This is a genomic window from Marinobacter sp. ELB17 (assembly GCF_000169375.1).
Lineage (GTDB): Bacteria > Pseudomonadota > Gammaproteobacteria > Pseudomonadales > Oleiphilaceae > Marinobacter.
Genome location: NZ_AAXY01000006.1, coordinates 56,025 through 113,695, shown reverse-complemented (window position 1 = coordinate 113,695; position 57,671 = coordinate 56,025). Strand labels below are relative to the sequence as shown.

46 protein-coding genes and 4 pseudogenes (1 of these 50 only partly in view) are annotated in these 57,671 nt (G+C 56.0%); 22 read left to right on the top strand and 28 right to left on the bottom strand.

What is annotated here, in order from left to right:
• Positions 1-525 precede the first annotated feature (525 nt).
• Both MELB17_RS09780 and MELB17_RS09775 read right to left on the bottom strand, forming a co-directional pair.
• The gene (locus tag MELB17_RS09780; protein WP_007350065.1) at positions 526-2,697 is read right to left on the bottom strand and encodes an EAL domain-containing protein; all 2,172 of its coding nucleotides are present in this window, start codon (positions 2,695-2,697) and stop codon (positions 526-528) included.
• 17 nt (positions 2,698-2,714) lie between these two features.
• Positions 2,715-4,688 carry an HDOD domain-containing protein gene (locus tag MELB17_RS09775; protein ID WP_036184274.1) on the bottom strand — a complete coding sequence of 658 codons (1,974 nt, stop codon included), beginning with the start codon at positions 4,686-4,688 and terminating at the stop codon, positions 2,715-2,717.
• A 358-nt stretch (positions 4,689-5,046) separates the two neighbouring features.
• Between MELB17_RS09775 and MELB17_RS09770 the strand changes: the two genes are divergently transcribed.
• Positions 5,047-6,366 carry an AAA family ATPase gene (locus MELB17_RS09770; RefSeq protein WP_007350063.1) on the top strand — a complete coding sequence of 440 codons (1,320 nt, stop codon included), beginning with the start codon at positions 5,047-5,049 and terminating at the stop codon, positions 6,364-6,366.
• Positions 6,367-6,676: 310 nt separating this feature from the next.
• On the opposite strand, the gene MELB17_RS09765 is transcribed toward MELB17_RS09770, so the two are convergent.
• The 5 genes from MELB17_RS09765 to pncB all read right to left on the bottom strand — a co-directional run bounded on the left by MELB17_RS09765 (position 6,677) and on the right by pncB (position 10,216).
• A complete protein-coding gene (locus MELB17_RS09765; RefSeq protein ID WP_007350062.1) occupies positions 6,677-7,099 on the bottom strand; it encodes a hypothetical protein in 423 nt (140 codons plus the stop codon).
• A 137-nt stretch (positions 7,100-7,236) separates the two neighbouring features.
• Positions 7,237-7,464 (bottom strand): hypothetical protein, encoded by a 228-nt coding sequence (locus MELB17_RS09760; protein ID WP_007350061.1) that lies wholly within the window; start codon positions 7,462-7,464, stop codon positions 7,237-7,239.
• Positions 7,458-8,096: an isochorismatase family protein gene (locus tag MELB17_RS09755; RefSeq protein ID WP_007350060.1), complete on the bottom strand. Its 639-nt coding sequence runs from the start codon at positions 8,094-8,096 to the stop codon at positions 7,458-7,460. Before MELB17_RS09755 ends, MELB17_RS09760 begins: the two co-directional genes overlap by 7 nt.
• 15 nt (positions 8,097-8,111) lie before the next feature.
• A complete protein-coding gene (gene nadE / locus MELB17_RS09750) occupies positions 8,112-8,972 on the bottom strand; it encodes an ammonia-dependent NAD(+) synthetase (RefSeq protein ID WP_007350059.1) in 861 nt (286 codons plus the stop codon).
• A gap of 11 nt (positions 8,973-8,983) precedes the next feature.
• On the bottom strand, positions 8,984-10,216 hold the full coding sequence (gene pncB, locus MELB17_RS09745) for a nicotinate phosphoribosyltransferase (protein ID WP_007350058.1): 1,233 nt from the start codon (positions 10,214-10,216) through the stop codon (positions 8,984-8,986).
• 127 nt (positions 10,217-10,343) lie between these two features.
• On the opposite strand from pncB, the gene MELB17_RS09740 reads away from it, so the two are divergent.
• Positions 10,344-11,072, top strand: a complete 729-nt coding sequence (locus MELB17_RS09740) for an NUDIX hydrolase (RefSeq protein WP_007350057.1) — start codon at positions 10,344-10,346, stop codon at positions 11,070-11,072.
• Positions 11,073-11,479: 407 nt separating this feature from the next.
• On the opposite strand, the gene MELB17_RS26470 is transcribed toward MELB17_RS09740, so the two are convergent.
• Together MELB17_RS26470 and MELB17_RS09730 are read right to left on the bottom strand one after the other, a co-directional pair.
• Positions 11,480-11,626: a hypothetical protein gene (locus MELB17_RS26470; protein WP_413540281.1), complete on the bottom strand. Its 147-nt coding sequence runs from the start codon at positions 11,624-11,626 to the stop codon at positions 11,480-11,482.
• A gap of 969 nt (positions 11,627-12,595) precedes the next feature.
• Positions 12,596-13,534 (bottom strand): LysR family transcriptional regulator, encoded by a 939-nt coding sequence (locus MELB17_RS09730; protein WP_007350055.1) that lies wholly within the window; start codon positions 13,532-13,534, stop codon positions 12,596-12,598.
• Between the two features lie 122 nt (positions 13,535-13,656).
• Here MELB17_RS09730 and MELB17_RS09725 point away from each other — a divergent pair, with 122 nt between their 5' ends.
• The 16 genes from MELB17_RS09725 to MELB17_RS25065 all read left to right on the top strand — a co-directional run bounded on the left by MELB17_RS09725 (position 13,657) and on the right by MELB17_RS25065 (position 31,616).
• The gene (locus MELB17_RS09725) at positions 13,657-14,919 is read left to right on the top strand and encodes a Zn-dependent hydrolase (protein WP_007350054.1); all 1,263 of its coding nucleotides are present in this window, start codon (positions 13,657-13,659) and stop codon (positions 14,917-14,919) included.
• Positions 14,920-15,008: 89 nt separating this feature from the next.
• Complete coding sequence (locus MELB17_RS09720; protein ID WP_007350053.1) at positions 15,009-16,562, top strand: ABC transporter substrate-binding protein; 1,554 nt, start codon at positions 15,009-15,011, stop codon at positions 16,560-16,562.
• A 62-nt stretch (positions 16,563-16,624) separates the two neighbouring features.
• Positions 16,625-17,602: an ABC transporter permease gene (locus tag MELB17_RS09715; protein ID WP_007350052.1), complete on the top strand. Its 978-nt coding sequence runs from the start codon at positions 16,625-16,627 to the stop codon at positions 17,600-17,602.
• Positions 17,599-18,435, top strand: coding sequence for an ABC transporter permease (locus MELB17_RS09710; protein WP_007350051.1), 837 nt, complete (start codon positions 17,599-17,601; stop codon positions 18,433-18,435). Before MELB17_RS09715 ends, MELB17_RS09710 begins: the two co-directional genes overlap by 4 nt.
• On the top strand, positions 18,432-20,096 hold the full coding sequence (locus tag MELB17_RS09705) for an ABC transporter ATP-binding protein (protein ID WP_007350050.1): 1,665 nt from the start codon (positions 18,432-18,434) through the stop codon (positions 20,094-20,096). Before MELB17_RS09710 ends, MELB17_RS09705 begins: the two co-directional genes overlap by 4 nt.
• The gene (locus MELB17_RS09700) at positions 20,093-21,499 is read left to right on the top strand and encodes an FAD-binding oxidoreductase (protein WP_007350049.1); all 1,407 of its coding nucleotides are present in this window, start codon (positions 20,093-20,095) and stop codon (positions 21,497-21,499) included. The genes MELB17_RS09705 and MELB17_RS09700 overlap by 4 nt, the downstream gene beginning before the upstream one ends.
• Entirely contained in the window at positions 21,496-22,440 is a 945-nt protein-coding gene (locus MELB17_RS09695) for a DMT family transporter (protein ID WP_007350048.1), read from the top strand. Before MELB17_RS09700 ends, MELB17_RS09695 begins: the two co-directional genes overlap by 4 nt.
• A gap of 61 nt (positions 22,441-22,501) precedes the next feature.
• Positions 22,502-22,648 carry a hypothetical protein gene (locus MELB17_RS24565; protein WP_007350047.1) on the top strand — a complete coding sequence of 49 codons (147 nt, stop codon included), beginning with the start codon at positions 22,502-22,504 and terminating at the stop codon, positions 22,646-22,648.
• A gap of 362 nt (positions 22,649-23,010) precedes the next feature.
• Positions 23,011-23,730, top strand: a complete 720-nt coding sequence (locus MELB17_RS09690) for a GntR family transcriptional regulator (protein WP_007350046.1) — start codon at positions 23,011-23,013, stop codon at positions 23,728-23,730.
• Between the two features lie 44 nt (positions 23,731-23,774).
• Positions 23,775-24,989: a CaiB/BaiF CoA transferase family protein gene (locus MELB17_RS09685; protein WP_007350045.1), complete on the top strand. Its 1,215-nt coding sequence runs from the start codon at positions 23,775-23,777 to the stop codon at positions 24,987-24,989.
• A gap of 14 nt (positions 24,990-25,003) precedes the next feature.
• A complete protein-coding gene (locus MELB17_RS09680; protein ID WP_007350044.1) occupies positions 25,004-26,293 on the top strand; it encodes a TRAP transporter large permease in 1,290 nt (429 codons plus the stop codon).
• A 75-nt stretch (positions 26,294-26,368) separates the two neighbouring features.
• Positions 26,369-27,415, top strand: a complete 1,047-nt coding sequence (locus tag MELB17_RS09675; protein WP_007350043.1) for a TRAP transporter substrate-binding protein — start codon at positions 26,369-26,371, stop codon at positions 27,413-27,415.
• A 12-nt stretch (positions 27,416-27,427) separates the two neighbouring features.
• Positions 27,428-27,949: a TRAP transporter small permease subunit gene (locus tag MELB17_RS09670; protein WP_007350042.1), complete on the top strand. Its 522-nt coding sequence runs from the start codon at positions 27,428-27,430 to the stop codon at positions 27,947-27,949.
• The gene (locus MELB17_RS09665; protein ID WP_007350041.1) at positions 27,942-29,885 is read left to right on the top strand and encodes an aconitate hydratase; all 1,944 of its coding nucleotides are present in this window, start codon (positions 27,942-27,944) and stop codon (positions 29,883-29,885) included. Before MELB17_RS09670 ends, MELB17_RS09665 begins: the two co-directional genes overlap by 8 nt.
• Positions 29,882-30,820, top strand: coding sequence for a hydroxymethylglutaryl-CoA lyase (locus tag MELB17_RS09660; RefSeq protein WP_007350040.1), 939 nt, complete (start codon positions 29,882-29,884; stop codon positions 30,818-30,820). The genes MELB17_RS09665 and MELB17_RS09660 overlap by 4 nt, the downstream gene beginning before the upstream one ends.
• Before the next feature lie 469 nt (positions 30,821-31,289).
• Complete coding sequence (locus MELB17_RS25065; RefSeq protein WP_198136481.1) at positions 31,290-31,616, top strand: hypothetical protein; 327 nt, start codon at positions 31,290-31,292, stop codon at positions 31,614-31,616.
• Here the strand turns inward: MELB17_RS25065 and MELB17_RS23750 are convergent.
• From MELB17_RS23750 to MELB17_RS09605, 11 genes and pseudogenes are all read right to left on the bottom strand, one after another.
• A pseudogene (locus MELB17_RS23750) lies at positions 31,583-31,827 on the bottom strand (ATP-binding protein); the annotation flags it as partial. The gene MELB17_RS25065 and the pseudogene MELB17_RS23750 overlap by 34 nt on opposite strands.
• 275 nt (positions 31,828-32,102) lie before the next feature.
• On the bottom strand, positions 32,103-32,387 hold the full coding sequence (locus MELB17_RS09650; protein WP_007350037.1) for a hypothetical protein: 285 nt from the start codon (positions 32,385-32,387) through the stop codon (positions 32,103-32,105).
• Between the two features lie 100 nt (positions 32,388-32,487).
• Positions 32,488-33,354: a formyltetrahydrofolate deformylase gene (locus MELB17_RS09645; RefSeq protein ID WP_007350036.1), complete on the bottom strand. Its 867-nt coding sequence runs from the start codon at positions 33,352-33,354 to the stop codon at positions 32,488-32,490.
• Positions 33,355-33,428: 74 nt separating this feature from the next.
• Positions 33,429-34,805, bottom strand: a pseudogene (locus MELB17_RS09640) (L-serine ammonia-lyase).
• 232 nt (positions 34,806-35,037) lie between these two features.
• A pseudogene (locus MELB17_RS09635) lies at positions 35,038-35,982 on the bottom strand (GlxA family transcriptional regulator); the annotation flags it as partial.
• Between the two features lie 176 nt (positions 35,983-36,158).
• A complete protein-coding gene (gene fdhA / locus MELB17_RS09630; protein WP_007350032.1) occupies positions 36,159-37,358 on the bottom strand; it encodes a formaldehyde dehydrogenase, glutathione-independent in 1,200 nt (399 codons plus the stop codon).
• Positions 37,351-38,019, bottom strand: coding sequence for a sarcosine oxidase subunit gamma (locus tag MELB17_RS09625; RefSeq protein WP_007350031.1), 669 nt, complete (start codon positions 38,017-38,019; stop codon positions 37,351-37,353). The genes fdhA and MELB17_RS09625 overlap by 8 nt, the downstream gene beginning before the upstream one ends.
• The gene (locus MELB17_RS09620) at positions 38,012-41,029 is read right to left on the bottom strand and encodes a sarcosine oxidase subunit alpha family protein (RefSeq protein WP_007350030.1); all 3,018 of its coding nucleotides are present in this window, start codon (positions 41,027-41,029) and stop codon (positions 38,012-38,014) included. The genes MELB17_RS09625 and MELB17_RS09620 overlap by 8 nt, the downstream gene beginning before the upstream one ends.
• Positions 41,026-41,373, bottom strand: coding sequence for a sarcosine oxidase subunit delta (locus MELB17_RS09615; RefSeq protein WP_007350029.1), 348 nt, complete (start codon positions 41,371-41,373; stop codon positions 41,026-41,028). Before MELB17_RS09615 ends, MELB17_RS09620 begins: the two co-directional genes overlap by 4 nt.
• Before the next feature lie 15 nt (positions 41,374-41,388).
• Positions 41,389-42,639 carry a sarcosine oxidase subunit beta family protein gene (locus MELB17_RS09610; RefSeq protein WP_007350028.1) on the bottom strand — a complete coding sequence of 417 codons (1,251 nt, stop codon included), beginning with the start codon at positions 42,637-42,639 and terminating at the stop codon, positions 41,389-41,391.
• A gap of 59 nt (positions 42,640-42,698) precedes the next feature.
• Complete coding sequence (locus MELB17_RS09605; protein ID WP_007350027.1) at positions 42,699-43,793, bottom strand: hybrid-cluster NAD(P)-dependent oxidoreductase; 1,095 nt, start codon at positions 43,791-43,793, stop codon at positions 42,699-42,701.
• Positions 43,794-44,104: 311 nt separating this feature from the next.
• Here MELB17_RS09605 and MELB17_RS09595 point away from each other — a divergent pair, with 311 nt between their 5' ends.
• Positions 44,105-45,391: an aromatic ring-hydroxylating oxygenase subunit alpha gene (locus MELB17_RS09595; RefSeq protein WP_007350026.1), complete on the top strand. Its 1,287-nt coding sequence runs from the start codon at positions 44,105-44,107 to the stop codon at positions 45,389-45,391.
• A 5-nt stretch (positions 45,392-45,396) separates the two neighbouring features.
• On the opposite strand, the gene MELB17_RS09590 is transcribed toward MELB17_RS09595, so the two are convergent.
• From MELB17_RS09590 to MELB17_RS09565, 6 genes are all read right to left on the bottom strand, one after another.
• The gene (locus MELB17_RS09590) at positions 45,397-46,242 is read right to left on the bottom strand and encodes an electron transfer flavoprotein subunit beta (RefSeq protein WP_007350025.1); all 846 of its coding nucleotides are present in this window, start codon (positions 46,240-46,242) and stop codon (positions 45,397-45,399) included.
• Positions 46,232-47,551, bottom strand: a complete 1,320-nt coding sequence (locus MELB17_RS09585) for an electron transfer flavoprotein subunit alpha/FixB family protein (RefSeq protein WP_007350024.1) — start codon at positions 47,549-47,551, stop codon at positions 46,232-46,234. Before MELB17_RS09585 ends, MELB17_RS09590 begins: the two co-directional genes overlap by 11 nt.
• The gene (locus tag MELB17_RS09580; protein WP_007350023.1) at positions 47,544-49,526 is read right to left on the bottom strand and encodes a (Fe-S)-binding protein; all 1,983 of its coding nucleotides are present in this window, start codon (positions 49,524-49,526) and stop codon (positions 47,544-47,546) included. The genes MELB17_RS09585 and MELB17_RS09580 overlap by 8 nt, the downstream gene beginning before the upstream one ends.
• A 45-nt stretch (positions 49,527-49,571) precedes the next feature.
• Positions 49,572-51,638: a dimethylglycine demethylation protein DgcA gene (gene dgcA, locus MELB17_RS09575; RefSeq protein ID WP_007350022.1), complete on the bottom strand. Its 2,067-nt coding sequence runs from the start codon at positions 51,636-51,638 to the stop codon at positions 49,572-49,574.
• Positions 51,639-51,648: 10 nt separating this feature from the next.
• Positions 51,649-52,182, bottom strand: coding sequence for a 4-vinyl reductase (locus MELB17_RS09570; protein WP_007350021.1), 534 nt, complete (start codon positions 52,180-52,182; stop codon positions 51,649-51,651).
• 70 nt (positions 52,183-52,252) lie between these two features.
• On the bottom strand, positions 52,253-53,335 hold the full coding sequence (locus MELB17_RS09565) for a dipeptidase (RefSeq protein ID WP_007350020.1): 1,083 nt from the start codon (positions 53,333-53,335) through the stop codon (positions 52,253-52,255).
• 303 nt (positions 53,336-53,638) lie between these two features.
• On the opposite strand from MELB17_RS09565, the gene MELB17_RS26350 reads away from it, so the two are divergent.
• From MELB17_RS26350 to MELB17_RS26335, 3 genes and pseudogenes are all read left to right on the top strand, one after another.
• Entirely contained in the window at positions 53,639-53,887 is a 249-nt protein-coding gene (locus MELB17_RS26350) for a hypothetical protein (protein WP_007350019.1), read from the top strand.
• A pseudogene (locus MELB17_RS26345) lies at positions 53,790-54,942 on the top strand (BCCT family transporter). Before MELB17_RS26350 ends, MELB17_RS26345 begins: the two are co-directional and overlap by 98 nt.
• A gap of 115 nt (positions 54,943-55,057) precedes the next feature.
• Entirely contained in the window at positions 55,058-55,312 is a 255-nt protein-coding gene (locus tag MELB17_RS26335) for a BCCT family transporter (RefSeq protein ID WP_007350016.1), read from the top strand.
• A 405-nt stretch (positions 55,313-55,717) separates the two neighbouring features.
• Here MELB17_RS26335 and MELB17_RS09555 read toward each other — a convergent pair whose 3' ends face one another.
• Both MELB17_RS09555 and MELB17_RS09550 read right to left on the bottom strand, forming a co-directional pair.
• Positions 55,718-56,647 carry a LysR family transcriptional regulator gene (locus tag MELB17_RS09555; protein ID WP_007350015.1) on the bottom strand — a complete coding sequence of 310 codons (930 nt, stop codon included), beginning with the start codon at positions 56,645-56,647 and terminating at the stop codon, positions 55,718-55,720.
• Positions 56,648-57,077: 430 nt separating this feature from the next.
• Positions 57,078-57,671: the 3' portion of an AMP-binding enzyme gene (locus MELB17_RS09550; protein WP_264673225.1), read on the bottom strand. Its footprint extends 246 nt past the window's final position; 594 of the gene's 840 nt are visible here — the last part of the coding sequence; the start codon falls outside the window, past its right edge — the gene reads right to left on this strand; its stop codon occupies positions 57,078-57,080.

The window sequence follows — 57,671 nt, the reverse complement described above, 5'->3', positions numbered from 1 at the left end:
CTTTACGGGCACGACTCCAAGGAACTGTCGAAGGGCACACGTTCGTCGTTTTTTTGGTGGCAGCCCGCTTCGGATCAAGGTTCAACCTTGATACAGGTTGCTACGACGACGAGTTCCTACCAAAGAAGGAGTTGCGGAAAACGATGGTGGCAAAGGAGCTAAGTGCACAGAGAAGATGAAAAATTTGATTTAACAGCATTGCACAGCATCAAAGTCCGCCAAAAGCTAAAAGTAAGCAGCCGCCAGCAGCCATAACTTGTTGAAAAAAATTTTTCCGATCAACACCCCCCCCTTCTCGCCGTGCAAAATTCCCGCCCTCCGAAGGCAGTGGTCACAGGTTCGAATCCTGTCATCTTTAGGTAAATAGCCTTTGGCCAACAATGTTCAAGCAGTGTGTCGCCCAGCGGCTCGAAATGATGGCGGAGACAGGTGAGCTGGAAAGGATATTCAAGCAGTATGTGCCGGATGCAACCCTGCAGCCGTTGAATCAATGGCTGCTTTTTTACCACCTTGATGGGACATTCGTCAGACTACGGCTCTTACTCGCTGACCATCCAACATCCTTGAAATGGCTTCGGGGGGCTGAGCGGGACCATAGAGGAAGCCCTGTATCTGCTGACAGCCAAGCCCTCTCAGGTAAGCCAATTGCGCATCTGTTTCTACGCCTTCCGCGATAATGTCCAACTTCAGGCCGTGGGCCATGGCCACGATAGCGTTAACGATGCAGGCGCCGTCTTCTCCATTTCCAATTCCGCGGACAAACGACTGATCTACTTTCAACGTGTGGATAGGCAACTGGTGAAGGTAGTTCAGCGAAGAATAGCCGGTACCGAAATCATCGATCGCAATACGGACCCCATAATCGGCCAGTTGTCGGAGCTTCTGGCTGATCTGCTCGAGGTCATTCATGATGACATTTTCGGTAATTTCGATTTCCAGATGGCTGGCTGGAAACTCTTCATTTTTGAGCTGCCTGATCAGGATTTCGACAAATCTCGGGTGCTCTACCTGAATCGGCGACATGTTTACTGCCAGCCTCAAATCCCTGTTGCCATCAAGTATCCACCCTTTGACCTGCCGGCAGGCCTGGGCCAGTACCTGCTCGCTAAGCGCTACAATCAGTTTGGTCTCTTCGGCCAATGGCAGAAAATCCTTGGGGTAGAGCAGTCCTCGATCCGGGTGCTGCCAGCGAACCAGCGCCTCCAGTCCCACAATGCGTCCGCTTTTGGCGCAAACTTGAGGCTGGTAGTAAACCCGCAGTTCGTTGTTCTCGAGAGCCTGTCTGAGATCCCTTTCCAGGCTGAGACGGTTGGCGGTGTCGATGTTCATGGATTCGCTGTAAAAACGGTAGCCGTCCTTGCCCCGGGCCTTTACGTGATACATGGCGATATCTGCGTTCTGAATCAGCTGATCCATTGAGATGCCGGCCTCCGGGTAAAGGGAGATACCGATACTAACTCCGACAAATACCTCGTGTTCGCCCAATTGAAAGGGTGCTTTGAGGGCATCAATCAGTTTCTTGGCAATACGCCGGGCATCGTTACTGTTGTTAATGGCGGGCAGCAACAGTGTGAACTCGTCACCGCCAAACCGTGACAGAGTGTCCCCTTTACGGAGGCAATGCTCCAGACGCTGGGTGACCACTTGCAACAAAACGTCACCCATGGCGTGACCCAGAGTATCGTTAACCACCTTGAACCGGTCCAGGTCCAGAAACATGACTGCGAGTTTCTGTTTGCTGCGACTCGCCTGGGTGATTGCAAGGCTCAACCGGTCAGTGAACAGTGCCCGGTTGGGCAACCGGGTTAGCAAATCATGATAGGCTTGGAAATTTATGAAGGCTTCCGCTTCCTTGCGTTCAGTCACGTCTCTTGCGGTGCCGTAAAACCGCGCCTTGGGGCCAGTGGTGCAGGCATTAAAATCGGCCCCCAGAGGCAAGGTTTCGTGATCAATCGGAAACGCAGTGATCTCGAAATACCGATTGGCCTTTTGACTGCCCCGGGTTTTGAGTTTTACTTCAAAGGTGCGGGGGTTTTCGGGTGTAACGCTTGGATCCTGGAGGGTATGGGTTCCGCGAGCAATGTCCTGTTCGTCAAGTAGGTGCCGGAAATGCTTTCCGTTGAGCTCCTCGCTGTTGTAGCCCAACAACGATTCGATCTTGCTGTTGATGAAACAAAAGCGCCCTTTGTCATCAAGCATGAAGACAATATCTGGGGAGTTGTTGACGATGTAACGGTGCAATGCTTCGGACTTTTCAAGTCGCTGTTGCACATCGGTATGAGCTCTGAATAGCAACTGTTTGCCCAGTGCAGCATCCAGGGTGGCAAACATTTCGTCCGGGTCAAAGGGTTTCTTGAGGTAGTTCTGAGCACCCCGTCGCAGCGCGCGACTGACGGCACTGAAAGAACTTTCACCGCTCACCACGATAATGCCGCATTTGGGCTGCACCTTCGCAGCATGGGACATGACCTCAAAGCCGTCGATTTCAGGCATTCTCAGGTCAAGCATGGCAAGGTCAAAGGTGCGCGTATTCAGCTGTCTGCAGGCTTCTTTTCCGCCCAACGCCGGGGTAACAAGATAACCCTGTTGCTCAAGCAGCGAGGAGAGACTGCTCAGCAGCCTCGGGTCGTCATCGGCGACGAGTATCCTGGCAATGATAGTGTCTGTTACTGGCGATTGGATCGGTTGCCGTGTCATCGCGCGCTGCCCATGATTTATGTCGGACCTTTGCTGGAATCGGATACCGCCGGCAGGAGAACCCTGAAACTGGTACCAGAGCTCCCCGTGCGGTATCCAATGATACCCTCCAGGTCATCAATGAGTTGTTTGACAATGCTCAGCCCTAGTCCGCTGTGGGTCACGCCCTTACTGGATTTTACAGGCTTGAACAGACTACTTTGAATGGCTTTCGGTAAACCCGGGCCGTTGTCTTCGATCAGCATTTCGATCCATTGCCGGCCCTGTTGCCAGACGGGCGAGGCGCTTGCAAGCTTAAGCTTACCCCCATCCGGCATGCACTCGACGGCGTTTCGGATCAGGTTAAGAATCACTTGGCGCACCGGCGCCCTGCCAGCCGCCAGATCTGTTGATTCTTCGCTCAAAATCAGATCGCAGTCAATGTCGCCGTCCCTGAACAGACTGTCCTGAAACAGGACGTGCAAGGCTCTCAATTCTCGATTAAGGTTTGTCGGTTCTTCGGTGTTCGGAGTGGGCTCTTGGCTCTCACCCATTTGCACCAACAGATTGCCAGCGCGCTCAAGCTCTTCCCGGATAATATCCAGTTGTTCCCGAACCTGTTCATTTTCAAGCCGCCCACGTAGTTGATAAATGTACTGCCGAATGATGGTTAAGGGATTGCTGATTTCATGAATGTGACGTCGTACGTTGTCTCGGGCAAGGGCCTGGTCAATATCCCCTGCGGTCACATCACCCTGGTTTTTCGACTCTTTACTCGCAATCAGATGTGATAATCGCGCGCAGAACATTTCAGCCAGTTCCAGCGTTGACACCATGTTTACGGCATCGGTGCCAATCACAAAAACACCCTGACAGCCGCCTTCGAACAGCACTGGAACAGCCGTCAGGGAGGATGTACTGAGTAGCGCCATTAATTGTTTGTCGAGCACGTTGGGAGAGCGGTCAGCCAGCAGCACAGCTTTTTGATCCCTGAAGCTTTGCGTCAGCACACTGCCTGTGGATGTGGCAACAATCGTCATGTCGGGCGGTTCGCCTTGACTATCTGATGCCAGGATCAGAACGTCATCGTCGGCTCTGAAAAACAGGCTGGGGCAACCTGTTAACAGAGTGAGGTTGCCCACAGTGCTGGCGAGCACCGGGCCTGAACCGTCGGCCAGGCTGAGAGCCTGGTTGGTCATGGCCTGGCGAATAACAGTATTGCGCAATGTCTGGCTTGCCTTTTGGCCATCGTAGGCATGTTCAAGAGCAACACCCAACGATTGTGCGAGGGCAGAAACGTCATGATTGATGCGCAGTGATAATTCCCGGGTGAGATCTTCACTAAGATTGAAGATGGTACCTGCGGCAGCAATACCGGCCGCGTCGGACTGAGCTAGCCGTGTTGACAGATTAATCAGCTTGACCAAATGGGCCGCATCACGGATTTCCGACGCCGGAGCCTTTTGATAACGCACAGCATCTACTGCCATCTGCCCTAGCCCCCAGGTCTGGGCAAGCTGCGCTCCGATCTCTGCCTGGTGATCGAGATACTCCTGTTGAAGATTACCCGGAGTCATTTTCAGAGCAATCAGTTCGCCAATGTTATGGAGCATTCCCAACATAAAGGCTTCGTCCGCAGAGGGGTAGCGGGTAAGCGTGGCGAGGGTTTTGGCGGTCAGTGCGGTGGTGAGAGAGTGGCGCCAGAAATCACGAAGTTGTTGCCACTGGCCTGCACCAAGATCGAACATCAACTGCCGGAGTGCGGCCGTGAGAATCAGGGTGCGTAAACGTTCGGTGCCAAGCCGGAGCAGTGCTTGCTCAGCCGAGCGAATTTCTCCCGACCGACCGTAGAGTGATGAATTAGCCATGGCCAATACTTGCGCCGTGAGTGCCGTATCAGCCGAAATAATATCGCTGATATGACGGTAGCTGTCTTCCTTTCGACACGCTTCCAGCGCCCTGAGTGTGACTTCGGGGAGGCTGGGTAATTGTGTGTTGGGCGATATTTGCATGGAATTACCGGTCATATATCTGGCACTTCACTTAGCATTACCATAGTGCTAAGAGTTTAAACAATCAATTCCATTAAATAAATACAGGTTGTTGAAAATTTTACTAAATTCTGGACGGATTAATTAAAGTTCGATTTGAGTCTCACATTGCAGCAAACGAAAACCCGTTAGTAGGACTTATTCTGTGTCATCTACCTGATATTGCCACGCAAAATATTGTCAAAAATACAACGAATGTACCCGAAGTGTCGTCTCGCTGGCTATATTGTCTTGCATGTTCGCGGTAGACTTAAATTAGTGGATTAGTCTGTTCTTTTCCTCTGAGCGTGGTTTTGAAGTCAGTATCAAAGAGAAGCCGATGACGGATTCGAGGCATATTTCAGCCCAGCCCAGGGTTATTGCCGTCACCGGCGGTAAAGGTGGTGTCGGTAAAACCTCTGTTGCCATCAATCTTGCGCTGGCCCTTACGCGCGAGGGCCACAGCGTGCTGCTGCTCGACGGAGACTTGGATCTTGCCAATGTTGCCATCATGCTGGGTCAGTATCCGAAACACACTCTGGAACACGTACTTCTTCGGGAATGCACACTTGATGAAATCATCATGGAGGCGCCTTTGGGGCTGCATGTAATTCCAGGGGCATCGGGGGTGCAACGCTGCATGGACATGGGTGTTGCGGGCAGTCTCGATTTGCTCAAGAGCCTTGCTGCACTGGAACGCCGTTACGATTATGTTCTCATTGATACTGCCGCTGGCTTGCAGCCAGTTGTTCTTCACATGATTGCCTCCGCTGCCATGGCCTGTGTAGTGGTAACTCCCGACCCTGCTTCTCTAACCGATGCATTTTCGCTAATCAAGGTGCTGCAACGGCAAGGCTACCGGCGTACCCCGAGTGTGCTGGTTAACATGGCTCACGGTGCCAGTCAGGCACAATCGATATTTCAGCGCTTTGCAGCGGCATCGCAGCGTCATTTGAACGTGCAGCCACATTATCTGGGCGCCATCTGGCGTGACGAGACACTGCGCCAATCAGTGATCACCCAGCGCCCGGTGGCTTTGCTGGCTCAGTCAGACCCGTCCTGCCGGCAGTTTCACTCACTGGCGGACAGGGTGAAGATAAGGTTGGAACAACTGCCACCCAGAAAATCCGGAATTGCAGCCTATTGGTACAAAGCCGTTCGTAAATCGGAGCAGGATAGACCAACCGCAACGCCCACTAACGAACCCACGCCAACAAAAGCCAAAATTGGGACCCGGGTTCGGCAGGCCGTTGTCGAATTCGATGATCTTGTCTCTGATCCATCATTGCCGCCAATGCTTCGTAATGAAGCATTGGCGGCTTGCTTTGCATTGCTTGGGCGCACGATGGACGACGACACTTTAGAGATTATCCAGACCGGACTGGCAGCACTTGACTGGGAAGCCCTGAGCGTTCCTCAACGAGCCCACTTCGCCACCCATTTGCGAGATTTGGCAAGCCAGGTCGCGCCCGAGTCTTCGAGGCCGGGAGGCGCCCAGTCTGTGACTCGAGGCGCCGACCGGGAGCCGCGTTACGATCAGGTCATATTTGGCGACCAGGAGCGTCTGCTGAAAGCCCTTCGCGAACAACCCAGCAACATCTCTCTGGACCACTTTCTGCGCGGGTTGGCAGGTAAGACGGATAACCGGTTCGAGGGTTGAAATCCAGCATTTTGAGGTTATTCCTCCCCGCTCATGTTCATGTTTTTTGCTGCATGTCACCTGGTTGTCATTCACAATGCAAGAATATTGATCTCCAGCGTTGTCGATGTTTCGGTCAGAGGGTCTTCGCTTCCCGAACTAACTGGCCCGGTAAATGCTGGCCAGGAAATGCAGAAATCTCGATGCAGGCTGTGTGTATCGGAAATACAATCGAGCCGCACGGCTTTCCTCCATAGGCGTTTAATGGCAATGAGTAGAGTGAATTACTAATCAGTATTTCGGCGTACTAATTGCCACTAAGGGTAAAATTTCACTCAAAAATACGCCCTGCCTTTTCTCGGATAGCCAAGTCCATTTCTTCAATACTGACCACTCGATTCAAAGCAACACGCCCTTTCAAGTGTGCGATATTCGGCGGGGTTAAAAGCTCCTCTTCCAGCGTCCAGTCCATAAATGGCAGTAACCGAACCATATTCCGGGCATCGTCCGCGCCCCGATGGTGGTGTCCCTCTAATGCTAATCCGTGAAACTCAAGAGCGTGGACTATCCCATTTTTACGCTTTTGCCCGGTTGTGCGGCGCCAGAGTCGTTTCAGGTTCAGATGGGGATAATTCATCATCGCAGGAGACACACCATGCTTCTCGCTATCGGCCTGAATGTGTAGACGGTCGTAGTTACCCCAGCTGCAACAGATAAAATCCTCATGCGGCTGTCCCAACCACGCGTCGAGCATTCTGCACGCTTCAGGGTACGGCGGCGCGGTCTCAATCAATGATGGCCTGGCGCCGTAGAAAAACTACTCTGGCGCCTCTTATTCAGTACCTACACCGCAAAACATGGTTCAGGTGGCACCCTCAAAACGCACTTTGACTAACTAAGTCCACCAAGCACACTGAGCCTTAATTGAGGGTTGGCAATATCGACCGTGAAAAGTGGCCACATCTGCCAGCGAATAGGGAACGGCAACATAGCTTTGCCGAAGAAGTGGTCAATCGAAGGGACCAACCACACCTCATCACGCACATCGAGGGCCTGGCGGATCGCATCCAAGTGCCCTCGGGTCGGTGGGTTAAAGGCACTGCCGAGGATCCCTACCATGGCAGCAATCGCTTGACGTCGTCCGCATTTTTGGCGAACTCGGCACCGGCCTGCTTCATGTCGGTCATCGCCTGCTCAACGCTGTCCTCAGCGATACCCCGGACGGCTGCCAGATTGACGATGACCTGAAACCCGGCGTCTCTTAACTGCAGAACGGTTTTGGCGACGCAGTAATCAAACGCCAGACCACCAACAATGACAACGGCCACGCCCTTGCTTTTAAGGAACTCGATAACACCCGTGGTCACGGTATCACCCAGATCGTGATAGCAGGCACCATACGGGTGGCAGTCCGGGTCCAGACCTTTATTCACCATGAAGTCATAACCGGTGGCGGGGTGCGGCAGGCCGTCCAGCAACTCGAAACCGAAGGTTCCCAGTTCGGCGTGCCGAGGCCACTTAATGTCGATATTTTCGCCCTCAATCTTACTGAAAACGTCTTCGGGCGTGTCGGCGATCCACTTAGCATTTGAGGGGTGAGCATCCCGGGAACCAACCCGGAAAGCGGCCAACTCGGCCTGTGCATTCAGCTCATCGACGATTTGGTCACCTTCCGGTACCGGCAGCTCATTCGGGCACAGAGGCGTGAACGTCTTCTGTGCGTCTACGTCAAAAGAGGCAATGCAGGTCATATCAGAACTCCTTGCTTACCGTGTGTCACCGGGCTTGAAGGCACCCATGACCGCCAGCGGGTCACACCGTTTGTGCTGAGTTTTTTCATACTGAGCGACCAGCTTGCGAACTTGATCGTCGGAACCGCCCTTGAACTCCAGGAAATCATCGATGACGTCGTAAGAAAGGCCCAGCACGTCTTCGTCCGCCAGTTGGGGCCGCAGGCATTCCAGATCTGCCGTTGCCGGTTTGCCAGCCATCTCATCGCTGGCGCCCAGCTCTGAGGCCAGACGACGAACCTGACGCTTGCTCAGACCACGCAGCGGCAGCAGGTCACAGGCGCCATCGCCCCACTTGGTAAAGAAGCCGGTTACCGCCTCCGCATTGTGGTCGGTGCCCACGACAAGCCCGTTGTTCAGGGCGGCAATCTCATACTGGGCGGTCATCCGCACGCGTGCTTTGACGTTGCCCCGTTCAAAGTCAGCGCGTTCCAGGCTGATCTCAGAATCATTCACCACGACCGCGGCGTGAAGCGCGTCCACGCTCGGCTTGATATCGACGTTCATGATGCGGTCCGGGTCAATGAATTGCAGAGCCGCCTGCGCAGCGTCTTCATCGACCTGCTCACCATAAGGCAAGCGAACAGCGATAAATCTGGCTTCCGGGTCAATGGTTTTCATTTGGTCAGCCGCCAGTTGACAGAGTTTGCCCGCGACCAGTGAATCAACGCCTCCGCTGATACCGAGAACCAGCGTGCTGCGCCCGGCACTTTGAAGTGTCTCGCACAGGAACGTCACACGTTTGGTGATTTCCTTGTCCCAGTCGCGACCTTCTGTGGGCTGAACGCCCAACTCTTCCAAAATGCGGCCGGCGGTCATGTAGAGTTGTTTGCTCATCAGTCTGCTCCTTATTGAACGTTAAACCGGGCCTTCAGGTTGGCCAGGTACACAGGGTCATCACACATGCTCTTGCCGGGCTCATCGCTGATCTTCGCCACGGGCATGCCATTACACGCAACCATCTTCATAACGATATCTAGAGGCTGATAAGCGTCACCGTCGGGCGTCACGTAGTCGCCCAAGTCGTTGCTCAGAAACGTTCCAATGCCAAAGCTCGTCTGAATCCGACCCTGAAAATGTTCCGCGATATCCAAAGCTCGATCGAAATTCAGGCCGTCGCTGAACACCAGCGTTTTCGTCATCGGATCGATGCCCAGGGCTTCATAGTGGGCGATGAACTTTTCGCCCCAAATGATCGGGTCACCACTGTCGTGGCGCACACCGGAGAACAGCACCGAGAACAAATAATCAAAGTCCGCCAGGAAGGCATCAGCGGTGATGCAATCCGTCAGGGCAACACCCAGGCGACCGCGGTAGACCTGATTCCACACTTCCAGAGCTTCTTTTTGTGACTGGGCGACATTTACAAGCGCCTGATGTGCCTGCAGGTACTCGTGCGCCATGGTGCCGATGGCTGTGAGATTGTATTCCCGGGCCAAGTGGTAATTGCTGGTGCCGATGAAGTTGTCGGGCAGTGCTTTGGCCAGATAATCCACCACGCGGTTCTGCACGGTGTAGGAGAAGCGGCGGCGGGTACCGAAGTCGGCGAACTTGAATGATTCAATGCCGCGACGATCCAGCTCCAATTTCAGCTGCTCGACCTTTTCATAGAGCACATCCTGAAACTGGTCCTCACCGACATTGCCGTACCGGCGACGGTTGCGAACTTCACTAACGATAGCCAGTACCGGGACCTCGAACAGGATGGCGTAGAGCCACGGGCCGTCGCACTCAATGACCAGCTTGCCCTGCTCCACCCGGATTGACAGGTAGCGCTTGGGATCGAAGCGGTATTGGCGCAGGAAGTCTATAAAAGCTGGCTTGAGGAAGCGAATTTTGCCCAAGTACAGCAATTCGTCTTCGGTGAAACCCAGCCCGTCGAGATCATGCAAGGCTTTGCGAATTTCACCGGCATATTGCGCCAGGTTCTCATCGGTCCGGCACCGGAATTTGTACTTCACGATCACCGGTGCGTACTTTTCAAAAACGACTTGCTGCATGTGCAACTTGTAGGCGTCGGTATCCATCGCGCTGGTGATGGTCTGTTGGCGGAACAGTGATTTGTCGACGGTTGCGCTCATGGCTCTACTCTTTAGTCAATTCATTTGACGGTAAAAGTAGCGTCTAATTATTCTTGTGTCAATTGATTTGACAGAAAAAGTTCGGATGGTATTCTTAGATCAACACTTACTCACTGGAGACGCCTTCATGGTTGTCACACTCGATTTTATTTGCCTGCGCCTGAACCCGGAATCCGGGCTCCCGGAAGTCATGCTGCAAGAGCGCCAGAAGGGACCAGAGAGCGGTCGGTACGCCCTTGTGGGTGGTTTGGTATGGGAACAGCCTGCGTCTGACGGGGGTGATTCAGATGAAACCCTGGGGAATGCCGTAACCCGCATTCTAAAAGGCAAGGTTGGCTTCTTGCCAAATCATCTGGAGAAGCTCCCTCCAGAAGGAAGCGTGACCCGGGACGCATCACTGGGGTGGTCAGTGACGATTCCATTTCTATGTCTGTTCAATCGCCCGGATATGGCCGAGTTGGATCAGCAGGACGGAATTAAGTGGGAACCAATCGAGTCGATTCTGGCCGGGGAATACCCTCTGCCTTTTGATCATCGGAAGCTCGTGAACATCGCTTACGAAGCGTTCCTGAACAAAATCAAATACTCGTCGTTGCTGCTCTACCTGCTCCCCGAGAAGGTTGCCGTGCGTCAGATCGTTGAAGCGTACGATATCTTTGGTATCTGCGTGAAGAAACAAACGGTGTTCAGTCGGTGGGTAAATACGGGGCTGCTGGCAGAAACCGGAGAGAAGCGTTCGATGGCGGCGAAGGGCCAGCCATCGAAGCTTTACAGACTGGAAGAGGAATCTCTGTCTTATTTCGACAGCGAGATTGGCAAGAGCTACAACAAAGCGCTGTCTGCCGTTCGCTCCTGAATGTCAGAAGTCCTGCCCGTAACAAACGGGACCTGTGGACTTCCCCCAGTTTAGTAGACACGCATCGATAACTCCGCAGGAGGGGCAAAACGATGGCCTGGCGCCGTAGAAAAACCCTCAAAACCACCTCTGCGGCTGTCATAAGGTATCTACACCGCTAAAAATGGTTCAAGTAACACCGCAAAAACTCACTTTGTTTCAGGTGACACTTGCGCCCCAGTGGCTCAAAACAGCGCATAGGTTTTTAGTACGTTGCGGATAGATTCTATATTCACGTGTTCATCTACCCCGTGAATATTTTCGGCAACAGGCCCCTGACACATTCCCAGGTACGCCATACAGGCTGATACGAAACCACAGCACACCCGCTTGCCCCGAGATGATGTGGGCGTCGAATGACTCGGGGATTAGCACAAAGTCGCCCGTGTGTGACCGGCCTTGACGCAAACAAGCGCCCCATGACCAGCACACTCTTTCTCGATCACGGTTTGAAGCGTCAACGGGTGAAAAATATCCACGCCTGCCTGTTGCACCGCTTTAACAGCCATGCACATGGCGGCGATATCGGCCTTCATGTCACCCGCACCGCGCCCATAGAGTATCTCGCCATGGTTCCCACGGAGGTCTAGGCCAGCGATTGTTTGGCTCGGCAGGCACCACATCCAGGTGCCCGTTGAAAATCAGATGTCGCCCGCTCGCAGCTTCATTCAAAGTTGCAATTACGTTATGCCGAGACTCAGAAACAACGTGAGAGGTGTTGTCAGCGTCATTGTGTGACGCATCATGGGTGTCATCGAGGCCATCATACGTGTGACCAGAAGCTCCCATGAACTGGCTGTCTTCGACACTTTTTTTGTACTAGGACAAAGCCGTGTTTGTTAGCGGCACACGGGGCAAGTTGAAATTTTCTTTGCGGTACCACTCGTCGATTATCGCCTGTGCACTTTGCTCCTGCTCGAGCACACTGTAGGTTCGCTCCAAAAGCCCTATTAATCAGGGGTTTCATCGAACAGTACATCGCAGCAGGAGAGTACTTCGCACTCCTGCTCAGTCAGCATCTTATTGTTCCGTTATCGTTGTAATAAGCGATTTTTACCACGTTGTAGCTGCGTTTCCTAACGACTTTCCTAACCCGTTTTCGCCACATTGAGCCGGATTTTTCTGGAGTTCAAGCAACATTGAAAACCGCCTGGCTCGCGCTTTTAAATGTTGCTCTTTTTTTATAACTCACATTTTCAATACGCTTTGCAAGGAAAAACCAGAAGGGCCTTTGTATTTGTTTCATTTATACATTGTATAAAAAATTAAAAATTGTTTTATGCAATCCGTAGTGATACTTATAAAAAACTTTCAAGTATTAAAAAAATGACTGGTCCAGCGAGTCGCCGTTGTCGCAACTTTCACGACAGGCGCCCCAGGTCAGTAACCAACATTCAGATTAAGAAACGATCAGTATCGCAGGCCAGCAACGTTGATAAAAACGACAACAGGTGAGCCGAGTGAATAATTATTCAGGAGTTGCTTCACGGCAGCCGTTGTTCGATAGGCACTTCTGCCATCGCACGGTGCATAAAATCGAAGAACACGCGCTCTGCTTGGGAAAAGCGCGAGTCCTGATGCCATATCAGGTGCAGGTCAATATTGGGGATGCCTTCATAGGGGGGCAACGGCCACAGCAGGCCACTGTCAATGTCTTGCTGAACGGTGTGCTCCGGCAGGCAGCCAATGCCCCAGCCGCTGCGCACGAAACGCTGGATTTCCGTCAGACTGCTCGACGTGACGACCTTCTCTCCCACCAGTCCTGCATTGGCTCGAAACAGCGCAATGCCCGCCAGGGCGCCAGAAAGCTGAGCGCTGGTGAACGAGACGAACGGCTCGTGGCTGAGGGCCTGCAGCGACAGGTTCTGCTGGCCGAAGAAGCGATGCGCCCGACCACAAAAGAACCGATAGCGCTGATTCACCAGCAGTTGGCTGTTCAAGACCTCTACCGGATGCAGCTGCAGGCTCACTCCCACCGTGCCCATTTTCTGCACCATCGACTGAACCACATCATGGCTCGACAGCACGTTAACCTCGCAGGTAATGCGGGGGTGTTGATGATGAAATCGTTGCAGCACGTCATCAAGAAAGCTGCATTGAATACCGCTAACCAGAAACAGGGTGATCTGTCCGGCCACTTCTGGAGGAGCGTCGCGCACGTTAACGCTGAGCCGCGCCACATTGGCATAGATTTCCAACGCTTCGCAATAGACCAGTTCGCCCGCTGCCGTCACTCGAAAGCGATGACTGCCACGCTCGATCAGGCTCTGCCCAAGATGCGATTCAAGCCGCTTCAACGCTAGGCTGACCGCCGGCTGCGAAAGGTTCAGGCGCTGCCCAGCACGACTGATACTTTTTTCCTGGACGATACTGACAAAGGTACGCAGCAAGTTCCAGTCAAGCGAGTCGTGTAGGGACCTCATCCAAGCAAACTCCCGTGCGCGATAGAAAATTCACCTGTCAGTTCTAACAAAGATTACAGCAAGGCGGCGTAGCTGCCAATCACCAGCCACAAGGCTTATTGATCAGTAAAGGAGAACATCGCATGACGACTCACGCTACAAATGTGCCCACTACCCCGCAGATTGATGGCGAACGTCTTTGGTCATCGCTGATGGGGATGGCGCGTATCGGACCATCTCCCAACGGCGGTAGCCGTCGGCTGGCCCTGAGCGATGAGGACCTGGCCGGTCGCCAGCAGCTGCTCGACTGGGCCGCATTGCTGGGCTGCGAATGGCAGATGGACCAAGCCGGCAATATGTTCATTTATCGCCCTGGGCGTGACAACGATCTTTCTCCTGTGGCGGTTGGCAGCCATCTGGATACCCAGCCGCTGGGCGGACGTTTTGATGGTGTGCTGGGTGTACTCGCCGGGTTGGAAATCTTTCGCACTCTGAACGACCAGGGCATTACCACCCAGCGGCCGCTGGTGCTGGTGAATTGGACCAACGAGGAAGGCAGCCGCTTTGCCCCGGCATTGGGCGGCAGTGGTGTTTACAGTGAACGGCTGTCGCTGGAGGATTTTCGCGCCGCCGAGGACCGTGATGGTGTCTCTTTGGGCGAAGCGCTCGACCAATCCGGCTATAAAGGCTCTCTGACTCGCCACGATCTGCCGCTGGCAGCCTATCTGGAATTGCATATTGAACAGGGCCCGATACTCGAGAAAAAAAACCTGCCCGTAGGCATTGTCAGTGGCGTGCAAGGGCTACGCTGGTACGACATCACATTTACCGGTGATTCCGCTCACGCGGGCCCGACGCCCATGGAGTATCGCCATGACCCATTGATGGCCGCGACGGCCTTTGTGGAAGCCATGCGCAAGAGCGTACTCGACGATGCCGATGGCGCCTCACGCCTGACCATCGGCGATTTTCAGGTCGCCGAGCCGTCGCGCAATGTGATTCCGGGGGCGGTCACCCTGCAGGTCGATGTACGTCATACCAAGGAAGCCGCCCTGCAAACGCTTGATGACAACCTCCGCGCCCATGTACAGGCGGCCGCCGAACGCGAAGGCGTCAACGCCAACATCAGTGTGGTGTGGCATATGCCGGTCACCCGCTTTGATGAGGCGCTGGTGAAGGATCTTTCCAGCGCGACGGAGGCGTTGGGCCACGTGCCGTTTTGCATGATGAGCGGCGCCGGTCATGACGCGGTGAATGTCAGCTATGTGACGCCAACCGCGATGTTGTTCATCCCTTGCCGAGGCGGCATCAGCCATAACGAACGCGAGTATGCAGAGCCCGAGCACTGCGCCATCGCCGCACAAGTACTATGCGATGCGCTACTGCGCACGGCGAATCGCGAGTAACAAGGCAGTCTGGACGAATTCAATGCCTTAATAACCCGGCTCTGCGGAGCCATGTGTCCCATCAACAAACCATAATTACGGGGAAAACAATGAAAAAAACCTTAACCCTTGCCATTACTATTGCATCTCTGGCGGCCACTTACGCCTGGGCGGAAGAACCCCGCTCAGGCGGCGTTATCAACACGGTGATCCAGCCTGAACCGCCCGGCATTATTGCCGGGGTTCACCAGAACGCACCGACCCAGACGGTCTCCGGCAACATCTATGAAAGCCTGCTGCGTTACGATACCGACCTCAACCCCATGCCGCAGCTGGCCCGTGACTGGACAGTCAGCGAAGATGGCCTGACCTACACATTCTACCTGCATGAAGACGCCACCTGGCACGATGGCGAGCCTTTCACTTCCGCAGATGTGGTGTTCTCCACCGATGTTTACCTGCGTGAAATGAACCCTCGCACCCGGACGATTCTTTCCCACGTAAAGAGCATCGAAGCTCCTGACGATCACACCGTGGTATTCACGCTCAAAAACGCCTTTGGCCCTTTTATCCTGGCCTTTGAAGCGGGCACCATGCCGATGATGCCCAAGCATATCTATGAAAATACCGACTTCCGCACCAACGAAGCCAACAATCATCCGATTGGCACCGGCCCGTTCAAGTTCGAAAGCTGGGACCGTGGCCGCGTCATTAAGCTGGTGAAAAACGAAGACTATTACGAGGAAGGGCTGCCCTACCTGGACGGCATCAACTGGCACGTTATTCCGGATGCTTCGTCGCGTGCGGTGGCCTACGAAAACGGTACGATCGACGTGCTACCGGCCAACTCGGTCGAAAACTTCGATATCCCGCGTCTGAGCAAACTCGATAACACCTGTCGTACCGAACAGGGTCAGGAGTACTTCAGCCCCTTCGCCATGCTGTGGATGAACAACCGCGAAGGCCCGACGGCGGATAAACGCTTTCGTCAGGCAGTCATGTACGCCCTTGACCGTGAATTTGTCCGCGATGTGCTGTGGAACGGTTTGGGCAAGGTGCCGCTTTCCTCCTTTGGCTCGAATGCCAGCTTTCAGAATGACAGCCTGCCACCTTATGAACACGACCCGGAACGCGCCCGTGAACTGTTGGATGAAATGGGCTACGAGGGTGAAGAAATACGCTTGTTGCCGATTCCCTACGGCGAAACCTGGGTACGCTGGGCCGAAGCGGTTCAGCAGAATCTGCAGGAAGTGGGCATCAACGTCTCCACACAGTCCACTGATATCGGTGGTTGGAACCAGCGCCTGGCCGAGTGGGACTACGATCTCGCCTTTACTTACCTCTTTCAATACGGCGACCCGGCCCTGGGTATCTCACGGACCTATATTTCCAGCAATATCGCGAAAGGCTCTCCGTGGAACAACGTCGAAGGTTATAAGAACGAGCGCGTAGACGAGCTGTTCGACCTTGCGGCGACGGCCTACCCGGACAAAAAACGTGAAGAGTATTACCACGAAGCTCAGGAGATTCTTCACGACGAAGTCCCGGTCGGCTGGTTGCTTGAACTGGGTTTCCCGACCCTCTACCGCTGTGATGTTAAAAACCTTGTCACCACAGGCATTGGCCTTAACGACGGCTTTAAAAACGCCTGGTTTGACCGGTAGCACGACGTTGGGCGGCGTTTCGCCGCCCAACTCTGGCATCACGTCGCCACGGGAGTAATGGCATGCTCTATGCTAGATTGATCATCATGCGGCTTTTGAAAGCCGTCATTGTTCTGTTTCTGATCGTTATCTTCAATTTTTTCCTGATTCATATGGCCCCCGGTGATCCCGCGGTTGTAATGGCCGGTGAAGCGGGTGCCACCGATGCGGAATTTCTGAATCAGCTGCGCGAGCAGTTTGGGCTTGATCAGCCGCTTTACGTCCAGCTGTGGAATTACGTATCAGGCATCGCCACACTGGATTTCGGTTACTCCTACCGTCAGCAGACGCCGGTGTTTGACCTGATTATGGACCGCTTGCCCGCAACCTTACTGCTGACCGGCACGGCCTTCGTCATGTCACTGGGCCTGGGCATTCTGGCGGGATCTATGGCGGCGGCACGGGCTAAAAAGCTTAGCGGTTCGCTGATCATGGCACTCGCGCTGGTATTTTACGCCACGCCGCTGTTCTGGGTGGCGCTGATGGCTGTGATGCTGTTTTCGGTGCAACTTGAATGGCTGCCCGCTTACGGTTACTACACCGTCGGCACCGACCTCACCGGCTTTGCCCTGGTGCTGGATATCGGTCAGCACCTGATTCTTCCCGCCACCACCCTGGCGCTGTTTTCCATGGCAGTTTATACCCGTATGACGCGCACCTCCATGCTGGAGGCTAGTCAGCAGGATTACGTCAAGACAGCAAGGGCCAAAGGGCTGGCACCGGGGGTCATTCAGCGGCGGCATATTCTGCGCAATGCCCTGCTTCCAATTATCACCTTGGCAGGCTTGCAGGCTGGCCAGATGGTAGGGGGCGCAATTCTCACTGAAACGGTTTTCGCCTGGCCGGGTATCGGCCGCCTGATGTTCGAGGCGCTGATGCAACGTGACTACAACCTGCTGCTAGGAATCTTTTTCTTCTCTGCTGCACTGGTCATTGCGTTCAACATCATTACCGACCTTGTTTATGGCCTGGTTGACCCGCGTATCAAGGAGTCATCATGAATTTCTTTGCCCGCTTCGCCCAAAACCGTGGCGCCCTGGTCGGGTTGATCATACTGACCACCATTATTCTGATGGCGATCACCGCCCCTTTGTTTTTCCCCGAGTCGCCGTGGCGGATGTTGCAGCGCCCCTTCCTGACACCCTTTGAAGTTGATGGTTTCCCGATGGGCACCGACACCATGGGCCGTAACGTTGCCGCCGGGCTGATGCATGGCGCCTGGGTGTCGCTGTTGATTGGCTTGGTATCCACCACGGTGGCGCTGCTGATTGGCTTGCCGCTGGGAGCCATTGCGGGCTACTACGGTGGCCTGCTCGATGATGCGCTGATGCGTTTCACCGAGTTCTTCCAGACCATTCCCAGCTTTGCTCTGGCCATTGTCCTGGTCGCCATCATGCAGCCCAGCGTGACCTCGATTGTACTGGCCATTGCGCTGGTCAGCTGGCCACCGGTGGCCCGCCTGGTGCGTGCGGAGTTCATGTCGTTGCGCAACCGTGAGTATGTCGAAGCGGCGCGCCTGGTCGGCCAGGGCAACACGACGATCATCTTGCGCCAGATCCTGCCTAACGCCATGTCGCCGATTATTGTCCTGGCGTCCTTGATGGTGGCTACCGCCATCCTGCTGGAGTCCTCTCTTTCCTTTCTAGGGCTGGGTGACCCGAACGTCATGTCATGGGGCTATATGATTGGCGCCGCTCGCACAGTGATTCGCCAGGCCTGGTGGCTAAGCTTCTTCCCTGGGCTGGCCATTCTACTCACCGTACTGGCCTTGAACCTGGTCGGAGAAGGCCTCGACGATGCGCTTAATCCGAAACTTAGCCGAGAACGCTCATGAATAAGGGGAACCACGTAACTTCAACAACCGATACTCCCTTGCTGAGCCTGCAGGATCTGACCATTGCGCTGCCCAAGGGGGCGGACCGCGCCTATGCTGTGGAAAACCTCAGCTACGATGTACTGCGCGGCGAAATTCTCTGCGTAGTGGGCGAATCCGGTTCCGGCAAGTCCATGGCCGCCAACGCCATCATGGGTCTTTTGCCTGAGGGCGTTCGACCGGTGGGCGGCAAGGCAATGTTTGCCGGCCAAGATCTGCTGAGCATCACCGAAAAACAGCATCGCAAACTGCGTGGCCTGCGCATTGGCATGATTTTCCAGGAGCCGATGACCGCCTTGAACCCCTTGATGCGCGTCGGTGCGCAGATCAACGAGGTCTTCGAAGCCCACAGCCAGCTGAACAGAGCCGAACGTGGCGCCAAAGCGCTGGAGCTATTAAAGGAAGTGGGTCTTCCCGACCCGGAAAAAGCCATTCGCGCTTACCCTTTTCAGCTTTCCGGCGGTCAGCGCCAGCGGGTCATGATTGCCATGGCCCTAGCATTAGAGCCAGAGCTATTGATTGCCGACGAGCCAACCACGGCATTGGATGTTACCACTCAGGCCCAGATTCTGGACCTGATTATTGATCTGCAAAAAAGACACGGAATGGCGGTGATGTTTATCACCCATGACTTCGGGGTGGTGGCTGAAATTGCCACTCGGGTTTGTGTGATGCGCCATGGCCAGATTATTGAACTCGGCCAGGCCAAGGAGGTACTGGCCAACCCGCAACATGAATACACCCGTTCCTTGATCGAGGCGATCCCCAGCAATATCGTGCCGGAAGCCCGCGGGGCAGAAACCGACACGCTGTTGCTGGATGTCAAAGGTCTCAACAAAGTCTTCCGCTCCAATGGCGGCCTGTTCAAGCCCGCCCGTGAAGTGCGTGCCCTCGACGACGTGTCGTTTTCGCTGGCCAAGGGCGAAACCATCGGCATTGTTGGCGAATCCGGCTCGGGAAAATCCACGTTAGGGCGCTGCATTGTGCGTCTGGAGACCCCGGATAGCGGCACCATGAGCCTGTCCGGCACCGATTTCATGCAGCTCAACGGGGAGTCGCTGCGCCGCCAACGCAAGCGCGTGCAGATGATTTTTCAAGACCCTTACGCATCCCTCAACCCGCGTACAAGGGTGGGTATGGCCATTGCTCAAGGTCCGATTGCCAATGGGGTGCCCAAGCAGAAAGCCCTGGTACAGGCCGACGACCTGCTCGAGCTGGTGGGCCTGGCCAACACCGCTAACCGCTTCCCGCATGAGTTTTCCGGTGGGCAACGCCAGCGGATCGGCATTGCCCGCGCACTGGCGCTGGAGCCGGAACTGATTGTTGCCGATGAAGCTGTCTCGGCGCTGGATGTGTCGATTCAGGCCCAAATTCTGAAGCTGTTGGAAGACCTCAAGCAGAAACTCTCGTTATCGCTTCTGTTCATCACCCATGATTTGCGGGTGGCTGCCCAGATCTGCGATCACATTATCGTCATGCAGCATGGCTGTATTGTGGAACAGGGCCCTGCCCGTGACGTCTTCCTGGCGCCACAGCAGGCGTATACCCGTCAGTTGCTAGAGGCAATTCCCGGCCGACCGGAAGCCACTGAAGCCGCATCACGACAACGAGGCTATAAATGAATGCACTATTAGCCGAAATCACCGCCATCGTCGGCCCGTCGCACCTGCTGGAGGGTGATGATGTCAGCACCCGTCGCGATGACTGGATGCAAGGAACGCCCTGCCGGGCACGCGCCATTGTGCGCCCGGCAGATGCCGAACAGCTTTCTCGGGTGATGGCCGCATGCCATCGGGCTCGTCAGCCAGTTGTTCCCCACGGCGGGCTGACGGGCCTGGTCGGCGGCGGCGTGGCCAGCTCTGACGAACTGGCAATTTCGCTGGAGCGGATGAACCAGATCGACGCCATTGATCCGATCAGCGGCACCTTGACCGTGCAGGCTGGCACGCCCCTTCAGCGGGTGCAGGAGGCCGCCGCCGAGGCGGGCATGCAGTTCGCCCTCGATTTAGGTGCGCGTGGTTCCTGCACGGTGGGCGGCAATATCGCCACCAATGCCGGGGGCGTGCGGGTGATTCGTTACGGCATGATGCGTGAGCAGGTACTGGGGCTTGAAGCGGTACTCGCCGATGGCACCCAGGCCAGCTCGATGAACCACATGCTCAAGAACAATGCCGGTTACGACCTGAAGCAGTTGTTTATCGGCAGTGCGGGCACGCTGGGCATCGTTACTCGGGCGGTACTCAAGCTGAAACCTCAGCAACCGGCCATGCAGACCGCCATGGTCGCCTGCGACACTTTCAACGACCTGACCGCGCTGCTGCAATATGTGCGTCAAGCGCTGGGCGAGCAGCTCGCGGCGTTTGAAGTCATGTGGCATAACCACTATGCGCTGCTCACCGAAGAAAGCGGTCGCCATACGCCACCGTTAGCTACCAATGCGGCGTTTTACGTCTTGATCGAAACCCTTGGCAGCGACCAGGAGGCGACGGCCCAACGTTTTGAAAGCGTGATCGAACGTGCTTTTGAAAACGGCCATATCAGCGATGCTGTGATAGCCAACGCCACCCACCAGCGTAAACGTTTATGGGCGATCCGCGAGGATATCGAAGGCCTTTTACATCACCTCAATCCGCATTTTACATTTGATGTCAGCCTGCCGATTCCCGAGATGGAGCATTATGCGCGCACCCTCGAAGAGCAGGTCGCTCAGCGCTGGCCGGACGGCAGAATCGTCGTATTTGGTCATCTGGGCGATGGCAATTTGCATATCACCGTGACCACCGGCCACCCCGATGACGTTGCGCTGGCAGACGACAAGCTCGCCGTGGAGGCGCTCGTTTATTTGCCACTGGCAGCCATGGGAGGCTCTGTTTCCGCTGAGCATGGCATCGGCCTAGACAAACGCGCCTATCTGCACCTGTCACGCACATCGGCGGAAATTACCTTGATGCGCACGCTGAAACAGGCGCTCGACCCGCACGCCCTGCTCAATCGCCATAAGATACTGCCGGATGAGGAGCCATGAACTTTTCCGGCGTTCAACGCCATTTCGCGCAACGACGCGATAGCGGGCAGTTATCCGCTATCGCGCTGGTTGTGACCATCGGGTTGTTCTGGGGCGGCAACTGGCCGGCGGTACGTTTTATTCTGGCCGACATTCCGCCGTTTACACTGCGTTCCATTGGCTTCACCACTGGCGCTGTACTGCTGCTCAGTTGGGCGTACTGGCGACGTATACCGCTGACGGTGTCGTCAAAAGAATGGCCGTGGCTGGCCGTAACGGGGCTGTTCACGATTCTAGGGTTCAACTTGGCGACGGCCTTCGGCCAGCTGCACATGCCGACCTCGCAAGCCGCCATTATCGCCTTCAGCATGCCCTGTTGGGCCTTATTGCTGGGCTGGTGGCTGCTTGGTCAACGTATCACCAGACGCCAGTGGCTGGGGCTTGCCTGCGGGCAGACTGGGCTTTTGGTGCTGTTGGGGCCTTCGGCCTTGCAAGGTGGCAGCCAGGGGTTGGTTGGCCCCCTGATCATGCTCGGTGCCGCCCTGTCATGGGCGCTAGGCACGGTATTGATCAAGCGGCGCGGCGTCTGGAAAAGCCATGCGGTGGTTATTACCGGCTGGCAATTTTTGTTGTGTGCCATTCCCATGATTATCATGATGGTCGCCCTAGAGCCCATGCCCAAACCCGCCACCTGGCAGACATCGACCTGGCTGGCGCTAGGCTACCATCTGCTGTTTTCGATCACTCTGGCGCAGATGCTGTGGTTCATGAACGTTAACCGTCTGACCATTGCCCAGGCGACCATTTCGACCTTGATCATTCCCACCGTGGGGGTATCCAGCGCCATCGTGCTGCTGGGAGAACCGCTCAGCCCCAAAGTGTTTATCGCCCTGTTACTGACGCTGGCTGCGGTGGCGATCGTCATGTTCAAGCGTGCGGGCCCTGCTACTGGCACCCCCTAACGCCCAATTAACCTGTCCATGCGATATGTCCTTAAAATAGTTACCTTAAAAGGAGGATAGATTGCCGACATTCCCCAATCACTTGCGCGGCGAAAGCCCCGTCAACCCATTCCCTGGCATTAAAGTGCTGGAGCGCCGTATTGGCCGGGAGATTCCCCATCGCCTGGGCTTTGACGACGGACCGGCCAAGTTAATTGGCGCACTATAGGGCATGGCTTGCGCTGCATTTTGGCGTTGGTGGTTTGTGTGAAGGCACAGGCTCACGTACACAAATTTCAACTGACTAATCCGATGAAGCTTCACGTGAAGTAATCCGTTCCAGACAACAATGACTTTGAAGCTGGCTTACTCACACTAAGGTAATACTGGTTCAAATTTCTAATATTCCGATCTTTCTACAAGATGGCGAAATGAAGCCGAGTACCCCCACAGCCCGCTCACCCACAAGCATGAAAACCCTTTCTGTATTAGTTAGCATGCGCATTATTGCATACAATGTCCGACTAAGGTCTAATACAAATCACATAAAAATGGCTTTATTTTCGAATATTGCATGCAATGCCGGAGAAGATGGTGATTGAAAGCAACCGTCGGGTTAACGCCTCAGTTCCAAGAACCGCCAAAACGGAAGTTCACGATGCCATCAAGCAGCGTATTCTCAACGCAGTTTACTTGCCTCATGAATTTATCCGCGAAGCACGGGTAGCTCAGGAATTGAAAGTCAGTAGAACACCTGTTCGCGAAGCGTTCAGGGAATTGATTTCTGAAGGTTGGCTGGAAGCTATTCCACACCAGGGCGCAAGAGTGTCTGCATGGACCGAAAGAGACGCCCGTGAAGTGTTTGAAATTCGATTGGTACTAGAACCCATGGCTGTTGCTTTAGCATGCAGTAAAATGGATAGGGTACGGCTTGATCACCTTAAGTATTTAGCCAGCCAAATGGAGATTTTGACCGAGAAAGTGGAGACCCATGCTGAATTTCGCAACAGCATTTCTGCACTCAACCATGAGTTTCACAAAGAGCTTATTGCTGGTAGCGACAATTATCGTTTAATGACTACATTGGAAAACATCGTGCGGTCGTCGGTAATAAGAAGAAACTTCACAAACTATAAGCCAGAACATCTCCAACGTAGTATGCGCCACCACCGCGAAATCTTGGACGCTATTGAATCCCGAAACGGAGGCTGGGCTGAAAGCATCATGCGCTCGCACTTGCTTGCAGCATATGATTTGCATCTCAACGTATCAGATTTAGAAAATCGTCACCAGCACGCTGAAGACACTTAAACTAATAATTAAAACTCGAATTAAATTAAGGGAAAACAATTATAATGTCCCTAGATAAACTTGCTCCAACCACCCCATTAAGTGACCTCAAGGTACTCGAACTCGGGCAGCTCATAGCAGGTCCTTACTGTGGCCAGATTTTGGCCGATTTTGGCGCCAATGTAATCAAGATCGAACCCCCTGGCAAAGGTGACTCCATGCGTCAATGGGGTGAAGTCGACGCCGATGGCGAACCTGTGTGGTGGAATGTTATCGGTCGAAACAAGCAGTCCGTGACGCTGAATCTTCGCGAGCCGCAAGGTCAAGCGATTCTTCGTAGCCTGGCCAGTCAGGCCGACATCTTAATTGAGAACTTTCGTCCGGGCACAATGGAACGCTGGGGATTAGGTTATGACGTTTTATCTAGGAACAATCCAGGGTTAATCATGGTTCGGGTCACTGGGTTTGGTCAGGATGGGCCCTATTCTGACCGTACCGGGTTCGCCTCTGTTTGTGAGGCCATGGGTGGTTTACGCTACATTAGCGGTTATCCCGACCGGCCGCCGGTTCGAGTGGGTATTTCAATCGGAGATACGCTAGCCGGAATTCATGGTGCAATCGGTGCGCTGGTCGCCCTTCATCAGCGAGAGAAGTCAGGCGAAGGCCAGGTTGTCGACAGTGCAATCTTTGAATCTGTCTTGGGGGTGATGGAAAGTCTAGTGCCTGATTATGATCGAGCCGGCAAGATCCGTGAGCGAAATGGCGGTTTCTTGCCCGGTATCGCGCCGTCCAACGCCTACCCGGCCAGGGATAATCGTGATGTTATCATTGGAGCCAACCAAGACAGTGTTTTCCGTCGTTTATGCGCGGCCATGGGTCAACCTACGCTTGCGGATCACCCAGACTACGCAACCCATCGCGCAAGGGGCGCAAACCAGCAGGCGATTGACGATGCGGTAGCGGCTTGGACTCGTCAGCATGACGCCCAAGAAATCGTGGACAGGCTCGCGGAGGCTGGCGTGCCGGCAGGTCTGATTTTTCGTGCTCCCGATATGTTAGCTGATCCACATTTCAATGCCCGAAAATCCATTGTTATGGTGCCAGATCGCAAAGGAAAGCCATTGCCTATGCAGAATGTCTTCCCTCGTCTGACCAAAACTCCGGGTACGATTCGACACGCAGGGCCCCAACTGGGAGAGCACACCAATGAGGTGCTAAAAGGTTGGCTCGATATGAATGATGCGCAGTTAGACACGCTGCGTAATTCGTCCATCATCTGAGCGGGAGAGCACCTTTGGAACCAATTATTGTTGTAATCGCATTAATCACCATGATTGCCTTTGGTTTTCCCATATTTTTGGCGCTTGGATTGTCTGGCTTGCTCGGACTTTACATGGCACAGGGTAGCCTGGCTTTTTTCTTCGCGCCCTCCTCTTTGTTTGGGCAACTCAATAGCTTTGAGCTGATCGCACTCCCATTGTTTATTTTGATGGGCAGCATTTTAGGGGCTACACCGGTTGGATCGAGTCTTTTTCAAGCTGCAGTTCGCTGGTTAAACTGGCTCAAAGGCAGTCTTGCCATATCATCCGTTGGCGCATCGGCCATGTTCGGCGCCGTTTCCGGTGTCAGCCTGGCAGGCGTAGCGGCTGTTGGTTCAATTGCTGTACCCCACATGATAGAGCGTGGTTACAGTCGTTCGTTAGCAGCCGGCTCAGTCGTCAGTGCAGGCGCTTTAGCGATGCTAATCCCGCCGAGTGTCCCATTCATTATTTATGGATCTGTATCTGGCGTGTCAGTGGCGGATCTCTTCATTGGCGGTATCGTCCCCGGCGTTGTTCTGGCCTTGGCGCTCTGTTTTTACATTTGGGTAAGGGTGCATTTCAACCCTGAAGAAGCCCCTTTCTCCACCCAAACGTTTACTTGGAAAGAGCGCTTTCAAAGCTTAGGAGCAATTTGGCATTCAGCATTACTTGTTATTGCCGTTTTGGGATCTATTTACGCTGGCGTCGCCACACCCAGTGAGGCCGCCGGTATCGGTGCGTTTGGTGCACTTCTGATTGCTACGCTGGTATTTCGGTCTTTGAGCTGGAGCAAGTTCCTCTCCATTGTGGCTGAAACGGCCCGCATCAGTGGTGTCATTCTACTCATTATTGGATGTGCGAAGATTTTCGGTGATTACCTCAATTTCGTGCGTGTTCCACAGATACTGTCTGAAATGCTTACTGCCAGCCCGCTGCCCCCCTGGGCCATTCTGGTGGCAGTTATGCTGTTACTGGTTCTACTGGGCATGATTGTGGATGCTGTTTCACTGATTGTAGTAACCACACCTGTCCTCTTACCGCTAATTATAGCCCTCGGCTACGACCCTCTGTGGTTCGGCATCGTGCTTGTGCTTAACTTGGAAATTGCTGTGGTGACACCCCCAGTTGGGCTCAATCTGTATGCCCTACGAGGGGTCTGCCCCGAGCTCTCGATCGAAGAAATCATTCGCGCTGCGCTTCCCTTTGTTGCTGTGCAGTTCTTCGTACTGATGTTATTTGTCTTGTTTCCAGGTATCAGCCTCTGGCTGCCAGGAATCTTGTAGCCCTAGTTTTTACTCAATGACACTGTCAACACAATTACAACAAAGCAGTAAAGAAAAAACCAAAGGAGACACACCATGCAGATAACACGTCGAGCACTACTGAAGAACAGCACATTGGCCTCTGCCAGCTTCGCCTTAATTGGGGGGCAGAGTCTGTTTGCCGGTCACGCCTCAGCAGCGACGAAGTTCACTGGGGTATATTATATCCCGCCATCCTACGAAGCTCTGAGTTATGGCTCGGACGGGTTTGTTGACTACCTAAAAAAGCAGGGAGGCGAGACCCTAAGCGTCGATTACTACCACTCAGGCCAACTTGTGAAGGCCGATGAGCAACTGCCCGCGCTGCGCGCCGGCGCCATCGACTTCATGTTTCATACGACATCGTATATTACCCGCTCTCTGCCGATTCTGGGCATCACCGGCCTACCCGGCGTGGTTGACGAGCTGTACCGCAATCCGCAGCGCCTCGCCAAAGGCAGCCCTCTTATGGAATTGATTAATGAGGAATTGGCTAAGGACAATATCTACATGCTTACTGCCGGTGGCGGAATTCTTCAACCTGAATTCATCTGGAGCACAGCGGCCAGCCCTATTCGTTCACTCGACGATGTTCGTGGTAAAAAAATTCGTATCGTCAGTTTCGAAGCCACTTCAGCACTTAAACCCTTCAATATCGCTGCCGTGCGCATTTCATCTTCAGAAACTTACATGGCATTGGAGCGCGGCGCCATTGATGCGGCTGTGGCAAACATTTCGACTATTTATGGCCGCAGCCTGCAGGAACAATTAAAGGTGTGTTACGAGCTACCCATGACTTCCTTTACCGTCGCCCCATTCATGCTCCGCTCGCGCTGGGATGCACTTGAAGACGACGCCAAACAGGTCATTGAAGGAGCCGCACAATGGTATGAAGAGAACTTTGCCAGCTACTGCAATGACGTCATCTACCCCAATAAATACTGGCCCGCTGTTCAAGAGGCCGGGGTAGAGGTTGTTCTGCCCAGCGAAGAAGATTTAGCGACCTACAGAGAAAGCAGCCAGGCCGTATGGGAAGAATGGAAGGAGCAGGTCGGCAAGGAGGTCGGCGAAAAAGCCATTTCTCTCGCTCTAGGGCAAATCTGAGGGGTGATGTTAATGACCAAGCTCGCAATGCAAGGTTGGGATGGCCTTCTGGCTGTCCTGCGCTGGACCATGTTCGTAGTGCTGATTTTCATGATGCTAACCATCTGCTATGACGTGATCATGCGCTATGTCTTCGTGGCACCCACAAGTTGGAGCTTGGAAATCAACACTTTCCTGTTGGTTTACCTGGCAGTTGTTGGTGCAGGTGAGGCTCAGCGCCATGATGCCCATATTCGTATCACATTTTTCACCCAACGCTTTCCGAAGAGTGGACAGGCTCTGATCACAATGCTCACCAGCGCACTTGGCCTGGTGTTCTGCACCATCATGGTGTGGCGCGGCAGTCTAATGGCTCATGACGCTTGGGAATATGGTGAGCGGGTGTCCAGTGCTTTTGGCACACCCATGGTCTATCCCTATGCACTTATCCCCATTGGCTTTGGCGTACTTGGTTTGCAATTTCTGATTGATATTTTGCGTGTAGGATACGATTTATGCCACCCAAAGAGTGGGGAGGACATAACGCATGCCTGATTCATTAAGCCATAAATTGATGGCTGCGCACCTAGTCAACGGAAAAATGACACCCGGTAGCGAAATTGCCCTCAAAATGGATCAAGCGCTATTGCAGGATGTTCTAGGCACGCTGGTCATGCTGGAGCTTGATGCAATGGGCATTGAACGAGTGCACACATCGCCCAGCGTCCAGTACATCGATCACACCCTGATTCAACAAGACAACTTCAATGCCGATGCCCACTTGTTCCTTAAGAGCGCATGCGAGCGTTTGGGCATTTGGTACAGTGGACCTGGTAACGGTATAAGCCACCCGGTACACATGGAACGCTTTGGCAAACCCGGCGACAGTCTGGTGGGGTGCGACAGCCACACGACTTCAGCGGGAGCCCTAGGCATGTTGGCCATTGGTGCCGGCGGTATTGAAGTGGCGATGGCGATGGCCGGTGAACCTCTGTTTTTAGCTATGCCGAGCATCATCGGTGTACGGCTGACTGGGGAACTGCCGGATTGGGTCAGCGCCAAGGACGCTGTCTTGGAACTGCTACGCCGCCACGGGGTTTCGGGAGCAAAGAACTGCATTCTCGAATACTATGGCCCTGGACTAGCGGCACTTGATGCTATGGACCGCCATGTGCTGGCGAACATGGGAACAGAAATGGGAGCTACAACCAGCGTATTTCCGAGCGATGACGCCACCCTTGAGTTCATGCGGGCCAGGGGCCGCGAATCCGAATGGCGGCCGTTAGCCGCAGACCCTGGCTGTCTGTACGATCAGGACGAGCATATTGATCTGTCCAAACTGGAACCCCTAATTGCCCTTCCCTCTAGCCCGGATAAGGTCGTGCTTGTCAGTGATGTAGCCGGCGAACCCATTTATCAAGCGTATATTGGCTCGTCGGGAAACCCTGGGTATAGCGACTTTGCGGTTGTTGCGGACATTGTCAGGGGTCGTGCGATCTCACCTCATGTATCACTGGACATCAACCCATCTACTCGCCAGGTTCTGACGGCGCTGATTGACGAAGGTCACATGGCCACCTTGATCAAAGCAGGGGCGCGCCTTCATCAACCTGGTTGCAATGGCTGTATCGGAATGGGCCAGGCACCCGCAAAGGGCCGTAACAGTTTGCGCACCGTACCGCGTAACTTTCCTGGTCGCTCTGGCACTCTCGAAGACACCGTATTTCTATGTAGCCCGGAGACCGCCGCCGCATCAGCACTGTACGGTGTGATTACCGATCCGCGCACCCTAGAGCGAGCCCACCATCGCCCTAAAGAGCCTAAAAACATGAAGCCCGACGAGCACATGTTCTTTCCACCATTAGCGCTCGAAAAAGCTCGTCGCATCAGGTTACTGGCAACCGACAACACTCCACCGTTGGCTGTGCTCAAACCCTTACCCGATTCCATATGTGCGCCAGTATTGCTGAAGGTTGGCGACAACATCTCCACAGATGACATCATGCCGGCAGGTGCCCGCGTGCTCCCAATCTGGAGCAACATAGAGGCATCAACGAAACACACTTTTGAAACGGTGGATCCCAGTTACGCCACTCGGGCCCGCACCCAGGGGGAGGCCGGCCATATCATCGTCGCCGGTGATAACTACGGTCAGGGTTCAAGCCGCGAAAATGCGGCCCTCGTGCCCAGGGCTCTGGGATTGCAGGTGGTTATTGCCAAAAGTATTGCCCGCATACACTGGCAGAACCTGCCCTGCTTCGGTGTCTTGCCTTTGACACTTGATAATCCTGAGGACTTGGACCAATTGCAGCAGGACGATGTTATTCGGATTGATCGTCTTCGTGATCAACTGGCTGCAGGCACTTGTATCACGGCTACCATAAATGAACACCAGACAATCACATTGACACATGAGCTAAGTGCCCGCCAGCAGGCTGTTTTTTCATCTGGCGGCGTCATTAACTGGCTCTCGCGGAGAACCGGATCATGAACAGCCCCTTTCATCCTCCCAAAACAGTCGATATCGTTGAAGTGGCTCCTCGAGATGGCTTTCAATCCATTCACGAATTATTACCGACAGCCGGCAAGATCCAGTGCGTTCAAGCATTGATCGATTCCGGCATTACTCGCATTGAAATTGGCTCATTTGTTAGTAGCAAGGCCATCCCTCAAATGGCTGACATTGGTAACATCGTAGCCGCGTTTTCGGATCATACCGGCATGCGTTTCTCGGCGCTTGTTCCCAACCTCAAGGGTGCCGACAGGGCTTTGGCAAGCGGCATCAAAGAGCTCGTTTTTGTGGTCTCAGTTTCTGAGACCCATAATCAGAGCAATGTGCGCCAGAGCGTGGACAGCTCATTGGATGGTCTGAAAACAATCGCCGACCGGCTTAGGAGCGAAAAACATTCTGTGCGTCTACGGTTGGATTTAGCCACCTGCTTTGATTGTCCCTATGAGGGAGAGATCCAATGGCAACAGGTAGATGCGGTTCTAGGTAAAGCTCGGAATATCTGCAAGGGTATCGAATTGGAAGTGGCCCTTTGTGACACCACAGGCCGCGCCACGCCCTACCAAGTAGCAAATCACTTTACCCGTCTGCGGGAACGCCATGACAGTCCTTCCCTAAAATGGGCCTTCCACGGTCATGATACATTTGGAATGGGTGTTGCCAATGCCCTGTTCGCAGTACAGCATGGCGCAACAACCTTAGATGCTTCCGCCGCGGGTTTGGGTGGTTGCCCATTTGCCCCCGGAGCTACTGGAAACACAGCGACAGAAGATCTAATTTATGCCCTGCAAGGTGGCCATATTCAAACCGGTGTGAATTTGCCACTGTTTCTGGTGGCGGCCGATGCAATCGCTACCCTGCCGGGGGGTCAAACGGCCAGCCACCTGCGCAGTGTTCCACGTGAGCGGGTGAATTAACCATCGCAGAGTCCGGCTACCGGTAGTCCGATTAGTCAATACTTGCACATAACGGGGCACCGGACAGAGGACAATGACTATGCCAACACTTTGGACATGCGACACCTCCAACAACGTTCGATAGTTATGCTCTGATATGGCACTTGCTGTAGAGCGTATCGATATTAGCAGTAAGTTAGAAAACACGGATACTCCAACCTTATAGATCAAAAAATTCGAATGTCCTTATGCCGATTTTTGGAGATAATGTGTTGGTTTAGTGGAAACCCAGTGCTATTTTGCATTATTTAGCGATGAACTATTCCACTCAGGTATTGTATCCAGCCGAGCCCTCCGTTCGGGGCTTAGTTGATCGATGCTTTCGCAGACGGTGCCGAGTCGCAAGGAGAAAATAACAGCGATACTTGCGTAGGACGGCAATTGCAATACCCTCTTAGGTGTCCGGAATCAGTTGGCCCAATGACCTTTCATGATTTTGGAGAAACTCTCAATTTTTTCAGATCGCCAGCCGGATACTTCAAAGCGAACAGGGCTCAACGCGCAGTACACAGAAACAAAACATCAGTACCCAACGCTCAATGTTGAAATAGCCCCGATTCTGAAACCTGCTCAAAGCCCACAGTGGTCTAAAAAATCACCGTACAGCTCACCAGGAACGAACTCACCGCCTTTTGTGGCGTACTGTTTGGGCGTCGGAAATCGGCATCAGGTTCCTAACACGGTGACGCTAAAAACAAAGGCTTTTCCGTCTATGACAATGGCTCAAACGGCGCTGTCAACGCCAGTCAAAAACTGACCCACCTTTGGATTTTTAGTGTTGGTTAATAGTTCTTGGTTGCTGGCTGAGATCGGTGCGGTACCAGCCATTTTCTTATCCTTAAATCGATAGCTTTCTCCCCAGATTTGGACGATGTGCGCGTGGTGTAGTGCTCGTAACGCTTGGCAATGACGTTGAAGAACATATTGGCCTCCTCACGACCAAACGGCAGATAACCAATTTTGTCGATGTTCTCAATCAATGCCATTTCCGTATATTCGGATTTCCGGCCCCCGGCGTTCCCGCCAGGGACATGCCGCTCTGCCAAAGCACTGGCAATTCGTTGGCGCTGCAACTTTTTCAGTTTTTGGTCATACTCCCGAAAGGTGCTCTGGAGCGCAACTTGGTTCTTGCCAGAAACGCGGGCAAGGCGTAGCTTCTCTGAGAGAATCTCTCTGGACAATTAATCAAAAACCGCCAAGTCCAACGCTTCGCCTGCGCTCCCAATGTCGAGCTTCCCGCTTGTCACCATACGCCACAGTGGCTGCAGGCCCTGCGCTCGCATTTCGTTTCGTTTCGTATGGGAACGAAGTTGACCCAATCATTCAACCATTCCGGCTTTTGTATCGCTGAAAGGTTCCGTTGCCAGAGCTCGTCGATTTTCCATTCAGCGCTGGTAAGCCACTGAGCGCGGTTAAGTTCAGTCCTGCTCTTGAAATGTTCATAGGTCTCTTCCTGATCACGCCACGCTTCGAGATAACCTCCCGCTTCAACGTTCAGGTGTTCTGAAGTGGCGGGTTTAGGGTGCATGAGGGTCTACTCTTTCTTCAGCTTGTTTCGGGATGTTACGCCTGGCGTAGTGAGATGCGGGTCACCGGCGCAGGAGATCAGCCTTAAGTCCGACAGCCTCCTAGACAAATATGACCGTCCGCATCCCGTTAAGGAACACGCGCTGCTCAATGTGCAGTTTTACCGCACGGTGCAGCGCAACGCATTCACAGTTGCGCCCGAGGGATTCCAGTTTGACTGGCGTGAGGCTGTGGTCGACGCGCTCTACTACCTGATCGATAATCGGGCCTTCATCCAGGTCCGTCGTAATATAGTGGGCAGTCGCGCCAATCACCTTTACCCCTCTTTTGTACGCCTGGTGATAAGGCCGCGCGCCCTTGAAACCGGGCAGGAAAGAGTGGTGGATATTGATGGCCCGTCCCACTAATTGCTCGCACAGCGAGTCTGACAGCACCTGCATGTACCTGGCCAGAATCAGGAGTTCGCTTTCGGTTTCATGGACTATTTCCATCAGTCGCGCTTCCTGCTGACTGCGGGACGCGTCCGTAACCGGCAGGAAAAAGTAGGGAATACCGTGTTCCGCCGCTATGGGCGCCAGGTTTTCGTGATTCGAGATGAGGCCCATGACGTCCATGTTGAGTTCGCCGGACCGCCAGCGGTAGAGAATGTCGCGCACACAATGGTCCAGTCTGGATCCAAATATCAGCACTCTGGGCCGGTGGTCGGCGTCGGTGATACTCCATTCCATGAAAAACCGGGTAGCGGTCTTCGTGAACGCTTCAATCAGCGCAGCATAGCCAGGATTAGCGGCGGCCTTGATACGAAAACAGGCGCGCGCAAAGAAGTTCTCCTCTTCCACATCGTCAAACTGATTGAACTCTTCGACGTAACCTCCCAGGTTGTTGATGAAGGCGGTAATGCCGGCCACCTGGCCCTGAGCGCTGGGCCCGGTGGCGGTTAAAATGTAGCGCGCGTCATTCAAGGGCATTCTGTCCTCCCGGGCAGCGCTTTCTGAACGCATACCGTGTCGGTCGTTGATGGTTAGGATGGGATTGCAAAGCGTCAGCACTCGACGATATTGACCGCCAGGCCGCCCCGCGAGGTTTCCTTGTATTTGTCATGCATGTCGCGCCCGGTGTCGCGCATCGTTCGAATGACCTTGTCGAGCGAAACGATGTGCTCACCGTCGCCCGCCAGCGCCATGTGCGCTGCATTGACCGCCTTGACTGAGGCGATGGCATTGCGCTCGATGCATGGCACCTGGACCAGACCGCCGATGGGGTCGCAGTCAAACCAAGGTTGTGCTCCAGACCGATTTCCGCCGCATTCTCAACCTGCGCTGGGGTCCCGCCCAGGATCTCTGCAAGCCCGGCGGCGGCCATCGCGCAGGCCGATCCGACCTCGCCCTGACACCCCACTTCTGCGCTGAAATTGATGCGTTTTTTTGCAGAGAATACCGACGGCGGCGGCGGTGAGCAGATAATTGACCACATCGCGATCGTTCGCGTCAGGCTGGAACTGCATGTAGTAATGCAACACCGCCGGAATGATTCCAGCTGCGCCGTTCGTCGGCGCCGTCACCATCCGCCCGCCGGCGGCATTCTCTTCGTTGACAGCCAGGGCAAAGAGATTGAGCCAGTCCATCGCGGATGAGGTGGAAGCAATCAAGCTGCCGTTGTTTTTCTTGGCCAGCAGGCGCAGATGCCAGGCCGCTGCCCGGCGCCTCACGAAAAGTCCGCCGGGGATCATGCCCTCATTACGCAAGCCGTTTTGCACGCAGGCCTGCATGGCCTCCCAGAGCCCTATCAACTGGGCACGAATAGTGGCCTCGTCGCGCCACGCTTTTTCGTTTTCCAGCATCACCCCGGAAATACTCAGGCCGTGCGTCTTGCACAGGGCGAGCAGTTCAGCCGCCGTATTGAACTCGTAGGGCAGAGACGTCGTGTCGGTGTCGAAATCACCCTGCGCGGCCTGGGCCTCATCGATCACAAAACCGCCGCCGACTGAGTAGTAGGTGTTGCAATACAGCTCGCCGCTATCCGTATGGGCGATCACCCGCATCGCATTCGGATGATGCAAAAGATTCTCCGGATGCCAATGCATGTCGCGGTTCGCGTTGAAATTAATCGGAAACCGGGCATCAAGTAGCAGGGTCTGGGTGTCTTGAAGCGCCTCCATGGCCGGTCCGATGACGACCGGGTCAATGGTCTGCGGTTGTTTCCCCATTAGCCCCATAATGGCGGCACGATCCGTCCCGTGGCCCACGCCGGTAGCCGACAGCGAACCAAACAAGTGAACCTCTATGCGCCTTACCTGCTCCAGCATTCCCTGGCGGCGAAGCGCCTGGACAAAATCATAGGCGGCACGCATGGGGCCGACGGTATGCGAGCTGGAGGGTCCGATCCCGATTCTGAACAGGTCGAAGACGCTGATGGACATGGATCACCTCGGGTGAATGCAGATTCCTGATGTCAGATTCCTGACAAGAATGAAGCATACGCTGCTGTCCTGGCCCAGAGCCGCTTGGATACGACTGGCTGGCTTCTAAAAACGTCATTTTCTGTCAGGGTTATGTCTTGACGCTACCATAGGTCGGCTCGCCCTGAGCATCGATCAAGGCAGTTGTCGCGCCTCCGACCCGTGCATCGAACGGGCCGGACACACAGCTGATTCTCTCACTGCGTGGCGGAATACCGAAATACTCACGATAACACCTGGAAAAATGCGAGGTGGAGACGAAGCCGCATGCGGAGGCGACTTCGACGATCGACAGCGAACTTTGCTTGAGCAGCTGGCGTGCACGGGTCAGGCGCAGTTTGATGTAGTACCGTGAGGGCGAGCAGAGCAGATGTTTTTGAAACAGCCGTTCGAGCTGGCGCCGTGACATCAACACGAAGACTGCAAGCTCATCCAGACAAATGGGCTCTTCGAGATTGGCCTCCATCAGGGCAACGATTTCCAGTAGTTTGGGTTGGGTACTGCCAAACCAGTGTTTCAGCGGCACCCGCTGCAGGTCTTGCTCGTTGCGCACCATGTCATAAATGAACATTTCGGAGATAGCGGAAGAGAGCGTTCTGGAATGATCGCGTGCGATCAGACTGAGCATCATATCCAGCGGCGCGGTACCACCAGACGCCGTTGGCCGATCCCGGTCAATGCAGAAAAGCCGTTCGGTCAGGGTGACGCGCTGAAAGGTCTCTTTCATTACGACCATGTATTCCCAATGCACGCTGGCCTCGTAGCCATCCAGCAGCCCGGCCCTGGCCAGCGCCCAGCTGCCCGTGCAAACCGCGCCGAGCCTGCGCGAGAGTCGTGCCTGAGCCTTCAACCAGGCGATATGTTCGCGGGAGGTGCTGCGTTCGACGCCCACGCCGCCACAAACGATGACCGTGTCTATCGGCGGCGCTGCGGACGTTGCAGTATCCGGTGTGATCAGCACGCCGTCGCTGGCTCGCACGGGTGTTCCGTCCAGGCTTAAGGTCACCCAGTGATAGAGTGTACGACCGGCCAGCTGGTTGGCCATGCGCAGCGGTTCAATGGCGGCCGCCATTGAAATAAGGGTGAAATTTTCCAGCAGGAGGAAACCCAGCGTCTGAATCTGCCCCTGGGCAGGAATAGCGGCATGTAGCTTGTCTTTATTCTGGTGCTCATTAGTGCTCGTCATCAGACAATTGCTCCATGCTGGTTAATACCAGGACTTCCAGCCGTCGCGACGCACCCAGGGTGGCGCGCTAAACTGATCCCTTGTGCTGCATCCTAGCAATTTGACATCACTAATGTTTGTCTTATCGGTTATGCCAGCTTGAGCGAGTTGTGCGGATCGATGACGAATTTTTTGGGCACGCCCGCATCAAACTCGCCGTAACCGAGCGGCGCATCGTTCAGCGAGATAACCTCGACCCCGACGACATCCGCTATCTTGATACGATCCCACATGATGGCCTGCATCAACTGGCGGTTGTACTTCATCACCGGTGTCTGGCCGGTGTGGAAGCTATGGGATTTTGCCCAGCCAAGGCCAAAACGCAGGCTCAGGTTACCCTTCTGGGCGGCTGTATCCGCAGAGCCCGGATCCTCGGTGACATACAGGCCGGGAATACCCAGCTTGCCTGCAGCGCGGGTGATCTCCATCAGCGAATTGAGTACAATCGCCGGGGCCTCTTCCCGAACGCCCTCATGCCCATGACCGCGAGCCTCGAACCCTACGGCGTCTACCGCACAATCCACCTCGGGTATGCCAAGCAGTTCGGCGATCTGATCGCCCAGAGAAGCGTCCTGCGACAGGTCCACCACCTCGAACCCCTGAGATTTCGCATGGGTCAGGCGGGTCGGATTGACGTCGCCGACGATGACTACCGCCGCGCCCAGCAAGCGCGACGAGGCTGCAGCGGCGAGCCCGACCGGTCCTGCACCGGCGATATAGACCGTACTACCTGGACCGACGCCTGCTGTTACCGCACCGTGATAGCCTGTGGGCAGAATATCGGAGAGACAGGTGAGGTCACGGATCTTTTCCATTGCAAGATCGCGGTGCGGTAGTTTCAGCAGATTGAAGTCGGCATAGGGCACCATCACATAGTCGGCCTGACCACCGACCCAGCCCCCCATATCCACATAACCGTAAGCGCCGCCAGCGCGCGACGGGTTGACGGTGAGGCAGACGCCGGTGTCCTGCTCCTTACAGGTTCGGCAGCGCCCGCAAGCTACGTTGAACGGCACCGACGCCAGATCACCAACCTTGAAGTTCTCGACATCGGAGCCGGTCTCAATCACTTCGCCGGTAATCTCGTGACCCAGCACCAGCCCTGCAAGCGCCGACGTGCGGCCGCGGACCATGTGCTGGTCCGAACCACAGATATTGGTCGTGATCACCTTCAGCAGTACACCATGACCGATCCTGCGGCCCTGCGGGTTCTCCAGTTTCGGGAACGGAATGGATTGGACTTCAACCTTGCCCGGGCCGATGTAAACTACACCGCGATTGTCACTCATTGTTGTTATCCTTATTTTCAGTGTGTTTTGTGGTGATCCCATACTCTTCACCTGCGTCCAGCAACCAGCGATACAGGTAATCGGCGAAACTACGCCGGATCACCAGCTCCCAGTGCTTTGCATCAGGACGTCGAAGCAGCACTGTGGTCTTGGCGAACACCGTCGACACGCCTCTGCCAACGGGGAACGCGTGCGGGTGCACGTCACAGGGTGTCGACTTCATCAGCACCTCGTGCGCACTTGGGCCGGACAGGGTGAGCACTGTCTGGCCACCGCTGACGTTCACGACCGCATAGGCATTATCCCCCAGTGCCTGGCGCAAGGCGTTCTCGGTGGCAAATTCCTCACCCGGCGGCAAAATCACCAGCCACTCGTCTGGTGACAGCCACTGGATGCTTTTTCCTCCCTCGACGTTCAGGCCGCAGGCGGTTTCGGGCAAGGCGATACCGACGACTTGTTTTATCGCCGCACGCAACACGCCCGCAGTGCCCCGCACAATCAGGTGGCCCAGAAAGGCACGTTCATCCATGGCCACGGCAGAGCCTTCCTTAGGGTCAGCGCCTTGAGCAGAGACAGCATGCCGATGAAGCGAATAATGCAGTGGCGATTCGGCCGCAATCGTGTCAGCTGCACGTTGTTCAAAAATGGCTACATTAGACATTCTGGCGCTCCCCCTTTGGGTCATAGAAGATCGGACTGACGATTTCTGCGGCATGGGTAACGCCACCGGTCATCGGACAATAGACCCGTTCGCCGATGCGCTTCTGGCCGCCCTTGACCAACGCCAGCGCGAAACCATGGTTCAGCGTCGGGCTGTAGTAGCTCGATGTCACATGTCCGACCATGGTCATGGGTATTGGCTGCTGCGGATCGAAAACGATCTGCGCCCCTTCCTGAAGCACGACCATCTCGTCCAAGGGTTTGAGCCCGACCATCTGTTTGCGGTCCTCCCTGCAGGTATCCGGCCGTGTGAGCGAGCGCTTGCCGATCCAAGAGAACGGCTTGTTGTAGCCAACGCACCACTGCATTCCGAGATCCTCGGGCGTTACCGAACCATCGGTTTCCTGACCGACGATAATGAACCCCTTTTCCGCCCGCAGCACATGCATGGTTTCGGTGCCGTAGGGCGTCAGGCCGTACTTGTCGCCATGCTGGAACAGGGTCTTGCAGACATGCATGGCATAGTGGGCCTGCACGTTGACCTCATAACTGAGCTCTCCGGTGAAGGAGATCCGATACACCCGCGCCGGCACGCCGGCCACCATACCCACGCGCCAGTCCATGAACCTGAAGCTGTCGCGATCAAGGTCAATGTCAGTCACTTCTGCAAGCAGGCGGCGTGCTTCTGGCCCGGTGATAACCATGGTTGCCCAGTGATCGGTAACCGAGGTGAAGCTGACATCGAGTTCGGGCCACTCGGTCTGATGCCACAGCTCAAGCCACTCCAGTACCCGAGCGGCGCCTCCTGTGGTTGTGGTCATCAGAAAGTGGTTGTCGGCAAGGCAGGTGGTCACGCCGTCGTCCATCACCATACCGTCGTCCTTGCACATCAGGCCGTAGCGCGCCTTGCCGACCGCAAGCTTTTCCCAGCCATTGGTGTAGATCCGGCCAAGGAACTCGCGGACGTCCTTGCCCTGAATATCAATCTTGCCCAGGGTAGAAGCATCAAGCATACCGACCTTCTCGCGCACAGCACGACACTCGCGTACGACCGCATCGTGCATCGTCTCTTCATTATTACTGGGGAAGTACCAAGGCCGCTTCCACTGGCCGACATCTTCAAACTTTGCACCACGCGCACGATGCCACTCGTGCAATGCCGTGTAGCGCTCGGGGTCGAACAGATCGCGGCGATGGCGTCCGGCGATTGCACCAAAGCCCACCGGAGTGTAGTTCGGGCGGAATATCGTGGTGCCGGTGTCAGCTATGGTCTGGTTCAGGCAGCGGGCGGCGATTGCCATGCCGTTGATGTTGCCAAGCTTGCCCTGATCGGTGCCGAACCCCAGCGCGGTGTAGCGTTTGACATGCTCGATGGCCTCGAACCCTTCACGGGTAGCAAGCTCTATGGCCGCTGCGGTCACGTCGTTCTGCAGATCGACGAACTGCTTGGGCGCACGCAAAGTCGGCTTCTCATGAGGCACCTGATACAGACCCAGAGCCTCGCCGGTCTTCAGTCGTTCGACGTCGGGCAGGTCGATTGACGCCGACGTGTCACCACACCCAATTGCGGCCTCGGCACCTGCTTCGGCGCCACCCTTGAGCACATCGCCGAGCGCGTAAACGCCGCAGGCACCACCGACGGGCGTCAGGCCAGGCAGTTCTGCCGGCACGAAACCAAGAATGTCTTCACGCCAGACCGGGCGCGAGTTGGTGTGCGAGGACAGGTGTACCACTGGACTGAAGCCACCGGAGCTGGCAATGGTGTCGCAACTCAACTCGCTGGCCGGACCCGTCGTCTGGAAGCGGGCAACGTCGATGCTGGCAATGCGCGCACCGGTCACCCGGTTTTTACCTTTCGCCTCGATAACGGCGCTGCCCATGATGATGTTCAGCCCTTGCGCACGAGCCATTTCTATCCAGTGGCCATCGGCACGTTCCCGGGCATCAACGATGGCGACGACCTCATGGCCGGCTTCCGCCCAGTCGAGTGCGGCGCGGTAGCCGTCGTCGTGGCAGGTCGAGACAACGAGGCGCTTGCCTGGTACAACGCCGTATCTGCGGATGTAGGTGGATACGGCGCCGGCCAGGAGGTTGCCCGGCACATCGTTTTTCGCGTAGACCAGCGGCCTTTCGTGAGCGCCTGTAGCCAGAACGATCTGCGCGGCGCGAACGTGATACATGCAGGCGCGCGCCAGCTGCTGGCCGTTGACCTCCGGTGCGCGATCGCCAAGGTGTTCGGTGCGGCGTTCGTACAGTGTTACAAACTGATGGTCGTGCAAACCGTTGGCCGTGGTGCGCGGCAACAGGAGGACGTTATCCATGCCTGCCAGTTCGGCCACCACAGCGGCCACCCATACGGAGGCCTGTTTGCCGTCGAGCATTTCCCGCGAACAGAGCAGGGATCCGCCCAGCTCTTCCTGTTCATCGCACAAAATGACGCGCGCGCCACTCCTGCCGGCCGCGAGGGCGGCGGCCAGTCCAGCAGGACCCGCGCCGATCACCAGCACGTCGCAGTGTTGCTTGCTGTGTTCATAATGGTCCGGGTCTATTTCGCGTGGGCTACGCCCCAGACCAGCCGCCTTGCGAATCAGCTTTTCGTAGGTCATCCACATGGACGCCGGCGCCATGAATGTCTTGTAGTAGAAACCGGGAGGGATCATCGGGCTGAACAGTTCCCCGATGGTGCTTAGCAATCCGCTGTGAGGGTTGGTGCTGCGGGCACACAGGCCATCGAACAAAGCCTGCTGGGTGGCCCTCACGTTGGGAACCTGCGTCGCCTCCGTAGCCCCTAATTGCATGATCGCATTGGGCTCTTCGGCGCCGGCGGCGACAATGCCGCGCGGGCGCGAGTACTTGAAACTGCGGTTGACGATGTCTACACCATTGGCGAGCAACGCGGAAGCCAGTGTGTCACCGGTGTAGCCGTGACAGGTCTGACCGTTGAACGAAAACGTCAGTGGACGGCCACGATCAATGCGCCCACCCTTTGCCAGACGATTGACCTGATTCATGCACGGACCCTCCGTACTTTGTGTACTTGTTCAACCTGCCCTTCACGACCGTGCGCTGTCGTGCCGGCCGTGACGCTGGTTTGTTCACCCATACGATACGTCTCGAAGATCTCGTAGCTGACGGTGTTGCGGGCAACGTTGAAGAACTTGCGACAGCCCGCCGCATGTACCCACATTTCCTGATGCAGCCCTCTGGGGTTGTCACGGAAGAACAGGTATTCGCCCCATTCTCTGTCTGACGCCGCCTCCGGATTTTCCGGGCGCTGGATATGGGCCTGGCCCATGCAGTGAAACTCTTCCTCAGACCGTTGCTCGGCGCAGTAGGGGCAATGAATGTAAAACATGGGCCGGACTCTCCTTTAATGAGCGACGCCCGCAGCGCCGTGCTCGTCAATCAGCGAGCCGGTGCAGAAGCGATCGATTGAAAACGGCGCCGCCAGGGCATGTGGCCGACCGTTCGCCAGAGTCCAGGCGAAGACATCGCCCGAACCCGGGGTGGCCTTGAAGCCACCAGTGCCCCAGCCGCAGTTGAAAAACAGCCCTTCAACCGGTGTGGCGGAAAGGATCGGACAGGCATCTGGCGTGGTGTCGACAATGCCGCCCCACTGCCGGTTCATGCGCACTCGTGAGAAGATCGGAAACAGTTCAATAATCGCCTGCATGGTGTGTTCAATCGTCGGATAACTGCCGCGTTGGCCGTAACCGTTGTACCCGTCAATGCCGGCGCCAACGACCAGATCGCCCTTGTCCGTCTGGCTGATATACCCGTGCACGTGGTTGGACATGACCACCGTGTCGAGAATCGGCTTGAGCGGCTCCGACACGAATGCTTGCAGAGGATGCGACTCGATGGGCAGCTTGATGCCGGCCATGCCAGCAACCACGCCGGAGTTACCGGCGACCACACAGCCCACTGTTCTGGCATTGATATCACCGCGACTGGTATGCACACCGAGGATCTTGCCGTTGTGGATATTGAGCCCGGTGACTTCCGTCTGCTGGATCAGGTCGACCCCGAGCCGGTCTGCGCTGCGGGCATAGCCCCAAGCCACGGCGTCATGGCGGGCCACGCCTGCGCGCGGCTGCCACGAGGCGCCCAGCACCGGGTAACGGGTGTTGCGGGAGCAGTCCATTATGGGAACCCGCTCCGCGACCTGGCGGGCATCGAGCACCTCACCATCGATGCCATTGAGACGATTCGCATTGACTCTGCGCTGAATGTCGCGCATGTCCTGCAGCGTGTGCCCAAGGTTGAGCACGCCGCGCTGTGAGAACATGACGTTGTAGTTCAGGTCCTGCGACAACCCCTCCCAAAGCTTCATCGAGTGCTCGTACAGCGCTGCCGACTCGTCCCAGAGGTAGTTTGAGCGCACGATTGTGGTGTTACGTGCCGTATTGCCGCCGCCGAGCCAGCCCTTCTCGATCACCGCCACATTGGTGACGCCGTAGTTTTTGGCGAGATAGTAGGCGGTGGCGAGGCCGTGACCGCCGCCGCCGATGATGATCACGTCGTATTCTTTCTTCGGCGTGGGGCTGCGCCAGGTTTTTTGCCAGTTCTCGTGGTAACTCAGGGCGTGTTTGATGAGTCCAAAAACCGAATACCGTTCCATAGCGAGCAACCCTGTTGTTAAATTAAGTGGCGTGTCGTCAAGCAGCGTTTGCGACATCCTCAGTACCCCACCACAACGTCACCCAAGGGCCGACTGCAACAGGCAAGGATGAAGCCCACCTCCTCGTCTTCCTCAGTGATGCCGCCGTTGTGCTGCATATCGACCGTGCCGGCTTTCAGCTCAACCCGGCAGGTGCCGCACAAGCCCATGCCACAAGCCTTCGGAATGTGCAGGCCCACCTTGGCCGCGGCGGCGTGGACAGTCTCGCCCCGTGGCACGCGCACGTGCTTGTCGCTGTCGACGAAGGTGACACTGACCAGGTCAGCCTGGTCGAGTGCTTCAGCAGCAGCCTCGGCGTGCTCGATAACGTCTTCCGCAACCGCCGCCGGTGTCGAGCCGAACGACTCCTCGTGATAGTGAGCCATGTCGAAACCCGCGTTGCCCAGGATCTGTCTGACCGCACGCATGTAGGGGGTCGGGCCGCAGCAAAACACTTCAAAATCCATGAAGTCCGGCGCAATCAACTCCAGCATCTGCTGGTTCAAATAGCCCCTATAGCCGACCCAGGGTTGGCCAGGCTCCTGCCGCTCGCAGATGACATGCACATTGAAGCTGTCGATGCGCGAACACATGTGGTCGAGCTCGCGACTGTAGATAACATCCTGGGGGGTGCGGGCGCTGTGGATAAAGCAGGCGTTAACATTGGCATTGGTATCGAAAAACCAGCGGGCCATCGACATCACCGGCGTTATGCCAACACCACCGGAGAGCATCAGGATATTCTCGGTGGGGTAATCGATCGCATTGAAGTCGCCAATCGGTCCGTGCACCGCAAGCTCAAAACCTTCAACGAGGTTATCGTGGAGCCAGTTGGACACCTTGCCGCCGGGTATGCGCTTTACTGTAATCGAGAAACTGTAAGGCACCGATGGGGAGCTGGAAATGCTGTAGGAGCGCATGATTTGCTCCCCGTCGATTTCCAGCTCCAATGTGACGAACTGGCCGGGCTTGAAGTAGAACAGAATCGGCTGTTCCGCAACAAAACAGAAGGTGCGCACATCCCAGGTCTCCTGGACCGCTTGGGTGCAGCGCACCACGTGGCGGCCATTGCTCCAGGTCTGCGTGTTAACGGGATTGAGAAACTGCGTAGTCATAAACTCTCTCTCGTCTGAACGGCCTGCAGGCGACGGCAACCCGAGCCAGGTATCGCCATCGCTCTGTGCACTGATGCGTGTTCCACCGAAGCATGGTCAACGAAATGATTCTCGCCGTCTGCCCTTGGCACGACTTGTCTATATACGACACTGGCGTATCTGGAACTGCCATCACAACCCTGATACAGGATGTCGTCGTCAGCGCTGTGCATGTCGTGAATAGACAACTCTGTTTCCCGAACCTGGTCCACACTCGGTCGGACGTCAGGTGGCATCTGATACGATCATTCACGCCGTGAGGAGAGAAAACGATGGACCGTGATTTTACCGCAGGTTTTAACCACTCAATGAATGATCCGCGCAGAGTAATGGCTGAGATGCTGCAGAGCAGGCGCCAGAATTTCTCCTTGCCACAGGCCCTCTACAACGACGCGAGCATGTTCAAGCTCGACATGGAAGAAATATTCGAGAAGGAATGGATTTTCGCCGGAATGACGTGCGAAATTCCAACCAGAGGCAGCTACATAACAGTCGAGGTGGGCAGTAACTCCGTGATCGTGATGCGCGACAATACAGGCGCTGTGCAAGGGTTTCACAACGTCTGTCGCCATCGTGGTTCACGCCTGTGCAGTAAGGCTAAGGGCAAAGTTGCCAAGCTGGTGTGCCCCTACCACCAATGGACCTACGAGCTCGATGGGCGCCTATTGTACGCAGGCAACAATATGGGCCACGCTTTCGACCCGTCCGACTACAGCCTGAAACCCGTGCAGGTCAAAACCGGCGGCGGTTTCATCCTGATCTGTCTGGCCGAAGATCCACCCGCCGTTGATGACCTTCTCTTCACGCTGGGTGAATACCTCGAGCCCTACGATATGGACAACGTCAAGGTCGCCGCCGAATCGACGCTGGTTGAACAGGCTAACTGGAAGCTGGTGGTCGAAAATAATCGCGAGTGCTATCACTGCAACGGGGCGCACCCCGAATTGCTGAATAGCCTGCAGGAGTTCGATGACACCGAGGATCCCCGCGCCACACCCGAGTATAAGGCGCTGGTCGCGCGCAAGCAGGCCGAATGGAGTGCCCAGAATATACCCTGGCAGCTACAGCGTTTCGGTCAGCGCAGCCGCCTTACCAGAACCCCCCTATTGGAGGGTACGGTCGCCATGACAATGGACGGCAAACCTGCTTGCACCAAACTGATGGGCCGAATCCAGAATCCTGACATGGGCTCGTTGCGCATCCTTCACCTGCCCAATTCCTGGAACCACTTCATGGGAGATCACGCGGTGGTGTTCCGCGTGCTGCCGCTTGGGCCCCAGCACACCGTAGTTACCACCAAGTGGCTGGTACATAAGGACGCCGTCGAAGGCGTCGACTACGATCTGGCACACATGCGTCGGGTCTGGGACGCAACCAACGACCAGGATCGGCGCCTGGTGGAGGAAAACCAGCTTGGTATCAACTCCAAAGCCTACCAGCCAGGCCCCTATTCAGAAACTTACGAATACGGCGTCATCGACTTCCTACAATGGTACAGCGAACAGATGCTCAGCAACCTGGGTTACGGCCAGGATCATTTGCGTATCGTCGGGAAATAAGAGCGTCAGCTCGGCAGTACCCCTTCCTCTTTCAGCAGCGCCTGAATGGCTTCAGCCCCGATCTCGGGACTGACGCCGGTCAACACTTTACCGCCGCCGCCCTGCGTCTTTGCCGCTGCCGCCTTGAAACGGTCCCGCGCCGACAACGCGGTGATGATCTTCAATCGTCTGGGTCGCTTGCGCGCCGGTGTGGTAAGCCATTCGGCCCGCGCTTCGTCGGGCATAGACGCGGCAGCGGACACCGCAAGCCCGCCCCTGCGTGCCGGGCCGAAAGCCGAGGGACGCGCGCCGGGCGCTGCGCTATCGACCGTTACGATTGCAGGAAGCCGCACCGAGAGCCGACGTCGCTGGCCGCGCGGGAGAGCCTGCAGCAGCGTCGCGACGCCGTCGCTTACGCTTTCTACCTGTGCCACACCACTGACAATGGGCCAGCCCAGCCACTCGGCCAGCAGATAGGGAAGCATTCCCGAACCTTCACCGGTTTCGGCGCGCATGCCGCACAGTACCAACTCTGGCGTCAGCTCACGCAGCGCGTTGACCAGCGCCGGCAGCACATCGGCACCAATGGCCTGCTCTATCACCACCAATCGCTCCGCGGTGTTTTCGCCAGACTCGGAGGCGCCGACCATACCCAGGTAGCCGCGCAGCGCCAGCTCGTTTTCGGCATCGTTTTGTCCCGCGTGCAGCAGCGCTGTACAAGCGCCGGCAATAGAAAGTGCCAGCTCGTACGCGCGAGCATCCTGGTCGGCGCGCCGCGTGCGCCCGGTCAGCGGATGGCGCCCTACCGAGACCAACACGGCAATACCGAGCCGGTCGGCAGGCGCCGATTCCACAAGAACGTCAGGCGGCATCCGCTTTCTCCTCGATCCGTTGCTGCAGCGCCACCAGAGCCGCCAGAATTTCGTCAGCGTCGCCGATCACGGCGAGGTCGGCGCGTTTGTTCATGTCGCAGTCCGGGTCGAGGTTGATCGAAACGACCTTGTCGCAGCTCTTTATACCCTGCAGATGCTGGATTGCGCCGGAAATACCAACCGCGAGGTACACCCGCGCAGTGACCCATGTGCCGCTGGCGCCGACCTGGCGATCGCGCGCCATGAAACCGTCGTCTACCGCAACGCGCGAGGCACCTTCGGTCGCCCCCAGAACTGCCGCGGCGTTGTGAAATCCGGCCCAGTCGCTTACGCCACGACCGGCGGCCAGAATAAACTCCGCTTCGTCCAACGCGACCGTCGCGGGGTCGACGGCCACGGCGCCGAGGTCCTGAATGCGCCCGGGCATCCGTGACAATGGCGCCGGCAGGGTCATCGGCCGAGCCGCGTGGCGAGTCATGGCCACGGGCTCGGCGCACTCAGCCAGCGCCAACACCAACCGTGATAGCGGCCGGTTTATATCCGTGCTGCCCGCAGCACCAAGCCCGTTGCAGCGCTTTCCGTCCGCGTCTTGGTTAATCTGCCAAACCTGTGTCGCCGGGCGTTCAGACAATCTCGCCGCCAACCGGCGGCCCAGGTCGGCGCCACCCATTGGCGAATCCGGTAACAGCCAATGGCACGGCAAGAGCTCACGCTCGACGTCAGCCAACACGGCCAGACGTGCTTCGGGGCGACACTGTGTGTTAGAGGAGGCGCCCAGGCCGGGGGATTGATCGGCAGAGTGTATTAGAGAGTGCAGTAGCCGGTCGACACCGGCAGTCCCGAAGCCATCCTCCCGAATGGCGCCAAAGACTATGGCCAACACCGCACCGGGCACGGCCGGATCCGCATCGGCCAATTGCCGGGCCAAACCGAGCAGGTCCCGGTCATGGGCAGATAGCCGCCCACCGGGAAGATCAGGCACCACTGCAATCAGAAAAGCCGGGGTCTCGATCTCAACGGTTGTGCGCCGATCGGCCACCACTGCCTGGCGTTCAGTTCGCAAGTTCAGACTCGTGTCTATCTGGGCGCCGCTGCGGTCGATCCGCTTGATGCCGTTGGGGCCACTAAATCCCACTCGATGCGGGTTGCGCCGCGCCAGCCCATTGGGACCGGCCCAGAGCGATGGCCCAACCCGGCTTGTGCCAAGCATCTCCGCAAGCACCGCGTCGTGTTCCGGATGCAGGCGGTTGCGCGCGATCCGCTCCTTGCGTGAGTCGCGGCGCGGAAGAGGATCTGTGCCGTTATGCATCAGCGAGTATCTCCACAGCTGGCGATGGCTGACCCGCGTTGTCTTTCCGGCCGGATTGATCTTTCTGCGCCGATGGCACCAGGCAGTCGGCCACGAGTTCGGCAATGTCACGAACCTCCGGCCTCGGTTCTACCACGCCCTCCAGCATGGCGGTACATTGCGGGCAACCGACGGCTACCACACTCACGCCGGTTTCACGGATGTCATCCATGCGCATGTCGGGGATCCGGCGTTTACCGGGAATGTCGATGATCGCCGCGCCCCCGCCGCCGCCGCAGCAGCGTGAACGAGAGCCGCTGCGCTGCATTTCCACCAGTTCCATACCGAGCGCCTTGAGCACGTTGCGCGGCGCGTCGTACTCACCGTTGTAACGCCCCAGGTAGCAGGGATCGTGATAGGTGACCTTGTCGCCTTTCCACGGGGAAATCTCCATGCGGCCTTCGGCGAGCAATTCGGCGATATAGGTGCTGTGATGATAAACCTGATAGCTGCCGCCCAATTCGGGGTACTCGTTTTTGAGTACATGAAGGCTGTGGGGATCGCAGGTGAGGATACAGCCAAAGCCATACTGTGACAGTGTTGCGATGTTACGCCTCGCAAGGCTCTGGAAGGTTGCTTCGTCGCCAAGGCGGCGAGCGAGATCACCGCTATCGCGCTCGTCATTGCCGAGCACTGCGAAATCGACGTCGGCGGCGCGCAGTATCCTGACCAGCGCACGCAGTGTTCTCTGGTTACGCTGGTCGAAGGCGCCATCGCCAATCCACAGCAGGACCGCCGCGTCGCGCACGTCGGCCATTAGCGGCAGGTTGAGATCCGCGGCCCAGTGCATGCGCGAGTCGGGGGCGAAGCCGTTGGGATTGTCGGTCGCAATCAGGTTTTCGATAACCTCGACGCCCCGTCTGGGTGTAACGCCCAACTCCAGAGTGATGTGGCGGCGCATGTCGACGATGGCGTCGACATGCTCGATCATCATCGGACACTCCTCGACACAAGCTCTACAGGTGGTGCAGGACCACAGGGTCTCGGCGCTGACCAAGGCCTTGCCTTCTCTTACGATGATCGGCTCATCGAGTGCGCCATGGTGCTCGCCCACCGGCTTGCCGGGGTGCGGCGACCCGTGATAGCCGGCATCGCTGCCCCCGGCCAGCCCGACCACCATGTCCTGTATCAGTTTTTTCGGGTTAAGGGGCTGGCCCGCAGCAAACGCCGGGCAGACCGCTTCGCAACGCCCGCATTGCACGCAGGCATCGAACCCCAGTAGCTGGTTCCAGGTGAAATCCGCCGGTTTTCCTGCGCCCAGCGGCGCCTGCGGGTCGGCGAGATCGAGCGCTTTCAGGCCGGTGGAACGACCGCCTCCGAAGCGTTCCGGCCGGCGATGGAAAGCCAGATGCAGCACACCGGCGAAGGCGTGTTTCATCGGCCCACCCCAGGTCATACCCAAAAACATTTCGGCCAGGCCCCACGCCACCACAGCCGCGAGAAGCACGGCCAGTACCCAGCCGCCGATGGCAGCGGGCACCACACCCGCTGCCGGCAGAGTAACAACGAAAACCCCCAGCGAGAACGCAACCAGGCTTTTAGGCAGACGCATCCAGGGCCCTTTCGAGAGCCGAGCGGGCGGATTGCGTCGGCGCAAGGCCACGAACAGGCTGCCAACAAACATGCATAGCGTGGCCGCCAGCAAAGGCCAAGTCAGCCAGGCGCTGCCCAGGCCCAGGCCGTGCACCGCAATCGCGACCGGCGCCGCAACGGCAAATCCCCCGGCCGTCGCCACGTGGGTGCGGGAAATGTACTTGTCGCGCTCTACCACGCAGTGGAGGTCGACAAGGTAGCGCCGGGGCACCGCCGTCAGCCCACTGAAAAAGCCAACGTCCGAGGGACGCCCCTGTCGCCACAGGCGAACCCGGCGAGCCGCCCCGATGATCGCCAACACCAGCGCCGTGAATATCAGGATGGGTAGGATAATTTCAAGCATGGTGGTTCTCCTATGACCTACTTGAGCGGCTGCCCGACAACCGCGTCAGAAGTCCTTACACAACCTGAGCGCATCGTAAATGGCGGCGTGGGTGTTGCGTGGCGCGTTGCAGTCACCCAGACGGAACAGCAAAAAATCGCTGCCGCTGCCACTCAGCGTGCTCAGGCATGGTTGCGGCCTGATTTCAAACAGCGCCTCAAGGTCGATCTGGCCCTTGTTCAGCGAGCGCGGCTTGAGCGCGTAGTACAGCGCTTCATCGGGTCGTACGCCGTTTTCGACCACCACCTGATCGACTACCCGCTCTTCCTGAACGCCGGTGTATTCGTTTTCGAGTACCGCCACCAGCTTGTCGCCTTCGCGATAGACTTTCTGCAGCATCAGGTCGGAGGTCATGATCACCTCCTTGGCGTACAGGCTACGGTAGTAGGTTGGGAAGCTGGTGCCGCCAACGGCCGCGCCGGGCTTGATGTCGTCGGTCACGATCTCGACCTGGGCACCTTTCTCCGAGAGGAAATCGGCCGCCGATACGCCGGGGAATTCGCAGATTGTGTCGTACACCAGCACATTCTTGCCGGGCGCGACAACGCCGTTGAGGATGTCCCAGGTACTGACGACGAGGCCGTCTTCGGCACCCCATTCGGGCACCTGCGACAGGAAAGGCGTGCCGCCGGTTGCGACGATCACAATGTCTGGACGCATATCGAGCACGCCTTCGTCCGCTCGTACGCCGAGACATACTTCGACGTTGAGGCGGGCCAGTTCAAGCTGAAACCAGCGGGTGATACCGGCAATCTGATCGCGCTGCGGCGCCTTGGACGCTATGGTGATCTGTCCGCCGAGTGCAGGGCTCGCCTCGTACAACGTCACAGCATGACCCCGCTCGGCAGCCACCCGCGCCGCCTCCATGCCGGCAGGACCGCCGCCCACGACCACCACCTTGCGCCGGGAACCCGTACTCTTTGCTATGATATGTGGCAGGCCCTTGTATTCACGCGAGGTTGCCGCATTCTGGATGCACAGCACATCCAGCCCCTGGTACTGCCGATCGATACAATAGTTGGCACCCACGCACTGCTTGATCTGGTCTATCTGCCCCAATTTGATTTTATTGACGATATGCGGGTCGGCAATCTGCGCCCGCGTCATCCCCACCAGATCAACGTAGCCGGCCTCCAGTATGCGCTGCGCCTGATTCGGATCCTTGATGTTCTGGGCATGGATCACCGGCACACTGACGACTGCTTTAATGCCCGCAGCCAAGTGCAGAAACGGCTCGGGCGGGTAAGACATATTCGGAATCACGTTCGCCAGAGAGTTATGGGTGTCGCAACCGGAGCCAACCACGCCGAAATAGTCGACCATGCCAGTCGCGTCGTAGTAGGCCGCGATCTGTTTCATGTCGTCATGACTGAGGCCATCGGGATGGAACTCGTCGCCGCAGATGCGCAGGCCAACTATGAAATCAATACCGACTTCGGCGCGAACCGCTTTTACAACCTCAAGACCGAAACGCATGCGGTCTTCGAAGGTCTTGCCCCACTTGTCAGTACGTTTGTTGACACGCGGGCTCCAGAACTGATCGATCAGGTGCTGGTGCACGGCCGATAGTTCAACGCCGTCCAGGCCGCCAGCCTTCGCCCGTCGCGCCGCCTGAACGAAATCACCAATGATGCGCCAGATCTCTTCTTCTTCGATGGTCTTGCAGGTCGCGCGATGGACCGGTTCACGTATACCCGATGGCGACACGAGCGAAGGCCAGTCGAAACCATCCCAGCGGGACCTGCGGCCCATATGGGTGATTTGGATCAGGATCTTGCCGCCATGCTTGTGCACGGCGTCCGCCAGGTTCTGGAAGTGGGGAATGATGCGATCGGTGGCCAGATTTACAGAACTCCACCAGTTATGAGGACTGTCGATGGACACGACCGACGAGCCCCCGCAAATGCACAGACCGCAGCCGCCTTTGGCTTTCTCTTCGTAATAGCGCACGTAGCGCTCAGTGGTCATGCCACCATCGGTTGCATAAACCTCGGCGTGGGCGGTACTGACCACGCGGTTGCGGATAGTCTGGGTGCCAATCTGGATGGGTTTGAACAACGCCTCGAAAGCCATGGTAACGTCCTTAACTCAGGGGCTGAACGATGAATATGCCGTGGTCGCAGCCAGGCTCCGCCGCGCTCTGGACCTGTTCAGCGCGGGTTCGCAACGAATGCCCCCGCGCTTGCTGAATCTGGTCCATGGCGCCGGCAAACCAGCCGGTGAACATATAGTCGACCTTGCGATCGACTTTTCCGTAGACGTACACAAAGGCACTGTGGTCCAGGCGGACGCGTGCGACCCCCTGCTCAAGATCGAACGTCTCGATGGTGAACAGGCCCCAGCCACGCTGCGAAAGGCGCAGCATGTAATGCTCAAACACGGCTGCACCTTCCAGGCCGTGCAACTCAGCCTCCTTTTCACACCAGTGCCATGCCGATGTGTAACCAGCGTGGTAGAGAATTTTGGCATAACGCACAGCGCCTATTTCCTGCTCGATCGCCATGTGATTATTGACAAAAAAGTGGCGCGGAACGTAAAGCATAGGCAACGCATCGGTTGTCCAGACGCCGGTTTCCTTATCAACCTCGATAGGCAGTTCTGGTGCCATTGTCGTCATGGTCGCTCGCCTCGCATCATTTTCCACCCCCGGTGATTTTCAGGATCGTTACGGACGCCATAACTGGGCGTCAGCCCTGAAAAGCTAACTCAGCATCACTCGTCGCGACGACCTGCTCGGACGCCAATTCAGCGCCAGACTCCTGCGTTTGACTATGTTCCGTACCCCAGACGTCGCCAAGAACCCGCAGCCAGTTTTCGCCCATGATCTTGCGAACCTGAGGTTCGGAAAATCCGTTTTTGAGCAGCGCCTCAGTGAGGTTGGGAAATTCCCCCACGGTGCGTATGCCCAGCGGGTTAACAATCTTGCCAAATTCGGTCAGGGACCGGGCATAGCCTTTATCGTGGGTGAGCATGTCGAAGAATTCGGGGCCATGACCCTGGGTGAAATCGGTGCCGATACCAATTGCGTCTTCGCCGACGATATTCATGATGTAGCCAATCGCTTCGCAGTAATCGTCAACGGTGGAATCGATGCCGTTCTTCAGGAAGGGCGCGAACATGGTCACGCCGACGAAACCGCCACGGTCGGCGATGAACTTGAGCTGCGCGTCGGTCTTGTTGCGCGGATGCTGTTTAAGACCGGCCGGTAGACAGTGGGAATAACAAACAGGTTTTTTCGATTCGAGGATGACTTCTTCAGACGTGACCGCCCCGACGTGAGACAGATCGCACATGATGCCCACCCGGTTCATCTCGGCAATCACCTCGCGGCCAAATCCGGACAAGCCGCCATCGCGCTCGTAACAACCGGTGCCGATCAGGTTCTGGGTGTTGTAGCACATCTGCACAATACCCACCCCGAGGCGCTTGAATATCTCGACGTAGCCGATCTGGTCCTCGAAGGCGTGTGCGTTCTGAAAGCCGAGGATGATGCCAGTCCTGCCTTCGCGCTTGGCCTGCCGAATATCCTCGGTGGTATGAACCTGGCGTACCAGGTCGGCGCTGTCGCGCATGAGCCGATTGACCATGACGATGTTGTCAATCGTCCCCTGAAAATCTTCCCAAACTGATACCGTGCAGTTGGCGGCGGTCAGCCCACCCTTGCGCATATCCTCAAAGAGCGCACGGCTCCATTTCGCGATGATCAAGCCATCAATAATGATGGCATTGCTGTGCAAATCGGCAGTGGAATGCAGGTTGATGGGGGACATTGTCGGCTCCAGACATTAGACGTTATAGCCGCAGCATAGCGTCCTCCCTATCTGCCAAATTGACTGATTGCGACCGAAAGAATCCCAAAAACGTCATGCGCGAATCAGCGCCCACCTGAATCGGCGGGATCGCATCATCCGTTGGCACTGCGGTATCTGACTCCAGGCGCTCGCCTTCCCCGTCGCAGTGAGACCCGTGTCAGTCGCCCGCGGACTGACTGATCTTGCGGCAATGTGGTTTTCTGTACCTGCTACGGCGACGGTCTGTCGCACGCCGAACGATAATGAAGAGGAGGCTCCACAATGGCTGGCAACATCAAGGGCAATGAGACACAGCAATTGCAAACGTTAAAAGAACTGGAAGCGGTTTACGATACCGAACACGAGATAGGACAACACAACATCCACCCCCTGGGGCTGGAACTTCATAACCCCCGTTTTTCTGACCAGCGCTTTGCTTATTTTGGTATTCGTTGCCGGCTCGTTGTTCTTCCCCGCATCTGCCAGCGAGATGTTAATGGCGGCGCGCATCTGGTCAATCAATACTTTTGACTGGTTATTCTTGTCCAGCGTTAACATTTTCGTGGTGTTTTGCCTGGCCCTGATTGTACTCCCTGTAGGCAAAATCCGGCTTGGTGGTGACACGGCCAAACCGGATTACAGCCGCTCTTCATGGTTTGCCATATTGTTTGCAGCGGGCATGGGCATTGGCCTGATGTTCTGGAGCGTGGCTGAGCCTATTGGCTATTATACCGAGTGGTACGGCTCTCCGCTGAACATTGCCAGTGGCACCGTGGAAGCCGAGCGCGCCGCCATGGCAGCGACGATGTATCACTGGGGGCTGCACCCATGGGCGATTTATGGCGTAGTTGGGTTAGCGCTGGCGTTTTTTACCTATAATAAGGGTTTGCCGCTGACGATACGCTCGACCTTTTACCCCTTGCTTGGCAATCGGATATACGGACCCATCGGTAATATCATCGATATCACGGCGGTCATCGCTACTATTTTTGGCCCGGCCACCTCCCTCGGTTTCGGCGCACAACAGGCCGCCGGCGGTCTGAATTACCTGTTCGGGATTCCTGCCGATCTGGGCACACAGACGGGCATCATCGTTGTTGTCACCGCCGTCGCGCTTTTTTCGGTGACGCGCGGCCTTGATGGCGGGGTCAAGCTAATGAGCAACATCAACATGGTTCTGGCGGCCGCACTGTTGCTGTTTGTCATTTTTGCCGGATCTTTAATGACTTTTCTCAGCACCCTGGGCACCACATTCGTGGCCTATGCCGAATACTTCCTGCCGCTCAGCAACCCAGTCGGCCGTGAGGATGAAACCTTTTATCACGGCTGGACCATCTTCTATTGGGCTTGGTGGATTTCCTGGTCACCCTTTGTCGGCATGTTTATCGCGCATCTCCAAGGGTCGTACGGCTCGGGAATTTCTCACCACCGTTCTCATCGTACCCACCCTGGTAACGTTCGTCTGGATGAGTGCCTTTGGTGGCAATGGACTAGCACAGACAAAAGCACGCGTTGGTGCCCTGGCCGATGGCATCAGCGATTCTTCACTGACCCTGTTTCAGATGCTGGAGAACCTGCCGCTGTAAGGAATCACGTCTGTCCTGGCGATTGTGCTGGTGCTGGTATTCTTCGTGACCTCCTCCGACTCTGGCTCATTGGTCATCGATAGGCGGCAAAACCGATTCACCAACGGCACAACGCGTGTTTTGGGCGACATTGGAAGGCGTGATTGCGGCCGCATTGTTGACGATTGGCGGCGCCGATGCCTTGACGGCTTTGCAGGCGGGCTCGGTAACGACCGGTTTGCCGTTTACCATCGTGCTGCTGGTAATGTGTGTGGGCCTGGCCAAAGGCTTACGACACGAGCAAAAGCTGCTGGCGATCAAACGAAAAAGGGCGCCCAACGTTTTCGCCAGGGAAGCGAAAAAGCGGGCGGCAGTGCCTGCCGCAGGTTGATAGGGCTATCACCCGATTTACCCAAGTAACGGGACTCTCTGAGTACTAGCAACACCCTTTGCGCGGTGGACGAAACATGACTCGTCCACCGCACACAACTGGGTTGACAAGACGCATTAACAGTTACTAAGCAGCACCTGTTGAAAAAGATCCAAATGATTATTGTCCCCTGTCGAAGCTGGATATTGTGTCTAGGCTGGCAGAGGGGAATACTTGTAAGACGATGCAATACTCGGAGCTAGGAAGGACACTAGTTGGCTGAAGAACTCCAACATTTTTTTTCGTGCAAGGGCTTTTCGCAGCAGTACATTCTCGTGTTTATCAGCACCGAAAACTTCGAACACATTTTTTGGTAAATCGACGCCGATACGCATGATTTCTATGGTGGACTTGCTCGGTTTGTACCTAAGCAGGATTGTTCGCCTCATCCAGCAACCATTCACGAAACTGTCTGGTGATTGATCGCTCTTGGTCTAGGCCCGCACTGACCACGTAATACGCCTGTTCACAGGTCAGTGGACTATCACTTACCAACTCTAGCTTCCCAGCACTGAGCTCAGCCTGGTGTAGATCCCGACTGCCGAGCAGAACACCTTGGCCGTTTACGGCCGCCTCTAGCGCCAGCAGCCCGTTTCCAAACCGTCGTTCCCGCAACGCGCCAATTTCGGAACTCTGCTGCTTGAACCACTCTTTCCAGCCACAGGACTCGTCGAAGCGGGTAACAGTGTTATCACACAGTAATTGCAGCCGGCGCAATGTATCGAGTCCGGTCACGGAGGTAGCCAGTTCGGGAGCGCACATTGGTACCAGCTCTAGCCCTATCAGCCGTTGCGGCTTGACGTCGGCGTAGTTTCCGTAGCCGAGGCGCACGGAAACGTCGATGCCGGCGCGTTTGAGATCCGCCACACTGAAGATGCTGTCACGGGCCCGATCTACAGTATTCAAGCTCGCCTGCAAGCGCACCTCGGCGGCTGGGCAAATGGCGTAAAAACGATGCAGACGCGGTACGATCCACTTAGTGGCGAATAGGGGCTCGGAGCACACGGTAACAATCAGGCGCTCTTCGCCGTAGGAGCGGATATGGTCCACCGCACGACCCAAGATCTGAAACCCCTCATGCAGCTCCGGCAGTGCCGTACACGCGGCCGGGGTTAGGCTGACCTGCCGGTGGTGGCGAACGAACAGCGCAACACCAAGATACTCCTCAAGCGCCTTGATCTGGTGGCTGATAGCCGCCGGTGTGACGTTGAGTTCTTGAGCTGCTTTAGCAAAACTTTTGGTTCGTGCGGCAACCTCAAAACAGGACAATGCAATCAGGGGCGGAAGTCGTAACATTACCAATACTCGGAAGAAGGGCTGAGGGACACCGGCACGATCAAGTGACACGTTTAGCGATACTATAAACGCTGCAGATGTAAATACCAGACCGCCACCACCCTGCTGTGTTCAACCCCTTGTTCCCAATTCACTAAGCCTGAAAAATTTGCATCGAGGCGGTAAGAACTTTGGCCCACTTGGCATTCGTCATCTCCAAGATAGCCGCGAGTTCGACATCGTCGTGCCGCTGAATGATCTCCTCAACCTCCAGTGAGGCGATGTTCCCCCCAGGCGCTGATGATATTCCGAAAAGCTTTCTGCATGTCCAAATCCTGTTTTCTGGATCGCCGTGATAAACCCATATAGATGAACGGATCGGATAGTTCGTGCGACAGCGGCCAGGCTATTAACCTAGCAATTAAATAGACCACTTCGCCTCAGGGCATATCTAACTAGACTCCTGTGCTGCGAGTAGCTGACGCAATGCAAATTTCTGTATTTTCCCAGTTGAAGTGGTCTGTAGGCTGCCAAAAATGACTCGTTTTGGTGCTTTAAAGCGACTCATATTTTCCCGACAGAAATCGATCAGCTCCTCTTCACTCAAATAGCTGTCGGGACGTAGCTGCACGAACGCTGCAGGTACTTCTCCCCACTTCTCATCCGACATGGCTACAACCGCGGCGATTTCGACTTCAGGATGGCGCTGGATTATATCCTCAACTTCTAAGGACGAGATATTCTCACCACCCGAAATGATGACGTCTTTAGAACGATCAGTAATCTTGATGTAGCCGTCCGCATGCACTACAGCCAAATCGCCGGTATGAAACCAGCCGCCTGCAAATGCCTCGTCGGTTGCAGTCTCGTTACGTAGATATCCTTTCATTACAATATTTCCCCGGAACATTATCTCGCCAACAGTCACACCATCGGCCGGAACTGGCTGCAAAGTGTTCGGATTAAGAACAACGACTTCCTCCTGCAGTGGATAGATCACCCCTTGTCGACCGTTGAGTTCGATCCGCTCTTCCAGAGTGCGTTC

Coding starts and splice junctions, on each gene's coding strand:
- MELB17_RS09780 (WP_007350065.1), bottom strand. CDS start 2,697: ATGACACGGCAACCGATCCAATCGCCAGTAACAGACACTATCATTGCC.
- MELB17_RS09775 (WP_036184274.1), bottom strand. CDS start 4,688: ATGCAAATATCGCCCAACACACAATTACCCAGCCTCCCCGAAGTCACA.
- MELB17_RS09770 (WP_007350063.1), top strand. CDS start 5,047: ATGACGGATTCGAGGCATATTTCAGCCCAGCCCAGGGTTATTGCCGTC.
- MELB17_RS09765 (WP_007350062.1), bottom strand. CDS start 7,099: ATGCTCGACGCGTGGTTGGGACAGCCGCATGAGGATTTTATCTGTTGC.
- MELB17_RS09760 (WP_007350061.1), bottom strand. CDS start 7,464: ATGGTAGGGATCCTCGGCAGTGCCTTTAACCCACCGACCCGAGGGCAC.
- MELB17_RS09755 (WP_007350060.1), bottom strand. CDS start 8,096: ATGACCTGCATTGCCTCTTTTGACGTAGACGCACAGAAGACGTTCACG.
- nadE (WP_007350059.1), bottom strand. CDS start 8,972: ATGAGCAAACAACTCTACATGACCGCCGGCCGCATTTTGGAAGAGTTG.
- pncB (WP_007350058.1), bottom strand. CDS start 10,216: ATGAGCGCAACCGTCGACAAATCACTGTTCCGCCAACAGACCATCACC.
- MELB17_RS09740 (WP_007350057.1), top strand. CDS start 10,344: ATGGTTGTCACACTCGATTTTATTTGCCTGCGCCTGAACCCGGAATCC.
- MELB17_RS26470 (WP_413540281.1), bottom strand. CDS start 11,626: ATGTGCATGGCTGTTAAAGCGGTGCAACAGGCAGGCGTGGATATTTTT.
- MELB17_RS09730 (WP_007350055.1), bottom strand. CDS start 13,534: ATGAGGTCCCTACACGACTCGCTTGACTGGAACTTGCTGCGTACCTTT.
- MELB17_RS09725 (WP_007350054.1), top strand. CDS start 13,657: ATGACGACTCACGCTACAAATGTGCCCACTACCCCGCAGATTGATGGC.
- MELB17_RS09720 (WP_007350053.1), top strand. CDS start 15,009: ATGAAAAAAACCTTAACCCTTGCCATTACTATTGCATCTCTGGCGGCC.
- MELB17_RS09715 (WP_007350052.1), top strand. CDS start 16,625: ATGCTCTATGCTAGATTGATCATCATGCGGCTTTTGAAAGCCGTCATT.
- MELB17_RS09710 (WP_007350051.1), top strand. CDS start 17,599: ATGAATTTCTTTGCCCGCTTCGCCCAAAACCGTGGCGCCCTGGTCGGG.
- MELB17_RS09705 (WP_007350050.1), top strand. CDS start 18,432: ATGAATAAGGGGAACCACGTAACTTCAACAACCGATACTCCCTTGCTG.
- MELB17_RS09700 (WP_007350049.1), top strand. CDS start 20,093: ATGAATGCACTATTAGCCGAAATCACCGCCATCGTCGGCCCGTCGCAC.
- MELB17_RS09695 (WP_007350048.1), top strand. CDS start 21,496: ATGAACTTTTCCGGCGTTCAACGCCATTTCGCGCAACGACGCGATAGC.
- MELB17_RS09690 (WP_007350046.1), top strand. CDS start 23,011: ATGGTGATTGAAAGCAACCGTCGGGTTAACGCCTCAGTTCCAAGAACC.
- MELB17_RS09685 (WP_007350045.1), top strand. CDS start 23,775: ATGTCCCTAGATAAACTTGCTCCAACCACCCCATTAAGTGACCTCAAG.
- MELB17_RS09675 (WP_007350043.1), top strand. CDS start 26,369: ATGCAGATAACACGTCGAGCACTACTGAAGAACAGCACATTGGCCTCT.
- MELB17_RS09670 (WP_007350042.1), top strand. CDS start 27,428: ATGACCAAGCTCGCAATGCAAGGTTGGGATGGCCTTCTGGCTGTCCTG.
- MELB17_RS09665 (WP_007350041.1), top strand. CDS start 27,942: ATGCCTGATTCATTAAGCCATAAATTGATGGCTGCGCACCTAGTCAAC.
- MELB17_RS09660 (WP_007350040.1), top strand. CDS start 29,882: ATGAACAGCCCCTTTCATCCTCCCAAAACAGTCGATATCGTTGAAGTG.
- MELB17_RS25065 (WP_198136481.1), top strand. CDS start 31,290: ATGATTTTGGAGAAACTCTCAATTTTTTCAGATCGCCAGCCGGATACT.
- MELB17_RS09650 (WP_007350037.1), bottom strand. CDS start 32,387: ATGCACCCTAAACCCGCCACTTCAGAACACCTGAACGTTGAAGCGGGA.
- MELB17_RS09645 (WP_007350036.1), bottom strand. CDS start 33,354: ATGCCCTTGAATGACGCGCGCTACATTTTAACCGCCACCGGGCCCAGC.
- fdhA (WP_007350032.1), bottom strand. CDS start 37,358: ATGAGTGACAATCGCGGTGTAGTTTACATCGGCCCGGGCAAGGTTGAA.
- MELB17_RS09625 (WP_007350031.1), bottom strand. CDS start 38,019: ATGTCTAATGTAGCCATTTTTGAACAACGTGCAGCTGACACGATTGCG.
- MELB17_RS09620 (WP_007350030.1), bottom strand. CDS start 41,029: ATGAATCAGGTCAATCGTCTGGCAAAGGGTGGGCGCATTGATCGTGGC.
- MELB17_RS09615 (WP_007350029.1), bottom strand. CDS start 41,373: ATGTTTTACATTCATTGCCCCTACTGCGCCGAGCAACGGTCTGAGGAA.
- MELB17_RS09610 (WP_007350028.1), bottom strand. CDS start 42,639: ATGGAACGGTATTCGGTTTTTGGACTCATCAAACACGCCCTGAGTTAC.
- MELB17_RS09605 (WP_007350027.1), bottom strand. CDS start 43,793: ATGACTACGCAGTTTCTCAATCCCGTTAACACGCAGACCTGGAGCAAT.
- MELB17_RS09595 (WP_007350026.1), top strand. CDS start 44,105: ATGGACCGTGATTTTACCGCAGGTTTTAACCACTCAATGAATGATCCG.
- MELB17_RS09590 (WP_007350025.1), bottom strand. CDS start 46,242: ATGCCGCCTGACGTTCTTGTGGAATCGGCGCCTGCCGACCGGCTCGGT.
- MELB17_RS09585 (WP_007350024.1), bottom strand. CDS start 47,551: ATGCATAACGGCACAGATCCTCTTCCGCGCCGCGACTCACGCAAGGAG.
- MELB17_RS09580 (WP_007350023.1), bottom strand. CDS start 49,526: ATGCTTGAAATTATCCTACCCATCCTGATATTCACGGCGCTGGTGTTG.
- dgcA (WP_007350022.1), bottom strand. CDS start 51,638: ATGGCTTTCGAGGCGTTGTTCAAACCCATCCAGATTGGCACCCAGACT.
- MELB17_RS09570 (WP_007350021.1), bottom strand. CDS start 52,182: ATGACGACAATGGCACCAGAACTGCCTATCGAGGTTGATAAGGAAACC.
- MELB17_RS09565 (WP_007350020.1), bottom strand. CDS start 53,335: ATGTCCCCCATCAACCTGCATTCCACTGCCGATTTGCACAGCAATGCC.
- MELB17_RS26350 (WP_007350019.1), top strand. CDS start 53,639: ATGGCTGGCAACATCAAGGGCAATGAGACACAGCAATTGCAAACGTTA.
- MELB17_RS09555 (WP_007350015.1), bottom strand. CDS start 56,647: ATGTTACGACTTCCGCCCCTGATTGCATTGTCCTGTTTTGAGGTTGCC.